A 42,282-nucleotide genomic window follows, 5' to 3' on the forward strand; every position below is an offset into this window, starting at 1 on the left:
GATAGGTCAGGAGTGGAAGTGCAGTAATGTATGCAGCGGACTGATACTAATAGGCCGAGGGCTTGACCTCAAAAATTAGAGGCAATCTCAGAACAAACTCTTAGCTTGCCGTAGTTATTGTTCAGTTTTGAAGGTGTGAATCTTCAAATTTCTGCGAAAGAAAAGAGCGGAGAGACGGGCGCGGAAGCGCAAATGAAGTTTCTTCTGCATAGCTTATCTTTTCAAAGAAAAGTATGCACCATTAGCTCAGTTGGTAGAGCAACTGACTCTTAATCAGTGGGTCCACGGTTCGAGCCCGTGATGGTGTACCAGAATGGTGCGCTGTGGGATTGGACAAAGCGTGCAGTCCCGCAGTGGTGCCAGGCATACCGGGAAGCCGGCTGAAATGGCCCGTTGGTCAAGCGGTTAAGACGGCGGCCTCTCACGCCGCAAACGGGGGTTCGATTCCCCCACGGGTCACCATCTTGTTACTTGACAGATGGAGAGCGGTATGGTATGTTAATAAAGCGAGTAAGCGCGAAAGCGTTTCTCATATAGTGCGTGTCAATGGTGACGAGGGTACACCTGTTCCCATTCCGAACACAGTAGTTAAGCTCGTTTACGGTGACAATACTTGGCTGGCGACGGCCCGGAAAGATAACTCGATGCGCACATAGCGGATCTCTTCGATCCGCTCGATATTCCTCAATAGCTCAGTCGGTAGAGCATGCGGCTGTTAACCGCAGGGTCGTTGGTTCGAGTCCAACTTGAGGAGCCATCAGATAAGGCTTTGCCGCCACCATATATTGTGGCGGCAAAGTGCTGTCAATCCCTAATATGGGCCTTTAGCTCAGTTGGTTAGAGCAACCGGCTCATAACCGGTCGGTCCCGGGTTCGAGTCCCCGAAGGCCCACCAAATTTTATATTCGGCCCGGTAGCTCAGTCGGTTAGAGCGCCAGCCTGTCACGCTGGAGGCCGTGGGTTCAAGTCCCATCCGGGTCGCCAATAAACGGCGACATTGTTCGCCGTTTGTTTTGCTGCTGTAGCTCAGTAGGTAGAGTGCATCCTTGGTAAGGATGAGGTCACCGGTTCAAATCCGGTCAGCAGCTCCATGATTTTTGCACCGATGCAGGATGTATAGTCTTGTGTTCGGTGTTTTTTTGCTTTATTGTGAACTTATTATTGGATACTGGCTCTTTTGATGTATTTATGATTCAGCGGCTTTTTTACCGCGATTCACCGCATCATTACCGTCACTATTACCGTCACCATAGAAGGCAGATAACTGACTGCCGGCACGTTGCAGCATATCCTCTCCAGTATGCGTGTAGATGCGCTCGGTGACCTTGACGCTTGAATGTCCCATCAGCTTTGCAGCGACATTGATCGGCACGCCCGCACGCTCGAGATCAGTGCAGTATGTATGGCGCAGATCGTATAGCTGTATGGGCGGTAGCTGCTCTTTCAGTTTAGGAAGCCGTTTTTTCTCCACCATCTCAGCTTCAGTTTCATTCATTGCAAGTACGAAGCTGTGCCACATCCGGCGCATGACGGTCTTGGTCATCAGTCCGCCGCGCGGCTGCGGGAACAAGTATTGATGGGGAAGTGCGTCTGGCAGGATCACTGCAAGACGCGGGATTACCGGAACCATGCGGGAGCCTGCTTTTGACTTAGTCTCTTTGATCTCGTTCGTACGCGCTTCCAGCGCCTTGTTGACCCGGATATAGCCATTGATTATATCGGCGCCAGTCAGCGGAGGAACTTCTCCGGGACGCAGGCCGGTATACAACAGGAATTGGACGAGAATGCCCATAGGGTGCGTTTTTGCGGTTTCAAGTAAAACTACTCGTTCACGCTCAGTAATCGCTCTGTGCGTGGACGGAGGACGGCAGACGGGCATTGTCAACCCGGCCGCCGGATTTTTGCTTATTATATCATCTTCGACAGCGGCTGTAAACATAGCGATCAGCATTTGCAGCATGTGCTTTACCGTGTCCTTGGCACGAGTTTTCGCCATATCGTTTAGTAGGTTCTGCAGGTGAATGCGCTTGACCGCGCCGATCTTGACAGGTCCATACAACGGATACAGGTAGTTCTGCTGCAAGCCGCGGATGCGTTCCTGTGATGCTTTACGCAGATTGGTGGTATAGGCTTTACGCCAGGCATCGCCCCAGAGCTGCACGGTCATCTTGTCTGTAGATGGTTGCGCCTGCTCCGCGAGCTGCGCCCGCTTTTTCTGCTCCTTTTCTGCAAGCGCGCGGAAGTCCTTAGAGCGGACGGAATATTCGATACCGTCCACACGGAAATAGCGGCGGTAGTAACCGTCCGCACCTTTTTTCGGTTTTGGCATATTCTATGCCCCCTTACTTTACATCTGGTTTTGAGTATAGTAAAATAAGGGTAGATGATTGGAGTGCGAATCTTTTCATCTACCCATGTCCCGCTCTGGTGCGCCAACACCAGGGTGGGATTTTTATTTAAGCAATCATACGATTAATAAATTCTTGACCATTTGCTTCAAAATCCGACAAGCTTGAATACTGTTTATCTACAGCATTTGTTAAAGCATTGCGGTCCCGAGAAATAAGAGCGTCCATATCTTCATATACGGCAACCGATGTATGGAAGGTTTTGAGACTTGATAGTCTGAGACAAAACGAAGTAGCACGTGCTGCTTGGAGGCTATCTTTTACAGCAAGAATATAAAGGGGACGATCAGGATTATCCAAAATCGCATAATCAGCAATATGATATGCTTCATTGGTAGGATGATAGGATGTTTCTATCTTGCTGTAATATTTGCTCAGTTGCATAGTAACAAATTGGGACAAATATTCAAAGAAAAGACTGGAAATTTGCTCTTTCTTTAATATATCTAAGTTTGTTACTTTGGAGATGGCCATTTGATATTGCATAAGGTCATTGAAGAAAGTATCATATGAAGATTGCAAAGTGATATTACCATTCTCATTGCAAACGCCATTATTGGTTATAATTTGATTAAATATTTTTTCCTTATGATCCGTATCGATATTAAAAGTGTATGATAGCCGCATTAAAGATGCACCGAAATCACAAATTTGAAGCTCGTCGCCAGTGTCGCGGAGAAATATATCCATCATATCACCGTCTTCATGGTAAAATGGCGCTTTAATTTGATATAATCCGGACGAGACTGGCTCAAAACGGATGTGTCCATTAAACTGTTTTGCTAAAAATTCAGTATTCAACATATGACTACATCCCTTCAAATGAAATCTGCGTAGCTTTTGCTTCTAACTCAGGAAAAACAGCTTGCCAGTCCTTGATATTACAATCAATGAGAAGAGCTAAAAGCGCTTGGTCAAACGTAATATATCGATCAGTTGTCTCGGCATCAAGTACGCTCGATGTTTCATCGGATAATTGCTTATCATAAAGATGATGAATATGGAAGTCATCAAATTTCTTGTGATCAGCCACTTTGTTTTTATGCTCATGCTTACCATTATAGCGGCATAATATCACAGTGCCTTCACCGGAACGATAACGTAATCCTACAGAAAAAAGATGAGAAATAATAGTATTATATCTGAAGAAAACTTCAAAGCGTTTGCTGCCATCTATAGAAGTGCAGGTAAAATCATTTCGCATCGTATATGGATTACGTTTATCAGGCTACATTCCCTTTTTGGGTTTGACCGTTATGATTTTTTCACATTTAATGAGCGATTGCACCAGTTTATCGCCCATAACGAACCTTCACTTCAATTATACAAATATTGTATTTGGTATGCAACAGTATTTCATACACTCTATATAGGAGCACTCCCGCTTGCGGCTTCGGCTGTGGGCGGGATTTTTTTATTTATTCAAAGTGCCTGATCAGTATGCGCGGAAGCCCAATGACCTTACACTGTTCTAGGTCGGCACCTTCGATACGCTTTGGCGGAAATTCAGGATTCAGCGGAACCAACTCCAGCCAATTCTCTCCATCAACATAGTTAATCCGTTTAATTGTCATTTGCTCATCACCGTAGCATATCACACCGATCTGACCTGAGTGATTAAGTGTCGCCTGCTTGAGGACAATAACAACATCGCCATCATGGAATTGGGGATACATGCTGTTGCCATTGACGCGCATTGCGCAAAATTCCTCTGGCTTACGCCCGTGAAGGTAGCTGGTCGGCACCTCAACTTTGTCGCCTTCCAGCGTCGCGTCATCGGAGATGGCGTTATAGTGGGCGGCGACGTTCGTCTGTATATAAAATGTCGTGACATCATCGGTAACAGTGGGTGGCGTAAAATAACTATTATCGTCAATTAGGTATGATGGGGGAACATTAAAGAGTTGTGCCATCGCCTTTATTTTTGAACTGGGGATATCATCAACGCGACCGCATTCCCATTTGCTGACCGCATTTTTTTGCACCCCCAGCTTTGCACCTAATTCAGTTTGGGTAAGTCCAAGTGCTTTTCGCTGAAGCTTTATTTTTTCACCGATTGTCATACTCTCACTTCCTTTGCGGTGTATCTTAATAATAACATAAAAAATCTAAAAGTCAATAAAAAGTATCTTGACAAAATGAAAAAGTGTGATAAGATATATGTATCTTGAAAAGGTGAAAAGAGGTGATTGATTTTGAACGCGAATATGCTTAAGGGCAAGATCAAAGAGCATAACATGACACAAGAGGATGTAGCCAATAAAATCGGCATAAGTTTGTCGAGATTCAATGCCAAATTGAATGGGACTGATAATGCAGAGTTTTCGCTTGGTGAAGTTAAAAGCATGGTTACGCTGTTTGATCTTGCGCCGGAGCAAATAGATGAAATTTTTTTTAACTGAGAAGTATCTTGAAAAGGTGCTTTATGGCGCATGAAACGAAGGCAAGTGAAGGAGGTTTTAGATTGAACGTAGCCAATAATATTCGGAAAGTGGTTGCGCAAAAAGGAATGGTTCAAAAAGTTGTAGCCGAACGCTCTGGATTCACGGAACAGCAGTTCACAGATATGCTCAACGGACGAAAAATTATCCGAGCGGACTATGTTCCCAAAATTGCCGAAGCACTTAATTGTACACTGGATGATCTGTTTGCTGCAGGCGATAGTTGAATAAAAAAGGCAGCCAGCAAAGGCGTACTGACTGCCTTGTCCATCACAGAGGACTACTTAGGACGAATAGTCTTGCGAATGGTTCGCGTAGAAGAGCCATTAGAGACCTTGTGCTCTACGCGAATGGTATTTCCTACTCGTCGAACCGAGGAGGAAACCCGCACTCGAATTGTCTTTCGCATGATATCACCTCCTCACGTTGAAAGAGCGGGAGTGGATATATGGATTGACGGCGGGGGATGGAGATATGTAAGGCCAAAAGACCTTACATTTACATTTTAATATTCATATATTGATTTGTCAATATGTAGTGTGACAAGAAATGCAAAAGGTCAATATATTGATGCGTTTAAGAAGTGATCTTCCGCAGAAAGAATGACCGGTTTGTCCGGTGTTCGTATGCCGAGATCGTGCGCCAGCCTTTAAAGCGAGGGCTGGACACAGAAACAAAGAAAAAGTAAAGGAGATGAAAGAGATGCCTAAACTACCAGAAGTCAAGATAAAAGATTTCGGTTCGTTCGCTAAGGTGCTGATTGACGGTAAAAATGTGTCCGACAAGATAACAGCCTTTACATTTCACCATCAGGCTGGCGAAATTCCGAAGCTGACCCTGGAAATTGTACCGGATTTACTCGAACTGGAAGCAGACGAGTGCGCAGTAGAAAGCCGCGATGCGGCAGGGGAAGAGGTGACTATCCGCTGCAAGCCTTAATGATTGTATCTTTGCTCAATATGGTCATTACCATAGGTGCATCTGCAGGAATTGTCATTCTTACAAAAAGAGATTGCGATGACGGGATGCTTTTTAACATCTGCGTTACTTGTTGGGCGATTGGTCTGGTCATAGCTTTTGGAGTTTTATTTTTGCTTTGCATGTACGGCTGATCTCAGGTCATGCTGCATTAAAGCAATCATGTCCGCTCGAGCCTTATCCATACTGTTTTGTATGTTATCTGGAGGAATTTTCGAATGGTTCAGTTCGACATATGTGTGAACCAGGGTAATGTAATGCTTCATTGCTTGCTGCGTTTGCTTTCCTGCGAATAATGTTGCCCGGCTGACACAGACGGAAGCCCTGTTTCGGTTCTCCGGCGTATCAGATTGTAACAAAGTATCACAGGCAACGAATAGCTCCTGATACGCAGATGCCATTTCCGAAAACATCAGCTCGGACTGTCGAAGTTTCAGATTACCCTTAAATCTGGCGCGCTCGGCCAGCCAAGGAGCAATTGTAGCTACTACGATCGCAATAACAGCCCCTAAAAAACTTACAAAAGCGTAGATCTCTGAAATTGAAACAATCCTCATAATTTCACCCCTACATATTTTAACAGATGGGGCGGGGAAGGACAAGACAAGCGAAAGGAAGGTGAAGTCAATGAATATTCCGCCATCGCCGCCGAAATCGACCGAATCGCTTGACGACAGAGTCAAAGACATATTAGACATTTGGGCGGCTAAGGAAAGGTATCGCCAATTCAGGGATGAAGTGAAGCGCGATATCATGCGAGACTGCAAGCGCGAACAGGTTGCAAAATACAAGCGTATCCTGTTGGAGGCAATCTGTCGTATTGCAGAAATTTTCATTGCAGTGCTGATCTGTAAATTTGCATTTTAGTCGAAGCCAAGGAGGTGAAACAACAGTGACAGAGCTAAGCAAAAAGCTCATCCGGTTAGTAGTGGACGAGCTTCGTGACGAAAAGAAAGGCGCGCTCACCATTCAAGGCGTTATTATAACGCTTGATGGGGCGGATAGAGACCTTGAGCGCTCAGCGCTGCGCCGGCATATCGAAAAATGTATCGATGAAGTCTTTTCAGATCAGGTATGTCGACCTCAGCAAACTATAGTTTAACAAAGAGCACTTGAAAACACAAGGGAGGAGCAATAATGAGACAACGAGAAGACTGGTGGGAGTACACCAAGCGGATCATCCGGTCGTATCCTGCGTTGGAGCGGAAGGCCAACAGCACCGGCCCTCAGGCTGTCACGGCTACATACGGACCGTCCGGCGGGCGTGGAAATACGCCCGGCCGGCCGGTGGAGCAGGCAGTCGTTAACAGGTTGACGGATAAGGAGCAGCGGCGTTATGATGCTGTGCGAGCCGCAATTGCTGATACGGAGCAGATGAAGTCGGGCAGGCAACGGATTGAACTGATTGATCGAGTGTACTGGAAGAGATCACATACATTGTTTGGAGCTGCAATGTGTGTGCCTGTGAGCGAGAGAACGGCGCACTCTTGGAATTCGGAGTTTATACGGCTCGTAGAAAAATATTTAGACCTGCCATAAATATTTGCCTAACGCGAACCTACTTACCGTGTAAAATAGGTAGCGTGAAGATGCAGGGTGAAAACGAGACCTGCATTCCTCTTCTTCACATCCCCTCTTTTTTACCCGTCCTGCAGCAGCGGGGCGAGGACATGTCCCAAACGCTGCATGAGGCGGGCGGGGAGATAGTCAGATGCCCTCTCAAAAGTGAATTGACAGAACCCACACCCGCGCCCGGCGGGTTATCCGGGCAATACGCGCACAGCATGACGCCAAGCTGTCCTGTGGGACGGCGGGTCGGCTCACTACCGGCCGTGCGCCCCATCGTCCGAGAGGACGCATACGCCTTTCGTGCCTGTTGGCATAGAGGGATGCCCCGCAAGGGGCATACGGCAGAGTGGAGCAGTGGTAGCTCGCGAGGCTCATAACCTTGAGGCCGCCGGTTCGAATCCGGCCTCTGCAACCAGCATCTATCCATGTTTTTATCTCCAAATCCGGAAAGGCACTCTCACTTGAGGGTGCTTTTCTGCGTCTGAATACAAAGGACGGTGATACTGTGCCAAACCTGACAGCAAAACAAAAAGCGTGGATCGATTACTACAAGCAAGGCAATACGGCGGCAGAGGCGGCACGTCTCGCCGGGTATAAAGCAAAAAGCGATAAGGCATTCCAGAATATTGGCAGTGAAAACTTGGGGAAACTTGGGGATTACATCGCAGACCGCGATGCCGTTCTCGAAACCCCGCGTATTGCTGATATGGAGGAAATCAATGAGTTCTGGACCAGTGTAATGCGCGATGAAGACGAGATGACAAAGAACCGGCTGAAAGCGTCTGAGCTGCGGGCAAGGGCTTCCGGCGCTTTTGTCGAGAAGGTGCAGCATTCTGGCAGCGTGGACGTCAACCCGTATGCGGGCCTGACGACCGAGGAGCTGCGCAAATTGGCGGGATCGGATGGTTGACCCCGCGATCCGCCGCGGCGCCCGTCTTGAGCTGGCACGCCGGGAGTTCTGGGAATACTGCAAGCTGATGGCGCCGGACTTCTACCGAGAAGACCGCCCATACCTGAAAGAGCTGTGCAGCCGCTTGCAGGCGTTCTGCGAGAGTGACCGCAAGGTCATGGTGATCAACATGCCGCCGCGTCATGGCAAAAGCCGCACGGCGGTTTTACTGTCCCAGTGGCTATTCGGCCGCGATCCGAGCGAACAGATCATGACCGGCAGCTACAACGAGACGTTATCCACAACCTTTGCCCGCTCGGTGCGGGACGGCATTGCGGAGGAGAAGTTCGACCCGAACCGCACGGTGTTCTCGGACATCTTCCCGGATGCCCGCATCAAGTACGGCGAGGCGGCCGCGGGCAAGTGGGCGCTCGAAGGGCAGTATGCCAGCTATCTGGCGACGTCCCCCGGCGGCACGGCAACCGGCTTCGGCGCGAGCATCCTGATCATCGACGATCTGATCAAGAAGGCTGAGGAGGCTTTCAACGAGAATATCCTCGAAAAACAGTGGCAGTGGTTCACGGATACCATGTTTTCGCGTACCGAGACCGGCTACAAGATCATTATCATCATGACCCGCTGGGCGACGGGCGACCTTGCCGGCCGTGCGCTGCGCCACTGGCCGGATGCAGAGCACGTCACGATGAAAGCCATGCAGGACGACGGCACGATGCTGTGCAGCGCGATCCTCACCCACGCGGACTATGACGAGAAGATACGCGCCATGTCCCCGGAGATCGCGTCCGCCAACTACCAGCAGGAGCCGATCGACCTCAAGGGACGGCTATACAGCCGTTTCAAAACTTACGACGATGTCCCGCGGGACGCGCAGGGGCGGCCGCTGTTCACGGAGATCAGCAACTATACCGACACGGCGGACACCGGATCGGACTATCTGTGCTCGATCACCTACGGTGCGTACAACCACGAGGCGTATGTGCTGGACGTGTACTACACCAAGGCGCCTATGGAGGTCACGGAACCGGAAACAGCAAAGCGGCTGGTCGAGACCGGCTGTACCCATGCGCTGATCGAGAGCAACAACGGCGGCCGCGGGTTTGCTCGCAATGTCGGCCGCGAGCTGGACGCACTGGGCTCCAACCGCTGCCGGATCGAGTGGTTCCACCAGAGCGAGAACAAGACGGCTCGCATCATGACCAATGCAACGTGGGTGCAGGACCATATTTATTTCCCGGTCAACTGGCGCGACCGCTGGCCGGAATACTTTGACGCGATGGTGAAATACCAGCGCGAGGGCAAAAACGCACACGACGACGCGCCGGACGCCACAACGGGCGTTGCGGAGCAGATGACCGGGAAACGGCAGCCGGTTATCCCAAAGACCACGATGCCGGCGCAAAAATCTTATTGGAGGAGGTGACCGCGCTTGCGATACGAATACGGCCGTGTTGGCCAATACCGGTATGCAGGTATGTTTTTCGAGGAATTCCTGCCCGAACTGCGCGGCACGCGCGGCGTCCAGACCTACTACCAGATGTCGGAGAACGACGACACGGTGGGCGCGATCCTGTTTGCGATCCAGATGCTGATGCGGCAGGTGGATTTCACGATCGAGCCGGGCGGTCCGTCTGAGACGGACAGGGCTGCGGCCGAGTTCGTGGACAGTTGCCTGTACGACATGGCAAACACATGGCAGGATACGCTGGCCGAGATCCTTTCGTTCCTCACCTATGGCTGGAGTTATCACGAGATCTGCTATAAGCGGCGGAACGGACACAAGCGCGACCCGGACTTCTCGAGCAAGTATGATGACGGCCTGATCGGCTGGAGCAAGCTGCCGATCCGCGCGCAGGACACGCTGTTTCGCTGGGAGTACAGGCCGGGTACAGACGCGCTCACCGGCATGTCGCAGATGCCGCCGCCGGACTTCGGCGTGCTCACCATCCCGCTGGAAAAGGCGCTGCACTTCCGCACGACCAGTGTGAAGAATAACCCGGAAGGCCGGTCGATCCTGCGCACGGCGTACCGGTCGTGGTATTTCAAGACCCGGATCCAGGAGATCGAGGGGATCGGTATCGAGCGCAACCTTGCAGGCTTCCCGGTGCTGTATGCGCCGGACGATCTGCACCTGTGGGACGCGGAAGATAAGCAGGCGCAGGCGGCGATGGACTGGGGGCTGGATATCGTCACCGGCATCAAGCAGGACAGCAAAATGGGTATCGTCCTGCCTGGCGGGGAAAACGTCTGGAAGCTCGAGCTGCTGACCGGCAACACCAGCAAGGCCGTGGACACAAACGCGATCATCGAGCGATATGACAAGCGCATCGCCACGACCGTGCTTGCGGATTTTGTCATGCTCGGGCAGCAGTCGGTCGGGTCGTTCGCGCTGGCGTCGAACAAGACCAAGATATTCGCACTTGCAGTCGGCACCTATCTCGATGTGATCTGCGACGTGTTCAACAGCCAGGGCATTCCCCGGCTGATGGAACTCAACCGAACCGCGTTCGCCGGGATCACGGATTACCCGCATATGGTACACGGCGATATCGAGGATAAGGACCTGTCCGTGCTGGGCGAGTTTTTGCAGCGGACATCGGCGGCGGGCATCCTCCAGCCGGACGAGCAGATCGAGGACTATGTGCGACGCGAGGCCGGGCTGCCCGAACGGCTGACGACTGAGAGCGGATCGGCGGATCTGTCCATTGACCGCCCGTCCAAAATAACTGAGACAGACCAGGGGGCGGTTTTGCCCGGTGATACAGAATGAACACTTTGATCAGAAAAGCATTCCGCCGCAATGATGCGCTGAAAAAGCTGCGTTCCTTCCTGGATACGAATGAGCCGGGGCTTGTCCGCGTGCTGTACCGCCTGTGGGACAGTCAGCAGAAGGACATCACCTACAGGGAGATACGCGAGGCGATCCTGTCCGGCGGCCTGAGCGATGAATACGCGGAGCAGTGGCGCGAGGAGTATGCAGCCTTCGTCATGGAATACCTGTACCCGGAATGGCTGAAGGCGATGAACGAATCGACGGCTGCATACAAGGCGCGGTTCAGCGGGTATGTGTTCGACCCCATGTCGGAGGGTGTAGCCGCATGGACGCGCAGCCGTGCAGCCGCGTTTGTGACCGAGGTGACGGATACACAGATGCAGGGCCTGCGGGCAGTGATCGAGCGGGCGACACAGCTCGACGGGCTCGGCGTGGACGGGCTTTCCCATGTGATCCGGACGATGGTCGGCCTGACACGCGATCAGACCCTCTCCAACATGCGCTATTATGAGAACGCGATCGAATCGGGAATGAAAGAGGCAAAAGCGCGCGAGCAGGCAATCAAATACGCAGAAAGGCAGCACCGGTACCGGGCGTACAATATCGCCCGCACGGAGCTGTCTTTTGCATACAATCAGGGATCCTATCAGGGTGTCAAACAGGCGCAGGAACAGGGGTACATGACAAATCCGGTCAAGGTCTGGAGTACCGCGGATGACGAGCGTGTCTGTCCGGTCTGCGGCACGCTGGACGGCATGCGCCTTGGGATCGATGATGATTTCCCGTTCCGCACCAAACTGCAGGAGCCCGGCATCCGGCGCACACCGCCGGCGCATCCGTCCTGCCGGTGCGCGGTGTATTACGAAGATGAGGAGGTGATAAGCGATGTTTCATATCCTGAAATCAGACGGTGACCAGCGGCTGGTATTCGGCTGGGCAAGCGTATCCGTGACCGTGGACGGCGATCAGGTCGAGGATCTGCAGGGCGACGCGATCGACCCGGAGGAACTGGAAAAGGCGGCATACCAGTATGTGCTGGATTTCCGCGACGCTGGGGAAATGCATGATCAGGGCCTGCGCAAGAAGGCGCGCCTGGTGGAGAGCTGCGTCTTCACGCCGGAAAAGCTGAAGGCCATGCGCATCCCGGAGGGTACGGTACCGCTCGGCTGGTGGGTCGGCTTCTATGTCGATGATGATGAAGCGTGGGAGAAGATCAAAGACGGTACCTACACTATGTTCTCGATAGAGGGGCGCGGCGAGCGCGAGCCGGTAGAGAAGTCCGCCAGGACCTTTGCAGACATCGTCAGAAACGGCAGATGACCGTTTCTAATACACCTGAAAGGAGCAATTATGAACAAGCTCAAAAACATGAAGCTGAACAGCGTCGACTTCGTCCCGAAGGGCGCAAACCAGCATGCGGATATTGAACTCTTCAAGTCCGCACCGAACGTTCCTGCGCGCGAGGGCGTTTTCAAGTCCTTTGTGGACTGGCTGACCAAGGGCGCGCCGGAGACATTCGACCAGACAAAGGAGGCAAAGATTGTCCGCGAAAATCTGCGTCAGTTCAGCTATGCGCTGGATGATTCGTTTGAATCCATCCTCGAAAGCGACATGGGCGCCGACGACAAGAAGGCCATGCTGCGCGAGAGCCTTGACCAGTTCCGTGCGGCGGTGGACAACATGATCGACGGCGCAGTAGGAAATGGTCCGGCGCTCCCCCCGGCACTGGACGAGGGCGCGGAGCCGGACGTAGACAAAGCGAGGTGCAAAAAAGGAATGAACATTGATAAGAGCAAGCTCACTGTCGAGGAGCAGGCGACGCTTGACGCGCTGCTGGCAAAGGGCGCGAGCAGCTACCCGTCGGGCGCGCAGGACGACGACATTTACAAGGGCCTCCACCCGGCGGTAAAGGCCGAGCTGGAGCGCCTGCGCAAGGCGGTAGACGCACAGGAAGACCGCGAGCTGGAGGCGGTGGCAAAGAAGTATGAGGCCATCGGCAAAAAACCGGAGGAGCTCGTCCCGGTGCTCAAGAGCCTCAAGGGTACACCGGCCTACGACGAGATGATCAGCGTGATGGACGCTGCGGTGGACGCGGTCGAGAAGTCTGCGCTGTTCACCGAGATCGGCAAGACCGGCCACGGCACGGGCGACGCGATGAAGCAGGCCAGCGAGAAGGCAGCAGAGATCATGAAGGCAGACCCCAAGCTGACACATGCACAGGCGCTGGACAAGGTGTTCGAGATGAACCCTGAACTGGCAGCACAGGTTGAAAAGGAGGGCAACTAAGATGTATTTCGGCGATACCGTAAACACCAGCCCGTATTTCCGGGGCGAGGCAGGCGCGAAGATCGACAATCCGCGCGGCAAGGCAGTCAAGTTTTCGTCCGGCCAGCTTGTGCTGGGTACGGCGGCGGACGCAGTGGTCGGCATCGTTCCGGTCACCAATGACCAGGCGCTGGAGCAGGGTGACCCGGTCGACATCGTCTGGAAGGACATGACCCTCGCGCTGGCGGGCGGTACGATCGCGACGGGCGATGTGCTTGCCTGCGACGCAAACGGGGCGCTGGTCAAGGCGTCGGCTGACGGCGGCACGATCGGCGTCGCGATGGAGGCCGCGTCTTCCGGCCAGTATTTCCACATGATCGTTGAGCGCGGCACGTTCGCTGCCGCGGGCTAAAAGGAGTGTGACATAGATGAACAAGATGAATGCACGCGCACTGGAGGCGGAGATTCGCAAGGGTTCGTTCCAGCCCAATATGGTGCTGTCCAACATGGGCCTTGCGTATTTTCAGGACGACCGCAATTTTGCGGCGCGCCAGATGTTCCCGCTCTGCCCGGTGCAGCTTTCCACTTCGTACTACTACAAGTTCGGCAAGGGCGACCTGATGCGCGACAACGTGCAGCCCAAGCCGCAGTACGGCAAGGTAAATCCCGCCGTATTCTCTCATGATACCGATCTGTACCACTGCACGGTGGATCAGGTGATCGTGGGTATCGACGAGATCGAATCCCTGAATTACCAGCGTCAGCGCGCGCCGTGGTTCGCTGACCCGCGTCGCGCCAAGGTGCGTTTCGTCGCCGAACAGATGAAGATCCATCTGGACCGCCTGTTCGCCGAGAATTTCTTTGTCGCCGGCGCGTGGAGCAACGAATGGACGGGCGTCGCTTCTACTCCGTCTGCCAATCAGTTTGTCAAGTTCTCGGATGAGAACAGCGATCCAGTCACCCTGATCGACCAGCTGTGCGATGAGGTGGAGCAGTCCGCTGGCCGCCGCCCGAACCGCCTCGGCCTTGGTGCGGAGACCTTCACCGCCTTGAAGAACCACCCCGCGATCCTGGAGCGCGTCAAGTACAGCGGCGGCACGGCAAACCCGGCGACCGTCAACGAGCATGTGCTTGAGATTGTGTTCGGTATTGACCGCGTTGTGCGCATGTCCGCAGTTTACAATGCTGCGGGTTACGGCCAGGCGGACGATATCCAGTACATCTGCGATTCGGATGCGGCGCTGCTGTGCTATGCGACCGATACCCCGGCGATCGATGCGCCGAGCGCGGGCTATACGTTCACCTGGGATATGCTGAACAACGGCCAGTTCATGCCGGTGACCCAGTATCCGGGTGAGAACGGCACGCACACCGAGTTCATCGAGGGCCTGATGGCGTACGACATGCACAAGACCGCGGACGATCTGGCCGTGTTCCTCAAGGCCTGCGTATAAGGGGGTGCGCGATATGGATTATATCGCACTGCGCCCCTGCACTTTTTCAGGACAGCGGTACCGGATCGGGGAGACCGTACCCGGCAGCGCGGTGATGGACGGCAAGCGACAGGTCGCTCTCGGCACGCTGGCAGCGCGCAGGGAAGCGGACGCCGGCGCAACCGATATTGCCATCACCATCGACGGCGCACAGATCAGCTTTTCGGCGGAGGAGCTGCAGGCGGTTTTCGACATCCTGCAGGCAGACAGCCGGGACGCCGCTGCTGCAATCCAGACCGAACAGCGCGAGAATGTGCGTCAGGTCATTGCGGCGTGCGACAGCAGGCGCAGCGTCAAGACGGCCCTCAAGGACCTTCCCACTGATGATTCGGACGTTGATGCCGAGGCCGAGGCCGAAGCCAATGACGAGGACGAAGGCGAGACCGATGACGAAAAGGAGAAAGCGGGTGAGGCATAATGGCCTCGACGTATACCTATGACCCGTCCATGATCACCCTCAAGGGGAAGGATCAGATGCGGTTCGAGCTGGGGGACACGGTGATACAGGGCGGCAACATGACCGCCGCTCTGTGCGACGAGGAGTACGAGGCGATTATCACCAAATATTGAAGTTGAGGCTCGGTTTACAGACAACGTGACTGCCGGGGCTAAAAAGGCGGATAAGGCGCTGGACAGCCTTGAGAAAAAGGCAAAGAAGTCCACCAGTGTCAAGATGAATTTCAACCCCAATACAACCAAGCTCGACAAAATGCTGTCCAAACTCGACCAGTTTGCGGGCAAGGCGAAATCCGGCTTCAAGGTGACCGTGTCTGTGGTGGACCAGGCTACGAGCCGGCTGAACCGCATCTCATCTGCCGGCGCGCGCATCGCGGGTAAGACATGGCGGGCGACGGTCAAGATCGCGGACTACGCGACGCGGCCGCTCCGCGGTATTTTGTCTGCCTTGACCAGCGTGCAGGCGCTTATTGCAGGCGTAGCAACCGGTGCGGCAGTGAACTACGGCGTAGTAAAGCCGGTATCGCTGTCCGATCAGATCAAGCAGTTGAATATGGCGTTCTCCACGCAGCTCGTCGGGGACGCGGCGGCGCAATCGTTCATGAACGAGATCTATGCGTTCGACAAGAAATCCCCGTTCGACACCATGCAGATCGCGCAGCAGGCGCAGTTGATGCTCAATACAGGTTGGCAGCGGGACGAGATCCTGCCCGACCTGAGCAATATCGGCGACTGGGCTGCGGCGATGGGCAAGGGGGAAGCCGGTATCAGCAGCGTCGTCCTGGCACTGGGCCAGATGCGGCAGAAAGGCCGTGTCTATGCCGAGGAAATGCTGCAGTTGACCGAAGCGGGCGTTTCCGGCTGGGACTATCTCGCCCAGTCGCTCGGCGTGAGCACAGCGCAGGTGCGTGAGATGGTAGAGGACGGCGCGGTCAGTGTGGATGATGCTGTGCGCGGCATTATCGGCGGTATGAGCGAGTTTGCCGGGACGGCAGAACGCACCGCCAACGAAACCATCAGCGGGATGATGGATCAGATCGGCACGACGCTGAAAATGGGCGTTGAGCTGCCGTGGGGCGAAGGTCTATCCGAGGGATTTGGCGACGGCTTGCAGTATCTGAAGGATCAGTTGGTCGATAATGAGGATCAGCTTACTGCGTTTGGGGAGCAGGCGCGCCAGATCGGTATCCAGATTGGCAGTGCGTTTTCCGATTTCGCCATCAGCGGCATCAACAAGGTGCGGGATATCCTGAATGATCCGGAATTTCAGAGCCTTTCGCTTGGCGGCAAGCTGTCCTTTGCGTGGGATGAACTGATTGCTGAGCCATTTTCCGGCTGGTGGAATGAGAGCGGCAATCAGATGGTGACCGATGCGGGCGCAAAATTCGCCGGATGGCTGTGGGATGGCATCACCGGTGCGCTCGGTTCGTTTGTCAGCGAGCACCCGCTGATTTCGACTGTTCTGGGCGCGGCCGGCCTGTCCAAGCTGTGGCAGGGACTGCGCGGCGGGTCGGGCGCGGGCGGCGCGGGAGCTGTCGGGACCATGACCGTTACCGCAGGTGTTGTGAACGTGAACGGTGCGGGCATCGGCACGGGCGGCAGCGGCCTTCCAGGTGCTGCGGGCGCTGGTGCGGCCGGAAAAGCGGCAGGAGCGGGCGGCGTAGTGTCGCGGCTGCTCAGCGGCTTGTCGACCGGCGGTTATCTGATCGGCGCTGCGGGCGTGGTTGACGCACTCGGTGATTTGATCCACTCGATCCAGACGGATGGAAAGGAAAGCAGGGATTACGGCGTCAAGTCAGGCACAAAGCTCGGCATGGTCGGTGCAGGTGCAGGGCTTGGCGCGGCAATCGGTTCGATCGTACCCGGCCTCGGTACCGCGATCGGCGCGGGAATTGGTGCGGGCATCGGCGGCTTGGGTGCATTGTTCGGCGGGGACACTGCAGGGCAGTGGATCTCCAACCAGCTCGACCCGAGCCGCGCACAGAACGCAGCAAGCCGTGCAGCAGAGTCTGCCGGTCTGGCTCGGCAGACAAGGAGTGCAAACTACGCATCCAACGCTGCCAATTTGGCAACGGATGCACTTGCATATTCTGTCCCCAGCTTGGCGTTGTCCATGGGCAACAATATTGCCGATGCATTCCAGCAGGGCATTACCGGCAGCATGATGAACGCGATGTCCGCGGCCGCGGCTGATCCGCAGATCACGCAGTCGGTCACATCCATGCTGAACCAGCTGAGGCCGACGACTGCACAGATCGAAGACATTGCAGCGGAGTTCGCCGCAGCCGGTCAGGCGATCCCGGAAAGTCTGACGGATTACCTTGCGAACATTGACTTCTACACGGCGCTGTCCGGTGGTTTGGACAGCCTGCAAGAATATTTGAACAGCCTCTCGATCACGGCGCCGGTAGACACCGAGATCGACCCGAACCTGAAGATTAACCCGGTCGACCCATCCGCGCAGATCCAGGCCATGCTCATGGCGCGGTATACAACGGCACAGACAAACGTCGGCGTTATCCCGTTCTATGAATACCTGGACACCGACCTTGACCCGTCTGAAATGGGCGACGGCTGGAGCGTTACGGCGAATCCGAATGTGAGCGTTGTGCCGTTCTACAGCTATTCGACCGGAAACTTTAACAGTTCTGCGCTTGCGCCGTCGTCGATCACAAAAACGATAGGCGTAAACCTGATGCAGAAATACAATTTGCTTACGGGCGGCGGCACAGATGGTCATCAGGCCGCCGGCGGTATCGTCAGCAAGTACGGCGTCTATACACTGGCTGAGGAAGGTACGCCAGAGGCGGTTATCCCTCTGGGCGCGCACCGCCGGGACCGCGGCATCGAGCTGTGGAAACGTGCGGGCAATGCGCTGGGTATCCCCGGCTTTTTCAATGGCGGGATCGTCGGTGACGAGGATAAGGCGGTCGGAGCATCCCAGTATGTCACGCCGGAAGTAGGCGGCGGAGATACAGATAACAGTATCAGCATATCGCTCGGCGGCGTGAACATCCAGGTGACCGGCGCGACTGGCGACGTGATCGAGGAGATCCGCGCACGGGCGGCCGAGGCTGCCGACATCGTCGCAGGCGAGTTCATCAAGGTTGCACGCGTCATGGCGCAGAACGCACCGAGGAGGGCGTAAATGGATACCGATATCTATATCGAAGAAAAGACGGGCGGACGCTCGATGCGCATTCCGTGGATACCGGAATCCATTACGTTCGATTCGAATGGAACGCGCTTTGCCAAGTATGAGATTCTCAAAGTCGGCGAAGTATACATCCCGTCCGGCGCGAATATCCACTCATATGCGTGGAAGTCGCTCCTTCCCGGCGAGGGCAGGCGGGATGATATCCTGCAGCGCGGCGAATGGCAGGATCCGCTGTGGTATCAGCAGATCTGGAGCGCGTGGCGCGATTATGGAACACCGCTGCACCTGCTTGTCACCGGCACGCCGATCAACCACGATGTATACCTTGAGGATTATTCGGTCGACTACAAGGGCGCGTTCGGGGATTACGAGTACAGTATCTCATTTGTGGACGCGCGGCAGATCAGCGTGAATACGACACAGCCTGCAGCGCAGACAAGCGGCACATCTGCCAATACAGAGAATGCAGCCGCTGCACAGGAAGCCCAAGGCCAGACTACACGGTCGGAAACCGAAAGCAGTCAGAAAACCTACACGGTGACCGACAGCGACACCCTGTGGGGGATCGCGCAGCGGTTCCTTGGCGACGGCGCCCAGTGGGATACCATTTATAATGCCAATCGGGAAGCGATCGAGAACGCGGCAAAGCAGCACGGGCGCTCTTCCAGCGACCAGGGACACTGGATCTATGCCGGGACAAAGCTGACGATCCGGAAATGAAAAAAGCCGCCCTCATGCGGACGGCTTTCGCGCTTTTTTGATTTGATTGTGCGCAGCTTGCAGCGCGGATTTCCCTGCGGCGGTGAATGCTGCGTCCTGTGTGAAATCAGGGCCGAAACCCCAGCGGCCAAACATGGTCCAGTTTGCGGCGGCCGGGATCCATGCGTCGGGTAGGTCAAACAGCGGACCGGTGTAAGGGAGCCCGGCACAGCCGTATTCATGGCGCAGAAAATCCAAAAGCGCACGTTCGAAGTCTTCCGGCTGCGACCGGATGTACCGCGCATTGCGGAATCCGAATTTAGAGCGATACAGGATCAGCTCGTGCGCGGACAGCGGCTTCCCGGCGGAAACGTGCGCCCACATACAGAGGTTGAAGTCCCCGGCGTGTGTCGCGTAATCGTCAAGCACGCGGCGCATGGTGGATTGATCCTCGCGCCGGTAAGCGGCAATCATCAGCGCATTGGAGGAGTAAAACCAGAACGACGGGTGATCCAGTATCCCGCGCATGCGGAAAATCACTGGCACAGCGGCATGATAATTTCCGAAATACAGGTGCCGCTCCAAACCGTAGTACAGGAGAAAGGCATAGCCGATCTCGACTGACTGATATGGGTTTTCCAGATACCGCAGATAGTTCCAACGCTGGCCGGGTGTGAGCTTGAACCAGCGCGGATAGCCCGGCATGGGAGGGACTTTTTCCTCCTGATACACCGGCAGGGCAGAGAAGATCGCGCTTGGTTCGCGTGTGTTGTCATGGAACTCCCAGATCATTTGACGCCCGCCGTCCAGATCAAAGACGGCATGCGCTACTTCATGCGTATGCCCGCCGAGGTTGGGCGGATCGCTTGGGTAGTCCGGATAGTCCCAGTTCTTCTGTGGTCCGTCCCCATACCATAGCAGCGGGGCGATGTCGGGATGTGGGTTGAACATGGCGATTACTCCTGCATATAGTTGGCGATTTTCCCTTAAATAGTATGCAGCTTTTCCTTCAACGCTTCCTGTAGCACCTGAGAAAAGTTGATGTTTTTTTCCAATGCAGCTTCGTTGAGCCAGGCGGGGATGGTAAGCGTTTTCTTGACAGAACGCTCAAAATGAGTCTTTGCATAGTCGTTTACATCCACAGCCACCATGTTGACAAATGCTTCACCGGCGGGCAGGTCAAGATCCGCTGCAACAGCGGTAGGGTCAATGCTGCTCATATCGGAGGGCTTCGGAGCTTCCTGATGTTCTTTTTTGAGGGTATACAGATAACCTGCAAGACAGTCAACAGCCATCCCAATGGCTTCGTCAAGCGTATCGCCGCAAGTTGCCAGATGGTTTAAATCAGGAAAAACGACAGAATAGCCGGTATCTTCCTTGAAAAAGCACGCTGGGTAAATTGATAACATAACAAAATCCTCCCTTGCATGGAGGCAGGGCTTATCTCAGCCCCGCCTGCTTTAATATGGATCTCTCAACAAACTTTGTAAGTTCCTTTGCGTGGAATGGGATCGTAACTTTTCCGGGCTTGACCGGGTGCGTGTAATGCCTGTGAGAACCCTCCTGTGACTTGAATATCCAGCCATCTGCCAAGATTATCTTTTCCATTTCCCTTGGTTTTAGCGGCATCTTCATACCCCTCCCTTATGGTAATAGTATACCATATTATACGTGTTAAATCAATGCGTATATTTTTGATAAAAGATTCACGCCTGGATGAGGTGATTTTTCTGGCAAGCAAACTTGATCCGGACTACAGCGCGGTCATCGTATCAAAGGACGGCCCGCGCTACAACATTACCAACCTGATGGACGGCGTTGAAACGGACGAATCGGACGGCCAGCTCGCCCAGCGGGTGACGGTATCCTTCTTCAACATCCTGAACGGAACAAAATACATGAACCAGCTGATCCGCGCGATGGACCGGCTGTTTTTGTATGCAAATGACGGGGACAGCCCCAAAGAGGTGTTCCGTGGGTATATCTGGGAAATCGAGTACAGCAGCGAGCTGGAAAAGATCCTTTCTGTCACGGCTTACGATAACCTGATCTTCTTTCAGGAATCCGAGGACAGCCTGTATTTTTCGTCGGGTATGGCGACCAGCGCGGTCACGGCGAGTATCTGCCAAGATTGGGGCGTCAAGCAGAACTACACCTATGAGAGCATCACGCACGAGGAGCTGACGCTTGAGGGTGCGCTGAGCGACATTTTCCTGAGTGACTTGCTGGGTGCAGTCGAAAAGCAGAAAGGAACGCGCTTTGTTATGCGTTCCCGCGAGGACATTATAGATATCGCGCCGTTCGGCGCGAACACAACGGCATATAAGCTCCATGAGCTGGATACCGTGACCGACACCAGGAGCCGGACGACAATGGACGGTGTGGTGACCAAAATCAAGATCCTCGGCTCAACAGACGACAGCGGCGCCAGCAATACCGAGGCTGTTGTAACTGGCGATACCGCAAAATACGGCACGATCCAGAAAATTCAGAAAAAAGACACGGATAAAAGCCTTTCCGATGCACAGGAGGAAGCCAACACGCAGATCGATGAAAATGGTGCGCCGAAGGTCGAATTTGAGGTGAACGCAATAGATATCCCGTGGATCCGCAAAGGGGACAAGGTGCATGTCGAAGCGGGCAACATGGTCGGAGACTTTTTCGTGACCGGCGTCAGCCGGAAGATCCGAAGCGATGAAAAAATGATGACGCTCACATGCGTCCATGTGGGGTGATGGATTGAAAAACAATATTCAGATGCTCTTTGAAATCCTCAACGGACACACGAAGAGCGTGGCGAAAGCCAACCGCAGCGGCGCAGGCTCGCTGTTCGGCCGGATCATCAATACGGAGCTCACGCTTGAAGTGGACGGCATCCGCGGTGAGATCCCGGCAAACGAGTATATCACAGTGAGCGGCTTGACGCTGGAAGCCGGGGATCGGGTCGCCGTCCTGCGGACCGAAGGGAAATTCGTTGTATTGAGCACGGTATAGGAGGCGCATCATGCCAAATCTTTTCCCACAGGGATACGAGGAGCAGCTTGCAGCCGTCTCGGATATTGAACAGGATGAGCCGGTTGGGTACAAACCGTCTGCGGCTTTTTCCTTTGAAACCGGCGATTTTGTGCGCAACGGCGCCAATCAGGTGGAAAGCGCATCCGGCGTTGAGGCGTGGGAGACGTGGTGTCGTATCTGTCTGATGACGCCGCGGTACAGCCACGCCGCCTATACCACGGATTTCGGCGTCGAGATTGAACAGGCGTTCAAAGCCAAGACGCGCGCGGAGGCCGAATCCATTCTGACGCGTCAGATCACGGAGGCATTGTCCGCTGATCCTTACGGAAGGACGGCGTATGTTTCCGATATCACCTATACCTGGACAGCCGCGGATGAAGTAACGGCAGATATACAGGTGGTAGGGATCAATGATGTAACAATCGATATCAGTGTTCCGTTATCAGGAGGTGGTTATTGATGGATCTTCCGGAGTTCCTGCAAAACGCATCGGTCGATGAGATTCACGGCAAGATGCTGAACAGCATGCCGGACGATATCGATAAGAGCCAGGGACAGCACCCATACAACTATACACGACCTACGGCCCTGATCGTATCCGAAATGTGCCAGCAAACGCTGCCGCAGGTAATTAAGCAGATATGGCCGATGACAGCGTTCGGCGCGTGGTTGGATTACCACGCAGAAATTCGAGACGCATCGCGCCGTCCTGCAACGGCATCCACTGGCGAATTGCAGTTGACCGTGAAGGCGGGCACTACAGTTCCGGAAGGATCGCAGTTTTCTACTGCATCTACCGACAGTCAGCCGTCTATTGTGTTCCAGACGACCGAAGCGGCGTTCAGCGCCAATGGCGGAACAATCACTGTACCGGTTGAATGCACACAGACCGGGCCTGTCGGTAATGTGATCGCGCAGACCGTAATCTTTAAGGTGTCGCAGATGGACGGCGTAACCGCTGTGACAAACCCGGAGCCGATCACCGGCGGCACCGACCAGGAGGACGACGAGAGCCTTCGGGCGCGGCTGGTCGAGATTGACCAAACGCGCAATATTTCGTATGTCGGTTCTGTGGCGGATTACCGGCGCTGGGCGCTCGAAGTCGCTGGCGTGGGTGGCGTGACGGTCATCCCGGCATCAGACGACAGCGGTCTCGTGACCGTAGTCATCACGGACAGCAACGGTGACCCTGCAAACGAAACATTGTGCACAGCAGTATACAACCACATCATGTCTCCGGATGACCCGTACGCTCGCCTAACTGCGCCAAACGCCAGACTGAGCGTGGTAGGTCCGACGGTAATGTCGCTCTCGATCACCGCAACCGTAGAACTTGAAGATGGATATGTCCTCGACACAGTAAAAGCAGCGTTTATCTCGGCGGTGCAGGAATATCTCGGGGCTGCGCGCATGGATGGAGAGATTCGCAGGTCAAAGATATGCGACCTGCTGGGAAGTATCGCAGGCGTTTATGATTATGATGATGTAACGCTGAACGGAGGAACTGGCAATGTGGATATCACACAGACGCAGCTTCCGCAAGTATCGGATAGTACCGTGACGCTTACAGAGGGGGCGGTGACATGAGATATCGCACGGAGCTGATGGACAGCATCCTCACCAGCGAAAACGCGCGTCGGTTTATCGATTTCATTGCGCCGGTGTATGGAAACGGCTATGTGGCGCTGTGGATGTTCCAGGCGATCGGTCTCTCGCTGGACGAGCTGACACAGGCCGCCTCCGGTCTGGGCAGCCAAACCGTCCCACAGACGGCGGACTGGTCCATACCTGACTGGGAGTTTGAATATGGGATTTCGCCCGATCCATCCCTAACGGACGAGCAGCGGCGCGCTAACATTATCATGCGCATGAATTTTGTCGCACCGGCCAATCCTGCACGGCTGGAACAGATCGCCAGCGCGTCGAGCGGTGTTCCGTGTAATATTGTAGAGAATATCAGCAAAAACACGTTTGCTATACTGATGCGGGAGCTGGGCGGCGATATCTCCAACATGAAAGAAGTTCTGGATTCTGCCAAGCCGGCACATCTAATCTATGTTACACGTGTCGCGCTTTTGCGGGAGACGGAGAGCAGTGTTTATATGGGCGTCGCAGGCAGCTATCATAAGAAATATCAGACGATTGAGGTGAACCAATGAGCACAACGAAATGGAGCAATGCGACCGTCACTTCCGAAGGTTTGAGCCTGCAGGCGGAGCTGCTCAATGGTGGCGGGATTGAATTTACACGAGTGATGGGCGCGGATGCGAACGGAGACGACAAAATCGAGCTTACTATGCAGCCGACAAAACTGGGGACTGCCAAAATTACGATTCCCGTGCTGCTGAGCAATATAGAGCTGACCGAGGGATTCACCATGACGCAACTGCGCTTCTATGCCAAAGGTACCGGAGGCGCCCCGGCCACCGAGATATTGTACGCGGTAGTACAGGATGAGGATGGAGACCAGATTCCAAGCGCGTCCGAAAGCCCGGGCTTCACAGCGGACTGGTCGTATACCTTCCAGTTCGGGAACGCGGAATCGATGACGGTGAGCCTGGATCCTGCGGGCTTGATCAGTTTGAGCATGGTCGGCCAGCCGAACGGCGTCGCTGCGCTGGATGCTAATGGGCAGGTCGCGGCATCTCAGCTTATTGCGATGCTGCAATCGGCATCCGTTGCTCTGGCGTATGATGACGAGTCGACTTACGAGGAAGGGGATTACTGCACCCGAGATGGTCAGCTCTATAAAGCAAATGCCGATATTGCTACGGCTGAAACATGGGATGCATCGCACTGGACAGCAGTGAATGTCATGGATTTGATTGCAGCGTTGACCGGCGAGGACATCCCCACGAGCGCCTCGGATCCGACTTCGATAAGTTCGCAATTGTCAAATCTGGAAAGTGCCCTGACCACCCCGCCGCAGGAATACAGCCTACCGCTGGCGGAAGGGATTATTCCGGCCGGCGGATATAAAAATTCATATTGCAAAAATCAATTTGGAGAGCTTTCTATTTCGATTGGGGTTACTGGAAATTTTCCAAATAGTACGATTATCTTTACTTTACCAGAAGGTTTCAGACCGACATCAGCCGTTGTATTTTCTTGCTACTCAGCGACATTAAGTGCTAGTACGAGTGATCAGGCTCCAGCATGTATTACCATCGGCCCATCTGGTGTCGGCACACTCTCTTATGCAGTAGGTACTTTAATCGGGAAAAATATCTATGGTTGCGGCTCTTTCCTTGCAGGCGGTTAATTATACGCGACAAATGCAGATACGAACGATATGTAATCAAACTCTATCGCAGAATAGATAACAATATCTCCATTTGCAGCAATTTGTACTTCTGCGACGCCTCGAATGCCATTTTTATAGGCATGTGCAGTGCCACATACAGTAGCAGACGGGCGAAATCCTACTGGAAGCGTTGCGATGAAGTTACTGCTTGCTATACCTGTACCATAAACTGCACAGTTTACGACGCAAACGCCCTCTTGTGATTTGCAGTAAGTGGCTTTTACCCCCGTGGGCTGCCATCCCGATTGGAATGGTATGTTAATCTCCTGCGGCCGGGTTGCGGTGACAATTACAGCATCAGCAACTTTCGCTTTGCCATTTGCCCCCGGTCTAAGAGAAACATCTCCCTTATCATTTGCCAGCCAAAAATCGCAAATATCAGTTCCATTCCCGCCGACACCAAGCCAACCTGTACGAGTATTTGATACATCTAAAAAGCCAAACCCAGTCGTTTGCCATGCGTTATCTGTGTAGGCATTTTGACTTTTTAACGTAAGCTGTCCTGTCATGGTATCGCCAAATTTTGATACCTTGTTTGACTATGGCGAACTAAAAAGGCCGCCCCTGTGGGCGGCGGAAAGGAGAATTAAATGGAATATAAACATTTCTGTGTAATTGATGCTTTGAAGTTTTATAAAACCCTTGTGCTTGTTATTATCCGTAACACTCCGGGGGAAGACGGTAGCGTAACGTCAGAAGCAGAGGTGCAGTACTACGCAATGCTTCCGGGCGAGTCACTGATCGAGACAAAACCGCCGTCCATGCGTCAGCATGCGGGCGCACTTGGTTTCGTTAAGCCCAAGTGGGATGAGGACAGTAATCGCTGGGCCGAGGGCGCGACCGAAGATGAGATTGCCGACTGGGAGGCCGAGCACCCCGCGCCGGAGGAGCCGGAGCCGCCAGCCGGTGGCACGCTTGAGCAGCGTGTAGCTGCACTTGAGGCGGCGCAGGCCAACGCATGGAGTGAACAGGCGGCAGCGATCAGGGAAGGGGTGAATAGCGTTGAGTGATAAGGATTTTGTGCTGGATACATTGCGGCGCGCTGGCCTTGCCGTGGCACAGAGTGTGCAGGAGCAGGCAGCAGGCATGACGGGTACCGAGCTGAACGCGGCCGCGGACTATATCCCTGATTTTCTGGCGGCCAAGGATGCGAAAAATATGCTGGAACGAAAAGCAGGGGAAAAGGACGGATTCGTCTGCCGCTCATCTGCGGGGCGCGTGGTGCGCCTGATCCAGACTTACGACAGCGATACATACCCCGCCGAGCCGGAGGAACTGCCCGCACAATGGCGGTTTGTATGGTCGACTGACCCGAAAAAAGCGTTGCCGTTTATCTCGCTGGCAACCAGCCCCTACGCGACCGGCGACTGCTGCACCTATGAGGGACACGTCTGGCGCAGCGGACAGGATACAAAACACCTGGGCACCTGGTACCGTCGGGGTGCAATGGGAAGACCTCGGCACGATCGAGGAGGTCCAGGGATAGGATTACGGGATACATTGCTCGTATGCACGGCGAACGGCCACATGAGAAATGCGCGCGTAGATCTGTGTTGTGTCGAGTGATGTATGACCGAGCAGCTGCTGGATAACGATGATGTTCATGCCGGATTCGAGGGCGTGCGTGGCAAAGGTATGGCGAAGCCGGTGGGGTATCAGTTTTTCTTCCAGCCCAGCGCGCTTTCCGATTGCGAGCGTAGTCTTCTCGATTTGACGGCCGCCTGGCAAGATACGCCTTGCACCCGGATGCTTTTGCAGGTATTCCATGATCAGCACTTTAGCGCGCGTCGAGAAATACACAGTACGTGTTTTATCACCCTTTCCTGTGACCACGATCGAACGCGCCTGCAGGTCAATGGCGTTCGGGGAGAGGTTTTCCAGCTCGCCAAGGCGGCAGCCGGTAGAGATCAGAAGCTCAAATGCAAGCTGTTCGCGCAGGGAAATGCAGGCGCGGCGTGCACGCTCGACGCCTTCCGGTGTAAGGGGCTTCCGCGTTCGCATGCGGTCGATTTTAGCGGATCGGATCTTGTTGCAGGGATTGCGCAGCAACAGTTCCTCTCGCACGAGCCATCCGAAAAAGGAGCGCAGTACCATGAGATAGGTTAAAGCAGTAGACTTGCAGACGCGACGGTCCGCTTGCAGGTAGGAGAGGAACGCGCGCACGTCATCGGTTGTGATTTCTGCCGGCGGCTTCCCGTTTAAAAATGCGCCGAAGATTCGAAGATCGATCTCGTATCCGGCCAATGTTTTTTCGGACAGGCCATCAACACGCTTTGCGGCAATGAATTGCCGACAGGTTTCAGCAAAAGAAGTGTGAGAAGTGCGGGCAAAGATATCATATTTTTCAAGACTTTGCCACAAATCCCGGCGCAACTGCTCATCTGCGCCAGCGAGCACACAAAGCTCTGCATATAAAGCAGAAACAGGTTGAATATTCATTTTTACACCTCCAGTTAGCAATAATTTTGTTGTAAAGGCCAAAAGGCCGGAAAGGATAGATATGAGTATACACGAATGGCTTGTAGGTGGGGGCGGTCTGCTGGCAGTGCTGCTGACGCTCGTGCAGATTGCCCCAGTCAAAGTCAACCCCTGGTCGGCGATTGCGAAAGCGATCGGCCGGGCGATGAATGCGGACGTGCTCCGCGAGCTGGACATGGTGACGCAAAAGCTGGACAACCATATCCGCGTGGACGATGAGCGCAACGCAGATTCGTACCGCACCCGTATTTTGCAGTTCAATAACGAGCTGCTGCGGGAAATCCAGCACACGCGGGAGGATTTCATTGAGATCCTCGCCGTGATCGATGATTATGAGAGCTATTGCCGCGACCATAAGGAGTATAAAAACAACCGCGCCGTGTGCGCGATCGAGAACATCAAGCGCGTCTACATGGAGCGGCTGCAAAAACACGATTTTCTTTAAACGGGAAGGAGTTACATATTATGAATATCACAGCAGGAACACTCGCACGCACCATCATCCTCGCGCTGGCGCTGATCAACCAGATCCTGAGCGCGACCGGGCATCCGGTCCTGCCGATCGAGGACGCGCAGGTGGAGACGCTGGTCTCGACCGCGTGGACGGTCATCGCGGCGCTGGTCGCGTGGTGGAAGAACAACAGCTTTACCGCGGCGGCGCAGAAGGGTGACGCGGTGATGAAGCAGGAGAAAGGTGCGTGACCGTATGAAGATCTTACTCATTGCAGGCCACGGCGGCACGCCGTATGATTCGGGCGCGGTGGGCTGCGGCTATACCGAGGCTGTCGAGACGCGCCGCATGGCGAATGCGGTCGCGCCGCTGCTGCGGGAGCATGGCTTCGAGGTCGCGCTGTACGACCAGGGCAAGGACGCGTACAAGGTGGTCACCCAGGGCGGCTCTCTGCCGCTCACGGGCGTGGGCTATGTGCTGGAATTCCACCTGAACGCAGCAGCGAATGATCTGTCCGGCAATGGCGTCACGACCGGCACGGAGATTTTCGTGCATACAAACGAGCAGGGAGTGAAGGTCGAGCAGGCCATCTTGCGCAGGATCGCGGCACTGGGCTTCAAGAACCGCGGGGTCAAGCGCAGCTCGGGGCTGGCGGTGCTCAAGCATGTGTTTAACCGGGGCGTGAGCCATGCGCTGGTGGAGACGTGCTTTATTGACGACAGGGACGATATGAACCTGTACGGCGCGAAGTTTGACGCCATCGCCCGCGCGATCGCGGACGGCGTGGCGGAGGGCTTCGGCGTGACGGTACAGGAGCCGGAGATGGAGGACGACGAGATGGTCGAAAAGAAAACGGTTGCCATTGATGGTAAGGATTATACGTGCTCGTGCATTGAAAAAGCGGGCGAAAATTACATGCGCCTGCGCGACCTGACGCAGGCGGGCTACGGCATCACCTATGACGCCAGGACGCAGGTGCCAGGCATTGTCGCGCCGATGACGCGGGCACAGGTGCTGGAGGCGGGCGATGAGGTGCAGGCCGCAATCGAGAAGGTGCAGTCCGCCTGCGGACTGGAGGAGCAGACGATCGAATACCTGCTCAAGTACCGGTACGGGGATGATCTCGTGAAGAAACTGGCAGCGGCGATTGATAAGTTAAAATAGGCAGAAAAAACCCCTCCGGCTAGTGCTGGAGGGGCTACTTCTATTTTATAGAAATTCGATATGCTTACATACCTGTCACACTGAGCAATACGACTAAAGCATAGATAATAGAGAAAACACCGATTACGATACCAATAATCGCAAGTATTTTCCCGTTCTCATTTCTTCGTGTGCAGTTGGTCAGTCCAATCACTGAAATAATTGTGCCTGCAATTCCTACCAGACCCCAGAAGTTGAGTAAGAGAGAAATGCACGAAACGACCAAGCCGACAATGCACATGATATTATACTGCGCCTTTCGTACAGTGGAATAATGATTCGTCGAATTGTTGGGATTGGATGAATATACGGCGTTTTTTGCAGAATCATTTGGCTGTACAGCCCCGCATTCGGGACAAAACTTCGATCCATCCGCAATTTGCTTTCCGCATTTTACGCAAAACATAAAGACCCTCCTCTTGTATTTTTGCTCATTCTATGACAACATACTTCACATCTACCCCGGGGATAGTGATCACCTGCCCCATGAGTGAGGTATAGGTTTCTTGACCATAAGAATCACCATAGACGACAATGATATCGGATTCCAGCACATGGGGTTCTGTAGCGGACTTTCTCGTATATTTCAGATAAACATTGTCCGTCCAAAATCCCCACTCGTCCTGTGTTACCTGCAGCAGCATGATCACGTCGTCACCGGATTCCTGAACTTGCAGGACGCTGCCGCGTAACCGGATCGGCGTCCCTACATAGCTTAAAGGATTGCGGGCCAGTTCCTCGTAGGATATACTTTGACACTGGGCTATGTATGCGTCTTCCCTGGAAGCCTCTATGTCCGCGTCCTCGCTTTCCAGCCCTACAGTGTTGGTAGCATCCTTGTGAATGAAAAGCAGCTCCGCTTCGGTTGGCGTGTATACGATTTCCCCGGAAATCGCGGCAGCATACGCCTCGGCAAACGCCGGTGTGTACAGTGAATTGACGGTCAGCAAAAAGTTTCCGCTCACAATTTTGTATCCGTGGAAATTTTGGCCGCTTTCATCATTCTGCAGTTTTTCTGCCCAGTCCCTTGCGCTTTGCGGCGAGGCAAACATCATAATCTTTCCTGCACGATAGTCCTGCGTAACTTCCGAAAGCCGATTTTCATAAAATAAGCCGGAATACAGATAGTCCACATCCTGTCCGCCGGCAGACGGGTCATCGGATGCGGGATAAACATTTAAATTTGATACCGAAATACCGCTCAATGCAATGCTGTTGAAAATGGTCGTTATACCGTCTGGCGAGATCAAGCTTTGCGTGGGATCATAGTTTTCCTTTGCGTCGGCTGCGGCGGTAGATGCGTTGGTTGGCGTCTGTTCCTCATCTTGAAATCCGCCCTCCAATGCAATCGAAATGACCGTCAACAAAAGGATTACAGCAACTGCGACCATGATGCCTGCAGCGATCCTCATACGTTTCGCACTATGCTCTTTCAGCCCCAGGGGGTCATTATATGTTCCACATCTGGGACATACGCCGCCGTTATACTCATTCCCACATTTTGGACAGTACATTTTTATGTCCCCTCTCTAAAAATATAATGCCATCAATATGCCACCATTTTAATGACATAACAATAGCATGAATGGTCATATTATGTCAAGAGACAGGAGGCATATATGATGAAAGCAAAACACGATGAAGTAAAAACCACGATCCGCATTTATAAAGAAACGATGGACAAACTGGAATATATTGCGGAGTATTACGGCCGCAGCAAAAATAAAGAGATCGATTGGGCAATCAAACAGCACATCAAAGCGTTCGAAGATGAGATGGGTAAAATTATACTGGATGGTAGCGACGAAAGCTAAGGAATCAGGTCGAAAAATGGAAAAGCCGTCCGGATCAGGGGCGGCTTTCGTTTATGCATATTGACAGTAAATGATGGTATAGATAGGCCAGCATTAAACTGGGTGCCGGAGGTTCATCCCGGTCAAACAGAACGATTCGCATGAGTAACTCGTAGTTCCCATGATACCACAGTTTATCGCAGGCCAGCCGGATGCCGCGCTCAACTGCGGAAAGGCTGGTATGACAGGCGGCGGCAACTGCGGGATAAAGCCACTTTGTGACAAACTGAAGCCGGGAAGGGTCTTCGTGGATCAGATGCAAGGCAGTCAGCAAGTATAAACCCTGCCGCCGCCCAATATGTACACCTAACCGCAATAACAGGCGCTCTGCCTGCTGATGATACTGTTCCGGATCCATAAGCTCGCCTCAGCTACTCGATCTCATCATTACTCATAAAATCGCGCATGATGGAAAGAAGAAGCGACTGCATGGATGGGGAGAGTCGGTTAAACCCCTGCTGGTATACGGAAAGCGAAAAGGTAGTATGTTCAGGGGTTTCGGATAGCAGCTCGGAAAGCGGAATACAAAGCGTATCCGCAATTCGTTCCATCGTCAACAGTGTGGGATTGTGCGTACCGTTTTCAATGTCGCGGATCTGACGATCATCCAGCATTGCCTCCGCCTTGAACTGGAAACGGCTGATGTGCGCAAGTTCACGGTACCGCCGTACATTCTCTCCGAATACTTTGGAAATGCTTTGGCACTGTTTTAACTCGGCTGCCATAATGTTCGCTCCTTTGCCGCCAGTATACGACAAATTTCGCGTTCACAATACGGATTCAATCCGGGATATAATCAGGCACTACCGTCACCATTACCGTCACCATACCGCGTTGGCGTAGATATACTGCGGTTTCGTGCATCCTTGGTAAGGATGAGGTCACCGGTTCAAATCCGGTCAGCAGCTCCATGAAAACCGTCTTTTTCTCTTGAAAAGGGCGGTTTTTGCTTTGTTTTATGACTTTTGGTGAAGTCAGAATTAGGTGGTCAACGCTTTGACAATAGAACAAGCCATAGGCAGAAAAGCAGGCCTCCGGAGTGTGCTCCGGAAGCCTGCTACTTTTAACCTACATTTTTCATATCTCAGTCGATCCTTTTCTGCGGCGATCTTCGCCTTTCTTCGTTGTATGAGTTCCGTTAACAGCCGCTTACATTCTTTTCTCGTTTTCTCATAAACATTATGGGTGTGCTTTCTTGCCATCTGTTTCAGCAGGAGAGTGCCAGCCTAACAGAGGTGGTCATTCTATGCCGGGCCTGCATTTCCTCTCTGGTTTGTCCCCATTTCCAACGACTATGAAAGCTCCTGAAACTGCCCGTACTGCGGGTAGAGGTGACCAGCAAAAGGTGCCGTTATTCTGCTTTTTCTCTCGCCCCTCGAAAGCGGCCCAAATCCGTAGTGGAAGCCTTGAGAATGGGGAATGGGCCGAAGGAGGGCACACAGCCCATTACAAGGGCGAACACTTGGTGTTCTCGGCCTACTCTACAGGAGTGCCTGTACCAGCTGCCTGCTCCAATTCCTCCCGCTTTTGCTTTTAGTGATAGTCGATTACATTCTGAGGCGGCAGCAGAGTGAACTGCAATGTCTCATTGCGGGTCACAGCTGCTTTGGTTGTGACCTTGATGGGATTCACCGCAATGAGTTCGCAATCTTCCAGCTGTTTGCATACTTGCTTACGGTGTTCTCACACATGCCCACTGGATGACCGATGGTTTTGTAACTGGGCCAGCATTGGTGGGTTTACTGATTTTCGCACAGGTGCAGATAGCAGTACACCGCGACTCATCAGGACTCAGGCCCAAGATAAAGATCTCATTGGGATAGAGAAAAAGTTTCCTATGTGCATCATCACATACCTCCGGTATGCTCCTTCACCTACTGAATAAACTTTTCTTTCCGCTGGATCGCATCAAGGATGTAGCCAAGCAGTACGAGGGCACATTGGATCGAGAAGCATGGTGGGAACTGAACAACCAGTTTATCGAACTGCGCAGCCAGTTGATACGGTATCGAGCGTTTCAGATTTTATTGAAGGAGGATGACAGATTTCTCAACAAACCCCAGCAGTATACGGAGAACTGTTCATTTTTTCAGCTTAGAAACTATGATTTCATGTACACGACAAATTCCGGCGCGTGAAGCCGATATACCAACAAACGGTTGAACGATTGGCAAAATGTTGGCATGGACGTTCTGATCGATTGTGTCCGGTCCGGAAACTTTGACCGAGCCAAGCAGATGAGTGGAGTGAGCGGTACTTTATGCAACCAAATCTGGAGCAACTGCTTTACGCTGCGCGAAAGCATGATTTCCGGGGCAATATTTGCTTATAAGTTGGGGGAGCGATTTGTGGCTGTCCATATACTTTTTATCAACCTTATAAAAAAAGCAGCGGCATTCCATTTTTCTCGTAACGGCCTTTTCATTAGTCACGGATAAGACGATAGTCATGATGCAATGTTTTGTGTTGTTATTTGTTTTTTATGGTGGTACAATTCATCACGTGAAGACAAAGAGGAAAGGCGGCTATGTTTGATGAAATTGGATTAGAAAGCCAGGTGTAGCAATTTGCAGCTGCAATGATGGGCTAAGACCTGTGATCATGGAATTGGAAGCGACGGAGGAGACATCAGAAATGGATTACACCCCCGTCCGTTGACCTGCTGTACAGCACTTTTGGAGCGGTCATGCGTTTCGGCATGGCCGCTGCTTTGATGTCATGGCGTATATCGTATCCCTTGCCTTCTGCGCAGAAACCTAAGCTTCCAAGCTGAACATTTCTACGGCACTTCAGATGCAAAAGATCTGCATATTTATGAGCCTACCGCAGTGCGTGAGTTGGTGGGCACAACCGCCGTGACGGACGGCGGGAGAATCACGGCGGAGAAAATCATCGTTGCCACACACTTCCCGTTTCTCAACAACCACGGCAGTTATTTCCTGAAGATGTGTCAGCACCGTTCCTATGTCATCGCCTTGGAACACGCCTCTCGGATGGAAGGCATGTATGTGGACGAGAGCCACAGGGGCCTGTCCTTCCGGACGTACGGGAACCTGTTGCTGGTGGGTGGTGGAGGTCACCGCACCGGGAAGAAGGGCGGGAGTTGGCCAGAGCTTCGGGATTTTTCCCGCCGACACTATCCCAACGCCGTGGAGAGATACCACTGGTCTGCTCAGGATTGCATGACGTTGGACGCCGTGCCCTATATCGGTCCTTATTCGGTCAGCACCTCGCATCTGTATGCAGTGTCAGAATAGTGAGCATGGCTGTTCTGAGCGTGTGTGGTGTGGATAAACATGGGGAAACGCGATATGCCTATGCGTGAGGAATCAGAGGACGATTATCTGCTGCTGTTTCGTAGTTTGTACGAACACGGGTCGATAATACTACAGATAGTGATTTCTAACGCACACTCCGGTGTGGTTGCGGCTACTTAAAAAGGCTTTCCCAGCGTAAGCTGGAAGCGGTGCAAAGTGTACTTCATGCGCAATATTTTGGCGCATGTTTCTCACAAAGGGAAGGCATCTGGTTGACACCGGCCAAAGAGTAGTCCTGTAGACGTGCAGAAGAGTTGTGTCGGCTGTATGCGCGCTGATTCTCAAAGGTGACCGGCTGCCTTGAGGATGGTCTGGAGGACTCGCTGGCTTTTTAGGGCTTCCCTCATCGGGATACCAAAAAAATCTTCCACCAATGCGATAGGAATCCTTTTTGCGAACTGCCCTTGACGTGAGATATATAAAATAAAGCAAATCCGTCACAAAAGTGGCGGATTTGCTGTGCATGGCCTTCGCTATAGCTTTTTCTATGGTGGCCAATTGGCTCACGGATTGGATCTTTCAACGGACAGACCAGAAAGAAAGCAAACTTCCGGCAATCAAATCTTTTCCCATAGGCACTGACAAGACTCTGGATCGCGCAGATGAGAAGCGGATAATAACGCATCCTGACAGAGGCACTTCCCACCATGTGGTCATTTCAGGCGATGTGTTTGACCGCTATTGAGTATCAGAGCGTCAGTAAATATTGCGTGCTGATTGGTGATACATAGTTTTGTGAATTGGGATTGGGTAAAATCTTCATGTGCTTGGTCCCGTAAGATGCCGATGCCGCTTCCGGTAACTGATCTGGACGAAGTTAAACTGTATAGCGTTAGGGGGGTTCTCATTCTTCAGCATTCCATACAAAGCTGTCAACGATGGTTTGAGCTGCTTGAGACGCGCTGTCCGAACCAGTGAAATTGGTAAGCTGCACTAAGCAAAATCCGTAATCCTTCACAATGTAATATTGCTTTGTTACGGCGCTGTCATCAGCGATGGTAAAGGTGTAAAGTACATAACCCTGTTCAGTGCTTCCCGCGCTGCCTTCCAATTGCGCATCCGTACCGTTTAACTGCATCAGAAGCTGCTGCATAATGGCGTCTTTGAACTTCGTGTGATCTTCCGAGCTGTATCGATTTATACCAACGTTGATGGAAATGTTGTCGGGTAATTCATCCTCCTCGTGCCCTTCCTCTACATAGAAAACCATATCAGCCGAAGAATATTTCTCAGCTTTCACCCATCCGTTCGGCACGGTGTAATTACCCGGAATGGCAGTTTCCTGCTCTGGTTCCGAAATATCGGTTTGATTTGTCTCCTCCTTGCTGACCGAGGAGCTGTCTGAAGAATTGACCATCTCTTTTGTTTGCGCAGTTTCTCCACCGCTGCAGCCGGCCAGCAGTAACATTGTCGCCAATGCAGCTGCCATTTCTTTTTTCACTTTTCTTTCCCCCTTTGATTTGCCTTCAATCCATACGAGATGAAAAGTCATGTATAGAATGTAAGAAGAATAGCATGGATGACGTTGTCTATAAGCCGTGAAAATCTGATAGGCATTACGGTATTATGTATCAGACGCCATATCTCGCTATTCCAATAATAAGATACCAAAAAATTGAAATTTGGTCAATACGCGATGTTGTGGAGAAGGTCAACTGGGCATGAGAGAAATATCCTGCATCTACTCAATATTTCCCCAAAAAAGAAAAGCCTGTCGGAAGACAGGCTTCTTTCAAATTTAGTTTAGTCACTGACAAGCAGAGTGGACAGATAGCGGTCACCGGTATCCGGCAGCAATGCCACAATGGTTTTCCCCTTGTTTTCCGGCCGCTGAGACAGCGCGACAGCAGCATGCAGCGCAGCGCCAGAGGAAATACCGATAAACAGTCCCTCACTGTGCGTGAAGGTACGTGCGGTAGAAAAGGCATCCTCGCCCTTTACACGAATGACTTCATCGTATATATCGGTATTCAGCACCTCCGGTACAAAACCGGCCCCGATACCCTGAATCTTATGCGGGCCGCCCTTGCCGGTGGACAGCACAGGGGATTCGTCCGGCTCCACGGCGATGACCTTAATATTGGGGTTTTGCTCTTTCAGATAGGAACCAACGCCGGTAATCGTGCCGCCCGTACCTACGCCTGCAACAAAAATATCGATTTTACCATCGGTCTGGGACCAAAGCTCAGGACCGGTTGTTGCGTAGTGTGCGGCGGGATTGGCGAGGTTGACAAACTGACCCGGAATAAAGCTGTTTTCGATCTCTGCCGCCAGTTCGTCCGCCTTGGCGATAGCGCCGGACATGCCCTTGGCGCCGTCGGTGAGCACCAGTTCTGCGCCGTACGCCTTGAGCATGTTGCGACGCTCCACGCTCATCGTTTCGGGCATCGTGAGGATGATACGGTAGCCCTTGGCTGCCGCGACCGCCGCAAGGCCGATACCGGTGTTGCCGCTGGTCGGCTCAATGATAGTTGCGCCCGGCTTGAGCGCGCCGCTCTCTTCAGCCTTGGCGATCATTGCGTTTGCAACACGGTCCTTGACCGAGCCCGCCGGATTAAAGTATTCGAGCTTTGCAAGAATTTGCGCCTGCGCGCCGGATTTGTTCGCAAACTTATCTGCCGCATACAGCGGCGTGTTGCCGATCAGCTCGGCAAAGCTATGCTTGATATTTGACATGTGGTGTGCCACCTTTCGTATTCCCTTAATTCATATGTGTTTTATATGAATTAAGCATACAGGGTGAAATTGGATTTGTCAAGAGGAAATTGAAAAAAATCACCCGTGCGATAGCACGGGCGTTTGTTCTGCGGTGGATTACGAATCAATCAATCCCAGCTGGATTTTCCATCGTAATACCCGCACGGCGGAATCGCGGATGGCGGTTTTACTGATAGTGCCGTTCTGCACGGCGGACAGCACCGCATTGTATTGTGTGACGAAGTCGGACGAAATCAGCATGTCGTTTCCCGCCTGCACGGCGAGTACGGCGGCGTCCGCGTCGCCCGTATAGTCTGTAATCGCCTGCATGACCAAGTCGTCGGTCATCACCACGCCGTCAAAACCCAGCTCTTCGCGCAGCACTTTATGCACGGCAGGAGAGAGGGAGGCGGGCAGTGTATCATCCATGCAGGAAACGATGTTATGACAGACGAGAATCGCCTGTGCGCCTGACTCAATGCCCGCAGCAAAGGGCAGGAAATCCGACGAGCGGAACTGTTCCAGCGGACGGTCGTCCTGCGCGATGCCGGTGTGCGTGTCGACGTTATTACCATAGCCGGGGAAGTGCTTGAGCACCATCCCCATGCCGTCGACCTTCATCTGATCGACCACGGTGCGGACATAGTCGCTGGTGGCTTGAGCATCCTGTCCGAACGCACGGGCGTTGATGAAGTCGGACGGGCTTGTCGATACATCGCATACCGGTGCAAGGTTGACGTTGATGCCAAGCGAAGCGAGCAAGGTATCCTTTTCCTTGGTATCGCTTTGAATACGCTCCAGACCGCCCTCAGCGAAAAGCGCCTGCGGCGATTGAAACCGACCCGCGCGGAAGGCGGGATATGCGCTGACGCGCACGACCGTGCCGCCCTCCTCGTCTACGCCGATGAGCATGGGCGTTGCGGCGGCCTGCTGATAGGAGGTAATCGTTTGGCGCAGGCTGTCCGGCGTCTGGTTTTCAAAGTCTCGGCCAAACAGGATATATCCGCCGATGTCGTATTGCGCAGCGAGTTCCACGGCTTGCACATCCGGGCAACGCGCAAAAAACAGCTGCGCGACCTGCTGTTCCAGAGTAAGGGAATCCGCGTATACTTCAGCGGGATCGGGCTGCGGAGGTTCGGGCGTGGGTTCGGGCGCGGTTTGTGCAGCAGTCGTATCTGCGGGAGGCTGCTCGCTGCAGGCGGTCAGCCCGAGTGGCAGGGCGAGTGCGAGCAGCAGACAGAGCAGGCGTTTTTTCATAGTCAGCACCTTCCTTCTTTGGTTCTATTATACAGGAGTGGGCGCGTCGTTGCAAAGCCTATTGCGTTTGTGATAAGATAAGAAGGACAGAAAGGGGAGAGAAAGGATGCAGACCATCGGACGCTTTGCGCCCAGCCCGAGCGGGCGCATGCACTTGGGCAACGTGCTGTGTGCTCTGCTGGCCTATTTGAGTGCGCGGCGGCAGAATGGGCGATTCCTGCTGCGCATTGAGGATTTGGATGCAATGCGCTGTCCGCGCAGTTTCGCCGATCTGATTATGGATGATTTGCGTTGGCTGGGGCTGGAGTGGGACGGAGAGGTGCTGTATCAGTCCGAACGTGCGGCAATTTATGAGCGGTATGCGGCCATTTTGCGTGACAAGGGGCTGCTCTATCCCTGCTTTTGCTCGCGTGCAGCGTTGCATGCAGCATCTGCACCGCATCTGTCGGATGGACGTGTGATTTATGCGGGCACCTGCCGCGGCTTAACGCCCGAACAGATAGCGGAAAAACGGAAAACCCGCGCACCGGCTACGCGCGTGCGCGTACCGGATGAAGTGGTGCGCTTTACCGATGCGGTTTGGGGCGAGTATGCGGAAAATCTCGCAGAGGAATGTGGGGATTTCATTGTCCAGCGCTCAGATGGCGTGTTTGCCTATCAACTTGCCGTTGTGGTAGACGATGCGCTCACCGGCGTCAATGAGGTGGTGCGCGGCGCGGATTTGCTTTCGAGCGCCCCGCGTCAGATTTGGCTGTACCGCCAGTTTGGCTTTACGCCGCCGCGGTTTGCGCACTTGCCGCTGCTTTGCGACCATGACGGCCGTCGCCTGTCCAAGCGGGACGAGGATCTCGACCTCGGGCTGCTGCGGCAGCGGTTTACGCCGGAGCAGGTGATTGGTGCACTGGCCTGTGCCGCCGGTCTGGCCGACGGGCCGGAACCGATCGCGGCCTATGAATTGATCTCCGCATTTGATTGGTCAAAAATTCCGCGACACGACTTGTTTTTACCGGATATCTTTCGCTCATGAAGCGCCCAAACGGGCGCTTTTCTTTTTGTCAAAATTTCTCTTGACAGGGTAGGAGAGGGGCGGTATTATAGTGATATCAAATTGATATGATTGTGAGGGATAGGGTATGAATACAAATCAAGTGGAGTACTGGGAAAAGACGCTGCGTGCGCCGAACGGGCTGGCGATTTTGCTGCTTAATATCGTACTGATGGTGGCGGCTGTGGCAGGTATAGTGTACAGTGCGGTGCAGCTGGACAATGGAGCTGGTGGTGCAATGATTGCGCTGTTGGTTGTGTGCATTTTCTACTGGTGTCTGCCGTGCTGGCTGCTATTCGCGGGTGTGAAGGTGCTGCGCCCGAACGAAGCACTTGTGCTGACGCTGTTCGGTCAGTACATCGGCACGCTCAAAGGAGAGGGCATCTTCTTTGTCAACCCGTTCTGCTCAGCAGTGAATCCGGCGGCTGAGTTCGCGTTCGCCAAAGCGGCTGAGGAGGCAGCGGACGCGGCCAAGTCGGGCAGCAAGCTGTCATCCGGTCGGATTTCGACCGGTTCGGGGCGTGGCAAACGGCTCTCGCTCAAAACCATGACGCTCAACAATGACAAGCAGAAGATAAACGATCTGCTCGGCAATCCAATTGTCATTGGTATTGCGGTTATCTGGCATATCGAAGATACGGCAAAGGCTGTGTTCGCGGTGGATAATTATCAGGAATTTCTGTCTATTCAGTCGGATGCGGCGCTGCGCAACACCGTACGCCTGTATCCGTATGACGTATCCGAGGCGGGCGACGAAAAGAGCCTGCGTGGATCGTCGCAGGAGATAGCGGGTGTGTTGGCGGAAGAGATTCAAAAGCGCGTCGCGTGTGCGGGCCTTAAAGTAGAGGAAGCGCGTATTACGACGCTGGCCTACGCACCGGAAATCGCAGCGGCGATGCTTCAGCGTCAGCAGGCCAGCGCGGTCGTGGACGCACGAAAGATGATTGTCGAAGGTGCAGTCGGCATGGTTGAGATGGCACTGGACGAACTCAGCCGCAAGCAGGTAGTCGAGCTGGATGACGAGCGAAAGGCACAGATGGTATCCAATCTGATGGTTGTCCTATGCGCAGGTAAGGATGCGCAGCCGGTTGTCAATTCCGGTTCAATCTATTAAAATAGAAAAAGAAAAAGGAGCGACGGGAATGATTCTCGATTTTCTGCTCAGCCTGATGGCAGGCGGTGCGGTATCCGGTGCGCAGTCCCGACGTATTCCCAAAGTGCTGCGTATAGTTTTGGCGGTGCCGATCATGTTGTTGATGCTTTTGGTCGGTGGATTTATGCTGCTATGTGCGGTAGCGATAGATGGTGGGATCGGGATGCGGCTGGTTTGCGGGGGGCTCGCAATACTGTGTTTGGGTTATTTGGTGTTTTTTATTCGTGGTGTGTGGCGCACCATGCGGTAAAAAATGAGGATAAGGAGGTGCGGACGTGGCAGACAAGGAAAAAGCGAAAAAGCAGGTGCCGCTGCGGCTGTCCGCCTCGCTTTATGATGAGATTGCCCGCTGGGCGGAGGATGAGTTTCGCTCGGTCAACGGACAGATCGAATATTTGCTGACCGAGGCAGTGCGTCACCGGAAAAAACAAGGCCCGAAGGAATGAACTTGCAGCCGCATGGGTATTCCCACTTGCGTCTTGGTGTGGTATAATGACGGCGAACCAGTTGCAGCATGGATCAAGCTGCGGTGGCAGAAAGGAGAATATGCCATGAGCAAACGAACAAAAGCGGTTGTGGCGGCAGTGGTTGTCATTATTGTGCTGATTGTTGCTGCGTGCATTTACGGATATATGTCCGGGCGGCAGACACCGGAGCAGAATGAGCAGCCGAACCAGACGGTCGAGCCGGATACGCCGAATGGACAGGATACACAGGATGATCAGCAGACCACGGACGACACCAAAGAGGATCCGGTGCAGCCGGAGAATCCCAATCCGGCAGGCGGGGAATCGGTAGTTGTGTATGTGCCGGATGAGCAAGGAGAAACACTGACACCGGTCGGAACGGATGCGGTGGATGATTCGGATCAGGCGCTGGTGGATGCGTTGATCACCGCAGGATCGCTGCCCGCAGGGGCGGTGGTGCAGTCTTCCTCGACGGCAGACGGCGTGCTGACAATAGATATGAACGCGGTGTATGGCGATGCAGTACGCTCCTCCGGCACCACGGGAGAAAGCCTGCTCATCTATTCGCTGGTCAATACCTTTGTGCAGGCGCGTGGCGTCAATAGTGTTCTTATTACAGTGGATGGTGCACCGCTGGAAAGCGGGCATGAGATTTACGATTATCCGCTGGAAGCAACCAATTGAGAGAACGCAAAAAGGCTTCGGAACGAAAGTTACCTACGCATAAGGACAACATTTCAAATTACCGTTCAAGTAGCATTGAAAAAGCCACTGACTCTGAATTATGATATGCTCCCTCTATGAGAGACAGTGAAATAAAACACTGTCAATCATGGAGGGGGCACTTCTATGTCACAAAAGTCAAAAGTAAGTATTGAAGAAAAGACAAAGATGGT

General features: G+C 53.4%; 55 protein-coding genes, 7 tRNA genes, 1 rRNA gene and 1 pseudogene. 46 read left to right on the forward strand and 18 right to left on the reverse strand.

The window, feature by feature from the left end; genetic code table 11:
- The first annotated feature begins 235 nt into the window (after nucleotides 1-235).
- From ACTQ3V_RS08845 to ACTQ3V_RS08875, 7 genes are all read left to right on the forward strand, one after another.
- Nucleotides 236-311, forward strand: a tRNA-Lys gene (locus ACTQ3V_RS08845).
- Nucleotides 312-387: 76 nt separating this feature from the next.
- Nucleotides 388-462 (forward strand) — tRNA-Glu (locus ACTQ3V_RS08850).
- 74 nt (nucleotides 463-536) lie between these two features.
- A 5S ribosomal RNA gene (gene rrf / locus ACTQ3V_RS08855) occupies nucleotides 537-653 on the forward strand.
- A 28-nt stretch (nucleotides 654-681) separates the two neighbouring features.
- Nucleotides 682-757 (forward strand) — tRNA-Asn (locus ACTQ3V_RS08860).
- A 61-nt stretch (nucleotides 758-818) separates the two neighbouring features.
- A tRNA-Ile gene (locus ACTQ3V_RS08865) sits at nucleotides 819-895 on the forward strand.
- A gap of 12 nt (nucleotides 896-907) precedes the next feature.
- Nucleotides 908-984: transfer RNA gene (locus ACTQ3V_RS08870), tRNA-Asp, on the forward strand.
- Between the two features lie 31 nt (nucleotides 985-1,015).
- Nucleotides 1,016-1,091, forward strand: a tRNA-Thr gene (locus tag ACTQ3V_RS08875).
- A 95-nt stretch (nucleotides 1,092-1,186) separates the two neighbouring features.
- Here the strand turns inward: ACTQ3V_RS08875 and ACTQ3V_RS08880 are convergent.
- From ACTQ3V_RS08880 to ACTQ3V_RS08895, 4 genes are all read right to left on the reverse strand, one after another.
- On the reverse strand, nucleotides 1,187-2,329 hold the full coding sequence (locus ACTQ3V_RS08880) for a tyrosine-type recombinase/integrase (RefSeq protein ID WP_441467188.1): 1,143 nt from the start codon (nucleotides 2,327-2,329) through the stop codon (nucleotides 1,187-1,189).
- Between the two features lie 127 nt (nucleotides 2,330-2,456).
- A complete protein-coding gene (locus ACTQ3V_RS08885; RefSeq protein ID WP_441467189.1) occupies nucleotides 2,457-3,212 on the reverse strand; it encodes a DUF1828 domain-containing protein in 756 nt (251 codons plus the stop codon).
- 4 nt (nucleotides 3,213-3,216) lie between these two features.
- Nucleotides 3,217-3,612 carry a hypothetical protein gene (locus ACTQ3V_RS08890; RefSeq protein WP_441467190.1) on the reverse strand — a complete coding sequence of 132 codons (396 nt, stop codon included), beginning with the start codon at nucleotides 3,610-3,612 and terminating at the stop codon, nucleotides 3,217-3,219.
- 214 nt (nucleotides 3,613-3,826) lie between these two features.
- Entirely contained in the window at nucleotides 3,827-4,471 is a 645-nt protein-coding gene (locus ACTQ3V_RS08895) for an XRE family transcriptional regulator (protein ID WP_441467191.1), read from the reverse strand.
- A gap of 132 nt (nucleotides 4,472-4,603) precedes the next feature.
- On the opposite strand from ACTQ3V_RS08895, the gene ACTQ3V_RS08900 reads away from it, so the two are divergent.
- Together ACTQ3V_RS08900 and ACTQ3V_RS08905 are read left to right on the forward strand one after the other, a co-directional pair.
- Nucleotides 4,604-4,810 (forward strand): helix-turn-helix domain-containing protein, encoded by a 207-nt coding sequence (locus ACTQ3V_RS08900; RefSeq protein ID WP_441467192.1) that lies wholly within the window; start codon nucleotides 4,604-4,606, stop codon nucleotides 4,808-4,810.
- Between the two features lie 62 nt (nucleotides 4,811-4,872).
- Nucleotides 4,873-5,076, forward strand: coding sequence for a helix-turn-helix domain-containing protein (locus ACTQ3V_RS08905; protein WP_441467193.1), 204 nt, complete (start codon nucleotides 4,873-4,875; stop codon nucleotides 5,074-5,076).
- 53 nt (nucleotides 5,077-5,129) lie between these two features.
- Here ACTQ3V_RS08905 and ACTQ3V_RS08910 read toward each other — a convergent pair whose 3' ends face one another.
- Nucleotides 5,130-5,258, reverse strand: a complete 129-nt coding sequence (locus ACTQ3V_RS08910) for a hypothetical protein (protein WP_441467194.1) — start codon at nucleotides 5,256-5,258, stop codon at nucleotides 5,130-5,132.
- A 293-nt stretch (nucleotides 5,259-5,551) separates the two neighbouring features.
- Between ACTQ3V_RS08910 and ACTQ3V_RS08915 the strand changes: the two genes are divergently transcribed.
- Nucleotides 5,552-5,788, forward strand: a complete 237-nt coding sequence (locus tag ACTQ3V_RS08915) for a hypothetical protein (RefSeq protein ID WP_441467195.1) — start codon at nucleotides 5,552-5,554, stop codon at nucleotides 5,786-5,788.
- A 146-nt stretch (nucleotides 5,789-5,934) separates the two neighbouring features.
- On the opposite strand, the gene ACTQ3V_RS08920 is transcribed toward ACTQ3V_RS08915, so the two are convergent.
- Nucleotides 5,935-6,384, reverse strand: a complete 450-nt coding sequence (locus tag ACTQ3V_RS08920) for a hypothetical protein (protein ID WP_441467196.1) — start codon at nucleotides 6,382-6,384, stop codon at nucleotides 5,935-5,937.
- A gap of 70 nt (nucleotides 6,385-6,454) precedes the next feature.
- On the opposite strand from ACTQ3V_RS08920, the gene ACTQ3V_RS08925 reads away from it, so the two are divergent.
- From ACTQ3V_RS08925 to ACTQ3V_RS09000, 16 genes are all read left to right on the forward strand, one after another.
- Nucleotides 6,455-6,694, forward strand: a complete 240-nt coding sequence (locus tag ACTQ3V_RS08925; protein WP_441467197.1) for a hypothetical protein — start codon at nucleotides 6,455-6,457, stop codon at nucleotides 6,692-6,694.
- Nucleotides 6,695-6,719: 25 nt separating this feature from the next.
- Nucleotides 6,720-6,929: a hypothetical protein gene (locus ACTQ3V_RS08930; RefSeq protein ID WP_441467198.1), complete on the forward strand. Its 210-nt coding sequence runs from the start codon at nucleotides 6,720-6,722 to the stop codon at nucleotides 6,927-6,929.
- Between the two features lie 35 nt (nucleotides 6,930-6,964).
- Entirely contained in the window at nucleotides 6,965-7,366 is a 402-nt protein-coding gene (locus ACTQ3V_RS08935) for a hypothetical protein (protein ID WP_441467199.1), read from the forward strand.
- A 370-nt stretch (nucleotides 7,367-7,736) separates the two neighbouring features.
- Nucleotides 7,737-7,811 (forward strand) — tRNA-Met (locus ACTQ3V_RS08940).
- A gap of 90 nt (nucleotides 7,812-7,901) precedes the next feature.
- A complete protein-coding gene (locus ACTQ3V_RS08945) occupies nucleotides 7,902-8,306 on the forward strand; it encodes a terminase small subunit (protein WP_297274777.1) in 405 nt (134 codons plus the stop codon).
- Complete coding sequence (gene terL, locus ACTQ3V_RS08950) at nucleotides 8,299-9,726, forward strand: phage terminase large subunit (RefSeq protein WP_441467200.1); 1,428 nt, start codon at nucleotides 8,299-8,301, stop codon at nucleotides 9,724-9,726. The genes ACTQ3V_RS08945 and terL overlap by 8 nt, the downstream gene beginning before the upstream one ends.
- A 6-nt stretch (nucleotides 9,727-9,732) precedes the next feature.
- On the forward strand, nucleotides 9,733-11,073 hold the full coding sequence (locus ACTQ3V_RS08955) for a phage portal protein family protein (protein WP_441467201.1): 1,341 nt from the start codon (nucleotides 9,733-9,735) through the stop codon (nucleotides 11,071-11,073).
- Nucleotides 11,070-11,990 carry a phage minor head protein gene (locus tag ACTQ3V_RS08960; protein WP_441467202.1) on the forward strand — a complete coding sequence of 307 codons (921 nt, stop codon included), beginning with the start codon at nucleotides 11,070-11,072 and terminating at the stop codon, nucleotides 11,988-11,990. The genes ACTQ3V_RS08955 and ACTQ3V_RS08960 overlap by 4 nt, the downstream gene beginning before the upstream one ends.
- The gene (locus tag ACTQ3V_RS08965) at nucleotides 11,962-12,396 is read left to right on the forward strand and encodes an XkdF-like putative serine protease domain-containing protein (protein ID WP_441467203.1); all 435 of its coding nucleotides are present in this window, start codon (nucleotides 11,962-11,964) and stop codon (nucleotides 12,394-12,396) included. Before ACTQ3V_RS08960 ends, ACTQ3V_RS08965 begins: the two co-directional genes overlap by 29 nt.
- Before the next feature lie 30 nt (nucleotides 12,397-12,426).
- The gene (locus tag ACTQ3V_RS08970; protein ID WP_441467204.1) at nucleotides 12,427-13,362 is read left to right on the forward strand and encodes a hypothetical protein; all 936 of its coding nucleotides are present in this window, start codon (nucleotides 12,427-12,429) and stop codon (nucleotides 13,360-13,362) included.
- Nucleotides 13,343-13,753: a hypothetical protein gene (locus ACTQ3V_RS08975; RefSeq protein ID WP_441467205.1), complete on the forward strand. Its 411-nt coding sequence runs from the start codon at nucleotides 13,343-13,345 to the stop codon at nucleotides 13,751-13,753. Before ACTQ3V_RS08970 ends, ACTQ3V_RS08975 begins: the two co-directional genes overlap by 20 nt.
- Before the next feature lie 16 nt (nucleotides 13,754-13,769).
- Nucleotides 13,770-14,795, forward strand: coding sequence for a major capsid protein (locus ACTQ3V_RS08980; RefSeq protein WP_441467206.1), 1,026 nt, complete (start codon nucleotides 13,770-13,772; stop codon nucleotides 14,793-14,795).
- A gap of 13 nt (nucleotides 14,796-14,808) precedes the next feature.
- On the forward strand, nucleotides 14,809-15,252 hold the full coding sequence (locus ACTQ3V_RS08985; RefSeq protein WP_441467207.1) for a hypothetical protein: 444 nt from the start codon (nucleotides 14,809-14,811) through the stop codon (nucleotides 15,250-15,252).
- Nucleotides 15,252-15,404 (forward strand): hypothetical protein, encoded by a 153-nt coding sequence (locus ACTQ3V_RS08990; protein ID WP_441467208.1) that lies wholly within the window; start codon nucleotides 15,252-15,254, stop codon nucleotides 15,402-15,404. The genes ACTQ3V_RS08985 and ACTQ3V_RS08990 overlap by 1 nt, the downstream gene beginning before the upstream one ends.
- Before the next feature lie 25 nt (nucleotides 15,405-15,429).
- On the forward strand, nucleotides 15,430-18,438 hold the full coding sequence (locus ACTQ3V_RS08995; protein WP_441467209.1) for a tape measure protein: 3,009 nt from the start codon (nucleotides 15,430-15,432) through the stop codon (nucleotides 18,436-18,438).
- Nucleotides 18,439-19,167, forward strand: a complete 729-nt coding sequence (locus tag ACTQ3V_RS09000) for a LysM peptidoglycan-binding domain-containing protein (RefSeq protein WP_441467210.1) — start codon at nucleotides 18,439-18,441, stop codon at nucleotides 19,165-19,167.
- Between the two features lie 12 nt (nucleotides 19,168-19,179).
- On the opposite strand, the gene ACTQ3V_RS09005 is transcribed toward ACTQ3V_RS09000, so the two are convergent.
- The 3 genes from ACTQ3V_RS09005 to ACTQ3V_RS09015 are packed head-to-tail and all read right to left on the reverse strand — an operon-like array spanning nucleotide 19,180 to nucleotide 20,775.
- Nucleotides 19,180-20,097, reverse strand: a complete 918-nt coding sequence (locus tag ACTQ3V_RS09005; protein WP_441467211.1) for a TerB N-terminal domain-containing protein — start codon at nucleotides 20,095-20,097, stop codon at nucleotides 19,180-19,182.
- A gap of 35 nt (nucleotides 20,098-20,132) precedes the next feature.
- Nucleotides 20,133-20,555, reverse strand: coding sequence for a type II toxin-antitoxin system HicB family antitoxin (locus ACTQ3V_RS09010; protein WP_441467212.1), 423 nt, complete (start codon nucleotides 20,553-20,555; stop codon nucleotides 20,133-20,135).
- A 31-nt stretch (nucleotides 20,556-20,586) separates the two neighbouring features.
- Nucleotides 20,587-20,775, reverse strand: coding sequence for a type II toxin-antitoxin system HicA family toxin (locus ACTQ3V_RS09015; protein ID WP_441467213.1), 189 nt, complete (start codon nucleotides 20,773-20,775; stop codon nucleotides 20,587-20,589).
- 65 nt (nucleotides 20,776-20,840) lie between these two features.
- On the opposite strand from ACTQ3V_RS09015, the gene ACTQ3V_RS09020 reads away from it, so the two are divergent.
- The 6 genes from ACTQ3V_RS09020 to ACTQ3V_RS09045 are packed head-to-tail and all read left to right on the forward strand — an operon-like array spanning nucleotide 20,841 to nucleotide 25,423.
- Entirely contained in the window at nucleotides 20,841-21,881 is a 1,041-nt protein-coding gene (locus ACTQ3V_RS09020; RefSeq protein ID WP_441467214.1) for an XkdQ/YqbQ family protein, read from the forward strand.
- Nucleotides 21,882-21,885: 4 nt separating this feature from the next.
- Entirely contained in the window at nucleotides 21,886-22,140 is a 255-nt protein-coding gene (locus tag ACTQ3V_RS09025; RefSeq protein ID WP_441467215.1) for a hypothetical protein, read from the forward strand.
- A 10-nt stretch (nucleotides 22,141-22,150) separates the two neighbouring features.
- Nucleotides 22,151-22,621: a DUF2634 domain-containing protein gene (locus ACTQ3V_RS09030; protein ID WP_441467216.1), complete on the forward strand. Its 471-nt coding sequence runs from the start codon at nucleotides 22,151-22,153 to the stop codon at nucleotides 22,619-22,621.
- Complete coding sequence (locus tag ACTQ3V_RS09035) at nucleotides 22,621-23,748, forward strand: baseplate J/gp47 family protein (protein ID WP_441467217.1); 1,128 nt, start codon at nucleotides 22,621-22,623, stop codon at nucleotides 23,746-23,748. Before ACTQ3V_RS09030 ends, ACTQ3V_RS09035 begins: the two co-directional genes overlap by 1 nt.
- A complete protein-coding gene (locus ACTQ3V_RS09040) occupies nucleotides 23,745-24,320 on the forward strand; it encodes a putative phage tail protein (RefSeq protein ID WP_441467218.1) in 576 nt (191 codons plus the stop codon). Before ACTQ3V_RS09035 ends, ACTQ3V_RS09040 begins: the two co-directional genes overlap by 4 nt.
- A complete protein-coding gene (locus tag ACTQ3V_RS09045) occupies nucleotides 24,317-25,423 on the forward strand; it encodes a hypothetical protein (RefSeq protein ID WP_441467219.1) in 1,107 nt (368 codons plus the stop codon). Before ACTQ3V_RS09040 ends, ACTQ3V_RS09045 begins: the two co-directional genes overlap by 4 nt.
- On the opposite strand, the gene ACTQ3V_RS09050 is transcribed toward ACTQ3V_RS09045, so the two are convergent.
- Nucleotides 25,420-25,974 (reverse strand): hypothetical protein, encoded by a 555-nt coding sequence (locus ACTQ3V_RS09050; protein ID WP_441467220.1) that lies wholly within the window; start codon nucleotides 25,972-25,974, stop codon nucleotides 25,420-25,422. The two genes, ACTQ3V_RS09045 and ACTQ3V_RS09050, sit on opposite strands and share 4 nt — an antisense overlap.
- Nucleotides 25,975-26,055: 81 nt before the next feature.
- On the opposite strand from ACTQ3V_RS09050, the gene ACTQ3V_RS09055 reads away from it, so the two are divergent.
- Nucleotides 26,056-26,475 carry a hypothetical protein gene (locus tag ACTQ3V_RS09055; RefSeq protein ID WP_441467221.1) on the forward strand — a complete coding sequence of 140 codons (420 nt, stop codon included), beginning with the start codon at nucleotides 26,056-26,058 and terminating at the stop codon, nucleotides 26,473-26,475.
- Nucleotides 26,468-27,031 carry a hypothetical protein gene (locus ACTQ3V_RS09060; protein WP_441467222.1) on the forward strand — a complete coding sequence of 188 codons (564 nt, stop codon included), beginning with the start codon at nucleotides 26,468-26,470 and terminating at the stop codon, nucleotides 27,029-27,031. The genes ACTQ3V_RS09055 and ACTQ3V_RS09060 overlap by 8 nt, the downstream gene beginning before the upstream one ends.
- On the opposite strand, the gene ACTQ3V_RS09065 is transcribed toward ACTQ3V_RS09060, so the two are convergent.
- Complete coding sequence (locus ACTQ3V_RS09065) at nucleotides 26,954-27,904, reverse strand: tyrosine-type recombinase/integrase (RefSeq protein WP_441467223.1); 951 nt, start codon at nucleotides 27,902-27,904, stop codon at nucleotides 26,954-26,956. The two genes, ACTQ3V_RS09060 and ACTQ3V_RS09065, sit on opposite strands and share 78 nt — an antisense overlap.
- Before the next feature lie 61 nt (nucleotides 27,905-27,965).
- Here ACTQ3V_RS09065 and ACTQ3V_RS09070 point away from each other — a divergent pair, with 61 nt between their 5' ends.
- The 3 genes from ACTQ3V_RS09070 to ACTQ3V_RS09080 are packed head-to-tail and all read left to right on the forward strand — an operon-like array spanning nucleotide 27,966 to nucleotide 29,558.
- Nucleotides 27,966-28,388 (forward strand): hypothetical protein, encoded by a 423-nt coding sequence (locus ACTQ3V_RS09070; protein ID WP_441467224.1) that lies wholly within the window; start codon nucleotides 27,966-27,968, stop codon nucleotides 28,386-28,388.
- A 20-nt stretch (nucleotides 28,389-28,408) separates the two neighbouring features.
- A complete protein-coding gene (locus ACTQ3V_RS09075) occupies nucleotides 28,409-28,645 on the forward strand; it encodes a phage holin (protein WP_441467225.1) in 237 nt (78 codons plus the stop codon).
- Between the two features lie 4 nt (nucleotides 28,646-28,649).
- Nucleotides 28,650-29,558, forward strand: a complete 909-nt coding sequence (locus ACTQ3V_RS09080) for an N-acetylmuramoyl-L-alanine amidase (RefSeq protein ID WP_441467227.1) — start codon at nucleotides 28,650-28,652, stop codon at nucleotides 29,556-29,558.
- A gap of 64 nt (nucleotides 29,559-29,622) precedes the next feature.
- Here ACTQ3V_RS09080 and ACTQ3V_RS09085 read toward each other — a convergent pair whose 3' ends face one another.
- Nucleotides 29,623-30,003 (reverse strand): zinc-ribbon domain-containing protein, encoded by a 381-nt coding sequence (locus ACTQ3V_RS09085; protein ID WP_441467228.1) that lies wholly within the window; start codon nucleotides 30,001-30,003, stop codon nucleotides 29,623-29,625.
- A 25-nt stretch (nucleotides 30,004-30,028) separates the two neighbouring features.
- Nucleotides 30,029-31,009, reverse strand: coding sequence for a hypothetical protein (locus ACTQ3V_RS09090; RefSeq protein ID WP_441467229.1), 981 nt, complete (start codon nucleotides 31,007-31,009; stop codon nucleotides 30,029-30,031).
- A 207-nt stretch (nucleotides 31,010-31,216) separates the two neighbouring features.
- Here ACTQ3V_RS09090 and ACTQ3V_RS09095 point away from each other — a divergent pair, with 207 nt between their 5' ends.
- Nucleotides 31,217-31,411: a TraY domain-containing protein gene (locus tag ACTQ3V_RS09095; RefSeq protein WP_441467230.1), complete on the forward strand. Its 195-nt coding sequence runs from the start codon at nucleotides 31,217-31,219 to the stop codon at nucleotides 31,409-31,411.
- Nucleotides 31,412-31,445: 34 nt separating this feature from the next.
- Here the strand turns inward: ACTQ3V_RS09095 and ACTQ3V_RS09100 are convergent, their stop codons facing one another.
- Nucleotides 31,446-31,808 carry a sporulation initiation factor Spo0A C-terminal domain-containing protein gene (locus tag ACTQ3V_RS09100; RefSeq protein ID WP_441467231.1) on the reverse strand — a complete coding sequence of 121 codons (363 nt, stop codon included), beginning with the start codon at nucleotides 31,806-31,808 and terminating at the stop codon, nucleotides 31,446-31,448.
- Between the two features lie 13 nt (nucleotides 31,809-31,821).
- On the reverse strand, nucleotides 31,822-32,175 hold the full coding sequence (locus ACTQ3V_RS09105; RefSeq protein WP_441467232.1) for a helix-turn-helix domain-containing protein: 354 nt from the start codon (nucleotides 32,173-32,175) through the stop codon (nucleotides 31,822-31,824).
- Between the two features lie 1,215 nt (nucleotides 32,176-33,390).
- Between ACTQ3V_RS09105 and ACTQ3V_RS09110 the strand changes: the two genes are divergently transcribed.
- The 3 genes and pseudogenes from ACTQ3V_RS09110 (at nucleotide 33,391) to ACTQ3V_RS09120 (ending at nucleotide 34,707) form a co-directional block, all read left to right on the forward strand.
- Nucleotides 33,391-33,588 (forward strand): hypothetical protein, encoded by a 198-nt coding sequence (locus ACTQ3V_RS09110; RefSeq protein ID WP_441467233.1) that lies wholly within the window; start codon nucleotides 33,391-33,393, stop codon nucleotides 33,586-33,588.
- Nucleotides 33,589-33,988: 400 nt separating this feature from the next.
- Nucleotides 33,989-34,108 (forward strand): annotated as a pseudogene (locus ACTQ3V_RS09115) (TIGR04076 family protein); the annotation flags it as partial.
- Between the two features lie 170 nt (nucleotides 34,109-34,278).
- Nucleotides 34,279-34,707, forward strand: a complete 429-nt coding sequence (locus ACTQ3V_RS09120) for an FAD-binding oxidoreductase/lyase (RefSeq protein ID WP_441467234.1) — start codon at nucleotides 34,279-34,281, stop codon at nucleotides 34,705-34,707.
- 904 nt (nucleotides 34,708-35,611) lie between these two features.
- Here ACTQ3V_RS09120 and ACTQ3V_RS09125 read toward each other — a convergent pair.
- From ACTQ3V_RS09125 to ACTQ3V_RS09135, 3 genes are all read right to left on the reverse strand, one after another.
- Nucleotides 35,612-36,208, reverse strand: coding sequence for a hypothetical protein (locus ACTQ3V_RS09125; RefSeq protein WP_441467235.1), 597 nt, complete (start codon nucleotides 36,206-36,208; stop codon nucleotides 35,612-35,614).
- A gap of 302 nt (nucleotides 36,209-36,510) precedes the next feature.
- Nucleotides 36,511-37,443 carry a cysteine synthase A gene (cysK, locus tag ACTQ3V_RS09130; RefSeq protein ID WP_441467236.1) on the reverse strand — a complete coding sequence of 311 codons (933 nt, stop codon included), beginning with the start codon at nucleotides 37,441-37,443 and terminating at the stop codon, nucleotides 36,511-36,513.
- A 138-nt stretch (nucleotides 37,444-37,581) separates the two neighbouring features.
- On the reverse strand, nucleotides 37,582-38,721 hold the full coding sequence (locus ACTQ3V_RS09135; RefSeq protein WP_441467237.1) for a glycoside hydrolase family 3 N-terminal domain-containing protein: 1,140 nt from the start codon (nucleotides 38,719-38,721) through the stop codon (nucleotides 37,582-37,584).
- 106 nt (nucleotides 38,722-38,827) lie between these two features.
- Here ACTQ3V_RS09135 and gluQRS point away from each other — a divergent pair, with 106 nt between their 5' ends.
- The 5 genes from gluQRS to ACTQ3V_RS09160 all read left to right on the forward strand — a co-directional run bounded on the left by gluQRS (nucleotide 38,828) and on the right by ACTQ3V_RS09160 (nucleotide 42,070).
- Nucleotides 38,828-39,748 (forward strand): tRNA glutamyl-Q(34) synthetase GluQRS, encoded by a 921-nt coding sequence (gene gluQRS / locus ACTQ3V_RS09140; RefSeq protein ID WP_441467238.1) that lies wholly within the window; start codon nucleotides 38,828-38,830, stop codon nucleotides 39,746-39,748.
- A gap of 106 nt (nucleotides 39,749-39,854) precedes the next feature.
- A complete protein-coding gene (locus ACTQ3V_RS09145) occupies nucleotides 39,855-40,880 on the forward strand; it encodes an SPFH domain-containing protein (RefSeq protein WP_441467239.1) in 1,026 nt (341 codons plus the stop codon).
- Complete coding sequence (locus ACTQ3V_RS09150; protein ID WP_441467240.1) at nucleotides 40,855-41,169, forward strand: hypothetical protein; 315 nt, start codon at nucleotides 40,855-40,857, stop codon at nucleotides 41,167-41,169. Before ACTQ3V_RS09145 ends, ACTQ3V_RS09150 begins: the two co-directional genes overlap by 26 nt.
- Before the next feature lie 25 nt (nucleotides 41,170-41,194).
- Entirely contained in the window at nucleotides 41,195-41,365 is a 171-nt protein-coding gene (locus tag ACTQ3V_RS09155; protein WP_441467241.1) for a type II toxin-antitoxin system antitoxin, read from the forward strand.
- A gap of 105 nt (nucleotides 41,366-41,470) precedes the next feature.
- Nucleotides 41,471-42,070, forward strand: coding sequence for a GerMN domain-containing protein (locus ACTQ3V_RS09160; RefSeq protein WP_441467242.1), 600 nt, complete (start codon nucleotides 41,471-41,473; stop codon nucleotides 42,068-42,070).
- Nucleotides 42,071-42,282: the final 212 nt, after the last annotated feature.

The organism is Candidatus Agathobaculum pullicola (genome assembly GCF_052117205.1).
GTDB lineage: Bacteria > Bacillota > Clostridia > Oscillospirales > Butyricicoccaceae > Agathobaculum > Agathobaculum pullicola.

What these genes read in the sequence shown, in the direction of transcription:
- ACTQ3V_RS09010 (WP_441467212.1), bottom strand. Translation starts at nt 20,555, where the DNA reads ATGTTATCAATTTACCCAGCGTGCTTTTTCAAGGAAGATACCGGCTAT.
- ACTQ3V_RS08970 (WP_441467204.1), top strand. Translation starts at nt 12,427, where the DNA reads ATGAACAAGCTCAAAAACATGAAGCTGAACAGCGTCGACTTCGTCCCG.
- ACTQ3V_RS09045 (WP_441467219.1), top strand. Translation starts at nt 24,317, where the DNA reads ATGAGCACAACGAAATGGAGCAATGCGACCGTCACTTCCGAAGGTTTG.
- ACTQ3V_RS08880 (WP_441467188.1), bottom strand. Translation starts at nt 2,329, where the DNA reads ATGCCAAAACCGAAAAAAGGTGCGGACGGTTACTACCGCCGCTATTTC.
- ACTQ3V_RS08910 (WP_441467194.1), bottom strand. Translation starts at nt 5,258, where the DNA reads ATGCGAAAGACAATTCGAGTGCGGGTTTCCTCCTCGGTTCGACGAGTA.
- ACTQ3V_RS09065 (WP_441467223.1), bottom strand. Translation starts at nt 27,904, where the DNA reads ATGAATATTCAACCTGTTTCTGCTTTATATGCAGAGCTTTGTGTGCTC.
- ACTQ3V_RS08985 (WP_441467207.1), top strand. Translation starts at nt 14,809, where the DNA reads ATGGATTATATCGCACTGCGCCCCTGCACTTTTTCAGGACAGCGGTAC.
- ACTQ3V_RS08980 (WP_441467206.1), top strand. Translation starts at nt 13,770, where the DNA reads ATGAACAAGATGAATGCACGCGCACTGGAGGCGGAGATTCGCAAGGGT.
- ACTQ3V_RS09005 (WP_441467211.1), bottom strand. Translation starts at nt 20,097, where the DNA reads ATGTTCAACCCACATCCCGACATCGCCCCGCTGCTATGGTATGGGGAC.
- ACTQ3V_RS08990 (WP_441467208.1), top strand. Translation starts at nt 15,252, where the DNA reads ATGGCCTCGACGTATACCTATGACCCGTCCATGATCACCCTCAAGGGG.
- ACTQ3V_RS08885 (WP_441467189.1), bottom strand. Translation starts at nt 3,212, where the DNA reads ATGTTGAATACTGAATTTTTAGCAAAACAGTTTAATGGACACATCCGT.
- ACTQ3V_RS08935 (WP_441467199.1), top strand. Translation starts at nt 6,965, where the DNA reads ATGAGACAACGAGAAGACTGGTGGGAGTACACCAAGCGGATCATCCGG.
- ACTQ3V_RS08895 (WP_441467191.1), bottom strand. Translation starts at nt 4,471, where the DNA reads ATGACAATCGGTGAAAAAATAAAGCTTCAGCGAAAAGCACTTGGACTT.
- ACTQ3V_RS09145 (WP_441467239.1), top strand. Translation starts at nt 39,855, where the DNA reads ATGAATACAAATCAAGTGGAGTACTGGGAAAAGACGCTGCGTGCGCCG.
- ACTQ3V_RS09055 (WP_441467221.1), top strand. Translation starts at nt 26,056, where the DNA reads ATGGAATATAAACATTTCTGTGTAATTGATGCTTTGAAGTTTTATAAA.
- ACTQ3V_RS09075 (WP_441467225.1), top strand. Translation starts at nt 28,409, where the DNA reads ATGAATATCACAGCAGGAACACTCGCACGCACCATCATCCTCGCGCTG.
- ACTQ3V_RS08915 (WP_441467195.1), top strand. Translation starts at nt 5,552, where the DNA reads ATGCCTAAACTACCAGAAGTCAAGATAAAAGATTTCGGTTCGTTCGCT.
- ACTQ3V_RS09085 (WP_441467228.1), bottom strand. Translation starts at nt 30,003, where the DNA reads ATGTTTTGCGTAAAATGCGGAAAGCAAATTGCGGATGGATCGAAGTTT.
- ACTQ3V_RS09100 (WP_441467231.1), bottom strand. Translation starts at nt 31,808, where the DNA reads ATGGATCCGGAACAGTATCATCAGCAGGCAGAGCGCCTGTTATTGCGG.
- ACTQ3V_RS09015 (WP_441467213.1), bottom strand. Translation starts at nt 20,775, where the DNA reads ATGCCGCTAAAACCAAGGGAAATGGAAAAGATAATCTTGGCAGATGGC.
- ACTQ3V_RS08920 (WP_441467196.1), bottom strand. Translation starts at nt 6,384, where the DNA reads ATGAGGATTGTTTCAATTTCAGAGATCTACGCTTTTGTAAGTTTTTTA.
- ACTQ3V_RS09050 (WP_441467220.1), bottom strand. Translation starts at nt 25,974, where the DNA reads ATGACAGGACAGCTTACGTTAAAAAGTCAAAATGCCTACACAGATAAC.
- ACTQ3V_RS09000 (WP_441467210.1), top strand. Translation starts at nt 18,439, where the DNA reads ATGGATACCGATATCTATATCGAAGAAAAGACGGGCGGACGCTCGATG.
- ACTQ3V_RS09105 (WP_441467232.1), bottom strand. Translation starts at nt 32,175, where the DNA reads ATGGCAGCCGAGTTAAAACAGTGCCAAAGCATTTCCAAAGTATTCGGA.
- ACTQ3V_RS08960 (WP_441467202.1), top strand. Translation starts at nt 11,070, where the DNA reads ATGAACACTTTGATCAGAAAAGCATTCCGCCGCAATGATGCGCTGAAA.
- ACTQ3V_RS08925 (WP_441467197.1), top strand. Translation starts at nt 6,455, where the DNA reads ATGAATATTCCGCCATCGCCGCCGAAATCGACCGAATCGCTTGACGAC.
- ACTQ3V_RS08965 (WP_441467203.1), top strand. Translation starts at nt 11,962, where the DNA reads ATGTTTCATATCCTGAAATCAGACGGTGACCAGCGGCTGGTATTCGGC.
- ACTQ3V_RS09095 (WP_441467230.1), top strand. Translation starts at nt 31,217, where the DNA reads ATGATGAAAGCAAAACACGATGAAGTAAAAACCACGATCCGCATTTAT.
- cysK (WP_441467236.1), bottom strand. Translation starts at nt 37,443, where the DNA reads ATGTCAAATATCAAGCATAGCTTTGCCGAGCTGATCGGCAACACGCCG.
- ACTQ3V_RS09160 (WP_441467242.1), top strand. Translation starts at nt 41,471, where the DNA reads ATGAGCAAACGAACAAAAGCGGTTGTGGCGGCAGTGGTTGTCATTATT.
- ACTQ3V_RS09080 (WP_441467227.1), top strand. Translation starts at nt 28,650, where the DNA reads ATGAAGATCTTACTCATTGCAGGCCACGGCGGCACGCCGTATGATTCG.
- ACTQ3V_RS09030 (WP_441467216.1), top strand. Translation starts at nt 22,151, where the DNA reads ATGCCAAATCTTTTCCCACAGGGATACGAGGAGCAGCTTGCAGCCGTC.
- ACTQ3V_RS09135 (WP_441467237.1), bottom strand. Translation starts at nt 38,721, where the DNA reads ATGAAAAAACGCCTGCTCTGTCTGCTGCTCGCACTCGCCCTGCCACTC.
- terL (WP_441467200.1), top strand. Translation starts at nt 8,299, where the DNA reads ATGGTTGACCCCGCGATCCGCCGCGGCGCCCGTCTTGAGCTGGCACGC.
- ACTQ3V_RS09035 (WP_441467217.1), top strand. Translation starts at nt 22,621, where the DNA reads ATGGATCTTCCGGAGTTCCTGCAAAACGCATCGGTCGATGAGATTCAC.
- gluQRS (WP_441467238.1), top strand. Translation starts at nt 38,828, where the DNA reads ATGCAGACCATCGGACGCTTTGCGCCCAGCCCGAGCGGGCGCATGCAC.
- ACTQ3V_RS09090 (WP_441467229.1), bottom strand. Translation starts at nt 31,009, where the DNA reads ATGAGGATCGCTGCAGGCATCATGGTCGCAGTTGCTGTAATCCTTTTG.
- ACTQ3V_RS08890 (WP_441467190.1), bottom strand. Translation starts at nt 3,612, where the DNA reads ATGCGAAATGATTTTACCTGCACTTCTATAGATGGCAGCAAACGCTTT.
- ACTQ3V_RS09040 (WP_441467218.1), top strand. Translation starts at nt 23,745, where the DNA reads ATGAGATATCGCACGGAGCTGATGGACAGCATCCTCACCAGCGAAAAC.
- ACTQ3V_RS09070 (WP_441467224.1), top strand. Translation starts at nt 27,966, where the DNA reads ATGAGTATACACGAATGGCTTGTAGGTGGGGGCGGTCTGCTGGCAGTG.